The sequence below is a fragment of the Rhizobium viscosum genome, assembly GCF_014873945.1.
GTDB lineage: Bacteria > Pseudomonadota > Alphaproteobacteria > Rhizobiales > Rhizobiaceae > Rhizobium > Rhizobium viscosum.
Window position 1 is genome coordinate 55880 of record NZ_JADBEC010000002.1, and the last position, 55527, is coordinate 111406.

At 59.2% G+C, this 55527-nt stretch carries 58 protein-coding genes (2 of these 58 only partly in view); 21 read left to right on the top strand and 37 right to left on the bottom strand.

Going from position 1 to position 55527, the window contains the following annotated elements; translation table 11 throughout:
- The 4 genes from H4W29_RS21275 to H4W29_RS21290 form a co-directional block, all read left to right on the top strand.
- Nucleotides 1–550, top strand: the 3' portion of a protein-coding gene (locus tag H4W29_RS21275; RefSeq protein WP_192730873.1) for an amino acid ABC transporter ATP-binding protein. Its footprint begins 179 nt before the window's first position; 550 of the gene's 729 nt are visible here — the last part of the coding sequence; its start codon lies off the left edge, out of view; it ends in the stop codon at nucleotides 548–550.
- A gap of 110 nt (nucleotides 551–660) precedes the next feature.
- Complete coding sequence (locus H4W29_RS21280; protein ID WP_192730874.1) at nucleotides 661–1455, top strand: transporter substrate-binding domain-containing protein; 795 nt, start codon at nucleotides 661–663, stop codon at nucleotides 1453–1455.
- A 187-nt stretch (nucleotides 1456–1642) separates the two neighbouring features.
- Nucleotides 1643–5284 (top strand): hydantoinase B/oxoprolinase family protein, encoded by a 3642-nt coding sequence (locus H4W29_RS21285; RefSeq protein WP_246517395.1) that lies wholly within the window; start codon nucleotides 1643–1645, stop codon nucleotides 5282–5284.
- A gap of 24 nt (nucleotides 5285–5308) precedes the next feature.
- On the top strand, nucleotides 5309–5839 hold the full coding sequence (locus H4W29_RS21290; RefSeq protein WP_007825617.1) for a winged helix DNA-binding protein: 531 nt from the start codon (nucleotides 5309–5311) through the stop codon (nucleotides 5837–5839).
- Nucleotides 5840–5968: 129 nt separating this feature from the next.
- Here the strand turns inward: H4W29_RS21290 and H4W29_RS21295 are convergent, their stop codons facing one another.
- Genes H4W29_RS21295 through H4W29_RS21315 form a run of 5 tightly spaced genes read right to left on the bottom strand, consistent with a single transcriptional unit; the run spans nucleotide 5969 to nucleotide 11937 of the window.
- On the bottom strand, nucleotides 5969–7483 hold the full coding sequence (locus tag H4W29_RS21295; RefSeq protein WP_192730875.1) for an ABC transporter substrate-binding protein: 1515 nt from the start codon (nucleotides 7481–7483) through the stop codon (nucleotides 5969–5971).
- Nucleotides 7484–7502: 19 nt separating this feature from the next.
- On the bottom strand, nucleotides 7503–9212 hold the full coding sequence (locus H4W29_RS21300) for a dipeptide ABC transporter ATP-binding protein (RefSeq protein ID WP_192730876.1): 1710 nt from the start codon (nucleotides 9210–9212) through the stop codon (nucleotides 7503–7505).
- Nucleotides 9209–10060 carry an ABC transporter permease gene (locus tag H4W29_RS21305; RefSeq protein ID WP_192730877.1) on the bottom strand — a complete coding sequence of 284 codons (852 nt, stop codon included), beginning with the start codon at nucleotides 10058–10060 and terminating at the stop codon, nucleotides 9209–9211. Before H4W29_RS21305 ends, H4W29_RS21300 begins: the two co-directional genes overlap by 4 nt.
- Nucleotides 10057–10995: an ABC transporter permease gene (locus tag H4W29_RS21310; protein WP_113114387.1), complete on the bottom strand. Its 939-nt coding sequence runs from the start codon at nucleotides 10993–10995 to the stop codon at nucleotides 10057–10059. The genes H4W29_RS21305 and H4W29_RS21310 overlap by 4 nt, the downstream gene beginning before the upstream one ends.
- A gap of 51 nt (nucleotides 10996–11046) precedes the next feature.
- Nucleotides 11047–11937 (bottom strand): proline iminopeptidase-family hydrolase, encoded by an 891-nt coding sequence (locus H4W29_RS21315; protein ID WP_192730878.1) that lies wholly within the window; start codon nucleotides 11935–11937, stop codon nucleotides 11047–11049.
- Nucleotides 11938–12058: 121 nt separating this feature from the next.
- On the opposite strand from H4W29_RS21315, the gene H4W29_RS21320 reads away from it, so the two are divergent.
- Entirely contained in the window at nucleotides 12059–12841 is a 783-nt protein-coding gene (locus tag H4W29_RS21320) for a helix-turn-helix transcriptional regulator (protein ID WP_192730879.1), read from the top strand.
- A 66-nt stretch (nucleotides 12842–12907) separates the two neighbouring features.
- A complete protein-coding gene (locus H4W29_RS21325) occupies nucleotides 12908–13810 on the top strand; it encodes a proline iminopeptidase-family hydrolase (protein WP_192730880.1) in 903 nt (300 codons plus the stop codon).
- 38 nt (nucleotides 13811–13848) lie between these two features.
- Here the strand turns inward: H4W29_RS21325 and H4W29_RS21330 are convergent, their stop codons facing one another.
- The 9 genes from H4W29_RS21330 to H4W29_RS21370 form a co-directional block, all read right to left on the bottom strand.
- On the bottom strand, nucleotides 13849–14760 hold the full coding sequence (locus H4W29_RS21330; protein WP_192730881.1) for an ABC transporter permease: 912 nt from the start codon (nucleotides 14758–14760) through the stop codon (nucleotides 13849–13851).
- Nucleotides 14757–15857 (bottom strand): ABC transporter permease, encoded by a 1101-nt coding sequence (locus H4W29_RS21335; protein WP_192730882.1) that lies wholly within the window; start codon nucleotides 15855–15857, stop codon nucleotides 14757–14759. Before H4W29_RS21335 ends, H4W29_RS21330 begins: the two co-directional genes overlap by 4 nt.
- On the bottom strand, nucleotides 15854–17377 hold the full coding sequence (locus H4W29_RS21340; protein WP_192730883.1) for an ABC transporter ATP-binding protein: 1524 nt from the start codon (nucleotides 17375–17377) through the stop codon (nucleotides 15854–15856). Before H4W29_RS21340 ends, H4W29_RS21335 begins: the two co-directional genes overlap by 4 nt.
- Nucleotides 17378–17380: 3 nt before the next feature.
- Complete coding sequence (locus H4W29_RS21345) at nucleotides 17381–18481, bottom strand: BMP family ABC transporter substrate-binding protein (RefSeq protein ID WP_192730884.1); 1101 nt, start codon at nucleotides 18479–18481, stop codon at nucleotides 17381–17383.
- Between the two features lie 23 nt (nucleotides 18482–18504).
- A complete protein-coding gene (locus tag H4W29_RS21350; RefSeq protein ID WP_192730885.1) occupies nucleotides 18505–19884 on the bottom strand; it encodes an amidohydrolase in 1380 nt (459 codons plus the stop codon).
- A gap of 1 nt (nucleotide 19885) precedes the next feature.
- On the bottom strand, nucleotides 19886–20545 hold the full coding sequence (locus tag H4W29_RS21355) for a glutathione S-transferase family protein (RefSeq protein WP_192730886.1): 660 nt from the start codon (nucleotides 20543–20545) through the stop codon (nucleotides 19886–19888).
- Nucleotides 20542–21390 carry an aromatic ring-hydroxylating oxygenase subunit alpha gene (locus tag H4W29_RS21360; protein ID WP_183742895.1) on the bottom strand — a complete coding sequence of 283 codons (849 nt, stop codon included), beginning with the start codon at nucleotides 21388–21390 and terminating at the stop codon, nucleotides 20542–20544. The genes H4W29_RS21355 and H4W29_RS21360 overlap by 4 nt, the downstream gene beginning before the upstream one ends.
- On the bottom strand, nucleotides 21387–22028 hold the full coding sequence (locus H4W29_RS21365) for a Rieske 2Fe-2S domain-containing protein (RefSeq protein ID WP_192730887.1): 642 nt from the start codon (nucleotides 22026–22028) through the stop codon (nucleotides 21387–21389). The genes H4W29_RS21360 and H4W29_RS21365 overlap by 4 nt, the downstream gene beginning before the upstream one ends.
- 150 nt (nucleotides 22029–22178) lie before the next feature.
- Entirely contained in the window at nucleotides 22179–22463 is a 285-nt protein-coding gene (locus H4W29_RS21370; RefSeq protein ID WP_081928525.1) for an acylphosphatase, read from the bottom strand.
- Nucleotides 22464–22654: 191 nt separating this feature from the next.
- On the opposite strand from H4W29_RS21370, the gene H4W29_RS21375 reads away from it, so the two are divergent.
- The gene (locus tag H4W29_RS21375; RefSeq protein WP_192730888.1) at nucleotides 22655–23212 is read left to right on the top strand and encodes a DsbA family protein; all 558 of its coding nucleotides are present in this window, start codon (nucleotides 22655–22657) and stop codon (nucleotides 23210–23212) included.
- 50 nt (nucleotides 23213–23262) lie between these two features.
- Here the strand turns inward: H4W29_RS21375 and H4W29_RS21380 are convergent, their stop codons facing one another.
- On the bottom strand, nucleotides 23263–24531 hold the full coding sequence (locus H4W29_RS21380) for a DUF763 domain-containing protein (protein WP_192730889.1): 1269 nt from the start codon (nucleotides 24529–24531) through the stop codon (nucleotides 23263–23265).
- Nucleotides 24532–24735: 204 nt separating this feature from the next.
- Between H4W29_RS21380 and H4W29_RS21385 the strand changes: the two genes are divergently transcribed.
- Both H4W29_RS21385 and H4W29_RS21390 read left to right on the top strand, forming a co-directional pair.
- On the top strand, nucleotides 24736–25329 hold the full coding sequence (locus tag H4W29_RS21385) for a BA14K family protein (protein ID WP_192732748.1): 594 nt from the start codon (nucleotides 24736–24738) through the stop codon (nucleotides 25327–25329).
- A 188-nt stretch (nucleotides 25330–25517) separates the two neighbouring features.
- A complete protein-coding gene (locus H4W29_RS21390) occupies nucleotides 25518–26048 on the top strand; it encodes a hypothetical protein (RefSeq protein WP_192730890.1) in 531 nt (176 codons plus the stop codon).
- Here the strand turns inward: H4W29_RS21390 and H4W29_RS21395 are convergent.
- The 8 genes from H4W29_RS21395 to H4W29_RS21430 form a co-directional block, all read right to left on the bottom strand.
- Nucleotides 26045–26668, bottom strand: coding sequence for a response regulator (locus tag H4W29_RS21395; RefSeq protein WP_192730891.1), 624 nt, complete (start codon nucleotides 26666–26668; stop codon nucleotides 26045–26047). The genes H4W29_RS21390 and H4W29_RS21395 overlap by 4 nt on opposite strands.
- A 1-nt stretch (nucleotide 26669) precedes the next feature.
- On the bottom strand, nucleotides 26670–28058 hold the full coding sequence (locus H4W29_RS21400; protein WP_192730892.1) for a sensor histidine kinase: 1389 nt from the start codon (nucleotides 28056–28058) through the stop codon (nucleotides 26670–26672).
- Between the two features lie 59 nt (nucleotides 28059–28117).
- On the bottom strand, nucleotides 28118–28288 hold the full coding sequence (locus H4W29_RS21405; RefSeq protein ID WP_192730893.1) for a hypothetical protein: 171 nt from the start codon (nucleotides 28286–28288) through the stop codon (nucleotides 28118–28120).
- A 320-nt stretch (nucleotides 28289–28608) separates the two neighbouring features.
- Nucleotides 28609–29586 (bottom strand): glycosyltransferase, encoded by a 978-nt coding sequence (locus tag H4W29_RS21410; protein WP_192730894.1) that lies wholly within the window; start codon nucleotides 29584–29586, stop codon nucleotides 28609–28611.
- A 117-nt stretch (nucleotides 29587–29703) separates the two neighbouring features.
- Nucleotides 29704–30447 (bottom strand): glycosyltransferase family protein, encoded by a 744-nt coding sequence (locus H4W29_RS21415; protein ID WP_192730895.1) that lies wholly within the window; start codon nucleotides 30445–30447, stop codon nucleotides 29704–29706.
- A complete protein-coding gene (locus H4W29_RS21420; protein WP_192730896.1) occupies nucleotides 30440–31933 on the bottom strand; it encodes a glycosyltransferase family 2 protein in 1494 nt (497 codons plus the stop codon). Before H4W29_RS21420 ends, H4W29_RS21415 begins: the two co-directional genes overlap by 8 nt.
- Nucleotides 31930–32559, bottom strand: coding sequence for an HAD family hydrolase (locus H4W29_RS21425; RefSeq protein WP_007823215.1), 630 nt, complete (start codon nucleotides 32557–32559; stop codon nucleotides 31930–31932). Before H4W29_RS21425 ends, H4W29_RS21420 begins: the two co-directional genes overlap by 4 nt.
- A complete protein-coding gene (locus H4W29_RS21430) occupies nucleotides 32556–33230 on the bottom strand; it encodes a PI-PLC domain-containing protein (protein ID WP_192730897.1) in 675 nt (224 codons plus the stop codon). Before H4W29_RS21430 ends, H4W29_RS21425 begins: the two co-directional genes overlap by 4 nt.
- A 239-nt stretch (nucleotides 33231–33469) precedes the next feature.
- Between H4W29_RS21430 and H4W29_RS21435 the strand changes: the two genes are divergently transcribed.
- Both H4W29_RS21435 and H4W29_RS21440 read left to right on the top strand, forming a co-directional pair.
- Nucleotides 33470–34975: an oligosaccharide flippase family protein gene (locus H4W29_RS21435; protein WP_192730898.1), complete on the top strand. Its 1506-nt coding sequence runs from the start codon at nucleotides 33470–33472 to the stop codon at nucleotides 34973–34975.
- 232 nt (nucleotides 34976–35207) lie between these two features.
- Nucleotides 35208–35603, top strand: coding sequence for a hypothetical protein (locus H4W29_RS21440; protein ID WP_192730899.1), 396 nt, complete (start codon nucleotides 35208–35210; stop codon nucleotides 35601–35603).
- Nucleotides 35604–35624: 21 nt separating this feature from the next.
- Here the strand turns inward: H4W29_RS21440 and treS are convergent, their stop codons facing one another.
- From treS to H4W29_RS21455, 3 genes are all read right to left on the bottom strand, one after another.
- Nucleotides 35625–37268 (bottom strand): maltose alpha-D-glucosyltransferase, encoded by a 1644-nt coding sequence (gene treS / locus H4W29_RS21445; protein WP_192730900.1) that lies wholly within the window; start codon nucleotides 37266–37268, stop codon nucleotides 35625–35627.
- A gap of 70 nt (nucleotides 37269–37338) precedes the next feature.
- Nucleotides 37339–37713 (bottom strand): GFA family protein, encoded by a 375-nt coding sequence (locus H4W29_RS21450; protein WP_192730901.1) that lies wholly within the window; start codon nucleotides 37711–37713, stop codon nucleotides 37339–37341.
- 12 nt (nucleotides 37714–37725) lie between these two features.
- On the bottom strand, nucleotides 37726–37989 hold the full coding sequence (locus tag H4W29_RS21455) for a hypothetical protein (protein WP_192730902.1): 264 nt from the start codon (nucleotides 37987–37989) through the stop codon (nucleotides 37726–37728).
- A gap of 291 nt (nucleotides 37990–38280) precedes the next feature.
- Between H4W29_RS21455 and H4W29_RS21460 the strand changes: the two genes are divergently transcribed.
- Nucleotides 38281–38544 carry a hypothetical protein gene (locus tag H4W29_RS21460; RefSeq protein WP_192730903.1) on the top strand — a complete coding sequence of 88 codons (264 nt, stop codon included), beginning with the start codon at nucleotides 38281–38283 and terminating at the stop codon, nucleotides 38542–38544.
- Between the two features lie 74 nt (nucleotides 38545–38618).
- On the opposite strand, the gene H4W29_RS21465 is transcribed toward H4W29_RS21460, so the two are convergent.
- Entirely contained in the window at nucleotides 38619–39173 is a 555-nt protein-coding gene (locus tag H4W29_RS21465; RefSeq protein ID WP_192730904.1) for a hypothetical protein, read from the bottom strand.
- Between the two features lie 194 nt (nucleotides 39174–39367).
- Here H4W29_RS21465 and H4W29_RS21470 point away from each other — a divergent pair, with 194 nt between their 5' ends.
- Nucleotides 39368–39664, top strand: a complete 297-nt coding sequence (locus H4W29_RS21470) for a hypothetical protein (RefSeq protein WP_192730905.1) — start codon at nucleotides 39368–39370, stop codon at nucleotides 39662–39664.
- Here H4W29_RS21470 and xth read toward each other — a convergent pair.
- The gene (xth, locus tag H4W29_RS21475) at nucleotides 39618–40415 is read right to left on the bottom strand and encodes an exodeoxyribonuclease III (RefSeq protein WP_192732749.1); all 798 of its coding nucleotides are present in this window, start codon (nucleotides 40413–40415) and stop codon (nucleotides 39618–39620) included. The two genes, H4W29_RS21470 and xth, sit on opposite strands and share 47 nt — an antisense overlap.
- A gap of 481 nt (nucleotides 40416–40896) precedes the next feature.
- On the opposite strand from xth, the gene rpsU reads away from it, so the two are divergent.
- Complete coding sequence (rpsU, locus tag H4W29_RS21480) at nucleotides 40897–41133, top strand: 30S ribosomal protein S21 (RefSeq protein WP_192730906.1); 237 nt, start codon at nucleotides 40897–40899, stop codon at nucleotides 41131–41133.
- A gap of 68 nt (nucleotides 41134–41201) precedes the next feature.
- Nucleotides 41202–41396, top strand: a complete 195-nt coding sequence (locus H4W29_RS21485) for a hypothetical protein (protein ID WP_192732750.1) — start codon at nucleotides 41202–41204, stop codon at nucleotides 41394–41396.
- A gap of 51 nt (nucleotides 41397–41447) precedes the next feature.
- Here the strand turns inward: H4W29_RS21485 and H4W29_RS21490 are convergent, their stop codons facing one another.
- The gene (locus tag H4W29_RS21490; RefSeq protein ID WP_192730907.1) at nucleotides 41448–42746 is read right to left on the bottom strand and encodes an acyltransferase family protein; all 1299 of its coding nucleotides are present in this window, start codon (nucleotides 42744–42746) and stop codon (nucleotides 41448–41450) included.
- A gap of 164 nt (nucleotides 42747–42910) precedes the next feature.
- Nucleotides 42911–43540: an alpha/beta hydrolase family protein gene (locus tag H4W29_RS21495; RefSeq protein ID WP_192730908.1), complete on the bottom strand. Its 630-nt coding sequence runs from the start codon at nucleotides 43538–43540 to the stop codon at nucleotides 42911–42913.
- A gap of 312 nt (nucleotides 43541–43852) precedes the next feature.
- Between H4W29_RS21495 and minC the strand changes: the two genes are divergently transcribed.
- The 3 genes from minC to minE are packed head-to-tail and all read left to right on the top strand — an operon-like array spanning nucleotide 43853 to nucleotide 45695.
- Nucleotides 43853–44596 carry a septum site-determining protein MinC gene (gene minC / locus H4W29_RS21500; RefSeq protein ID WP_192730909.1) on the top strand — a complete coding sequence of 248 codons (744 nt, stop codon included), beginning with the start codon at nucleotides 43853–43855 and terminating at the stop codon, nucleotides 44594–44596.
- A 29-nt stretch (nucleotides 44597–44625) separates the two neighbouring features.
- Nucleotides 44626–45441: a septum site-determining protein MinD gene (gene minD, locus H4W29_RS21505; protein ID WP_112545272.1), complete on the top strand. Its 816-nt coding sequence runs from the start codon at nucleotides 44626–44628 to the stop codon at nucleotides 45439–45441.
- Entirely contained in the window at nucleotides 45438–45695 is a 258-nt protein-coding gene (minE, locus tag H4W29_RS21510; RefSeq protein WP_192730910.1) for a cell division topological specificity factor MinE, read from the top strand. Before minD ends, minE begins: the two co-directional genes overlap by 4 nt.
- Before the next feature lie 79 nt (nucleotides 45696–45774).
- On the opposite strand, the gene H4W29_RS21515 is transcribed toward minE, so the two are convergent.
- The 6 genes from H4W29_RS21515 to H4W29_RS21540 form a co-directional block, all read right to left on the bottom strand.
- Complete coding sequence (locus tag H4W29_RS21515; RefSeq protein WP_192730911.1) at nucleotides 45775–46662, bottom strand: MurR/RpiR family transcriptional regulator; 888 nt, start codon at nucleotides 46660–46662, stop codon at nucleotides 45775–45777.
- A 51-nt stretch (nucleotides 46663–46713) separates the two neighbouring features.
- The gene (locus H4W29_RS21520) at nucleotides 46714–47754 is read right to left on the bottom strand and encodes an ABC transporter ATP-binding protein (RefSeq protein ID WP_192730912.1); all 1041 of its coding nucleotides are present in this window, start codon (nucleotides 47752–47754) and stop codon (nucleotides 46714–46716) included.
- Entirely contained in the window at nucleotides 47751–48500 is a 750-nt protein-coding gene (locus H4W29_RS21525) for a glycerophosphodiester phosphodiesterase family protein (protein WP_192730913.1), read from the bottom strand. Before H4W29_RS21525 ends, H4W29_RS21520 begins: the two co-directional genes overlap by 4 nt.
- A gap of 23 nt (nucleotides 48501–48523) precedes the next feature.
- Nucleotides 48524–49333 carry a carbohydrate ABC transporter permease gene (locus H4W29_RS21530; protein WP_192730914.1) on the bottom strand — a complete coding sequence of 270 codons (810 nt, stop codon included), beginning with the start codon at nucleotides 49331–49333 and terminating at the stop codon, nucleotides 48524–48526.
- Entirely contained in the window at nucleotides 49323–50192 is an 870-nt protein-coding gene (locus H4W29_RS21535; RefSeq protein WP_192730915.1) for a carbohydrate ABC transporter permease, read from the bottom strand. The genes H4W29_RS21530 and H4W29_RS21535 overlap by 11 nt, the downstream gene beginning before the upstream one ends.
- A gap of 63 nt (nucleotides 50193–50255) precedes the next feature.
- Entirely contained in the window at nucleotides 50256–51515 is a 1260-nt protein-coding gene (locus H4W29_RS21540; protein WP_192730916.1) for an ABC transporter substrate-binding protein, read from the bottom strand.
- Nucleotides 51516–51831: 316 nt separating this feature from the next.
- Between H4W29_RS21540 and H4W29_RS21545 the strand changes: the two genes are divergently transcribed.
- The 3 genes from H4W29_RS21545 to H4W29_RS21555 all read left to right on the top strand — a co-directional run bounded on the left by H4W29_RS21545 (nucleotide 51832) and on the right by H4W29_RS21555 (nucleotide 54998).
- Nucleotides 51832–52896 carry an acyltransferase family protein gene (locus H4W29_RS21545; RefSeq protein WP_192730917.1) on the top strand — a complete coding sequence of 355 codons (1065 nt, stop codon included), beginning with the start codon at nucleotides 51832–51834 and terminating at the stop codon, nucleotides 52894–52896.
- Between the two features lie 351 nt (nucleotides 52897–53247).
- Nucleotides 53248–54369, top strand: a complete 1122-nt coding sequence (locus H4W29_RS21550; protein WP_192730918.1) for an acyltransferase family protein — start codon at nucleotides 53248–53250, stop codon at nucleotides 54367–54369.
- Nucleotides 54369–54998 (top strand): SGNH/GDSL hydrolase family protein, encoded by a 630-nt coding sequence (locus H4W29_RS21555; protein ID WP_192730919.1) that lies wholly within the window; start codon nucleotides 54369–54371, stop codon nucleotides 54996–54998. The genes H4W29_RS21550 and H4W29_RS21555 overlap by 1 nt, the downstream gene beginning before the upstream one ends.
- Nucleotides 54999–55068: 70 nt before the next feature.
- On the opposite strand, the gene H4W29_RS21560 is transcribed toward H4W29_RS21555, so the two are convergent.
- Nucleotides 55069–55527, bottom strand: partial view of a serine O-acetyltransferase gene (locus H4W29_RS21560; RefSeq protein ID WP_192730920.1) — the 3' portion only. Its footprint extends 93 nt past the window's final position; the window shows 459 of its 552 coding nt (coding positions 94–552); its start codon lies beyond the right edge, outside the window; it ends in the stop codon at nucleotides 55069–55071.

Here is a 55527-nt window from a genome sequence, read left to right on the forward strand (position 1 = left end):
GATCGAGGTCTGTGGCCACCGTGTCGAGGATCCAAAGCTTGATCTCAGGACATTGCGCCGAGATATCGGCATGGTCTTCCAGAGCTACAATCTCTTCCCGCATATGACGGTCGCTGAAAACATCATGCTGGCGCTTCGCCGCGTGAAGGGCATGCGCAAGGACCAGGCCTTCGAAATCGCCAGGCAGGTACTCGCCAAGGTCGGTCTGTCGGAAAAGATCGATGCCTATCCGGAGCAGTTATCCGGCGGCCAGCAGCAGCGTGTGGCGATCGCCCGCTCGCTCGCCATGCAGCCGAAAGTGATGCTGTTCGATGAGGTGACCTCTGCTCTTGACCCGAAACTGACGGGTGAAGTGCTGCGCGTCATGGAGGATCTCGCCCGCGGTGGCATGACGATGATCGTTGTCACCCATGAGATGGGCTTTGCCAAGCGCGCCGCCAACCGCGTCATCTATATGCACACGGGCAAGGTCTGGGAGACGGGTGGCGCCGAGATCCTCAGCAATCCGCAGACGCCCGAGCTCAAGGAATTCATGGCTGCAGAGCTTTAGACCCCGCGGGCTGCGGGAGGAAATTGCCTGTCCCGGATGAGCTGGCGCAGGTTTCAGAGGAGGCCCGACAAAGAGCGGGCGGAGGCAATCAGGTAGAGGAGACTTGGAGTATGCCGAAGACAATGATTTCGAAACTGGCACTGTTGGCGGGCGCTGGCCTGCTGGCGCTGGCAAGCGTTGCCCATGCCGATGTGCTCGACAATATCAAGAAGGCTGGCAAGGTTCGCATCGCGGTCGCGATGGGCATTCCGGAATATTCCTTCGTCGATGAAAACCTGCAGCCGTCGGGTTCCGATATTGAAACGGCCAAGTTGATCGCCAAGGACCTTGGCGTCCAACTCGAACTGGTAGAGATTACCAATGCCGCCCGTGTTCCTTCTGTCCAGACCGGCAAGGCCGACATGGTCGTCTCTTCACTCGGCATCACCGAAGAGCGCAAGAAGGCGATTGACTATTCCGTTCCCTACGCAACACTGGCTCTCGTTGTTGCCGCACCGCCGAGCGTCGAGGTCAAGGGATATGCCGATCTTGACGGCAAGCGCATCGGTGTCACCCGCGCCACGACCAATGATCAGGACATTACCGCCAACGCAAAAGGCGCCAATATCGTCCGCTTCGAGGATGATGCAACGCTGATCACCTCGGTCGTTTCTGGCCAGGTCGATATCCTCTCCAGCCAGTCCGCCGTCATTAACGGCATTAACAAGAAGATGGCCGACCATCCGCTGCAGGTGAAGTTCACGCAGAAGGAAACCAACCTCGGCATCGGTATTCCGAAGGGTGAAGCCGGCCTCAAGACCTGGCTCGACCAATGGGTGAAAACCAATTTCGACAACAAGGTACTCCGCGATATCTATCGCAAGTACCACAATGCCGAACTGCCCGACGATCTCACTTCGCGTTGAGTGGATAGCGGGACCAGCGCCTGAACGCGCATTCCTTATTGCTGGCAATCCTTGCGCCGCGGCTCTCGGGCCGCGGCGTTCGATTTCGTATGCTCCACCCTCTATCTATGCATCGATGCTGCCTCCACTTGGTTTTCTGTAAAACATTGACGATTTGTCGATAATTTATTAATGACATGGGAAACGGATGGCGGAGGCGATTTTGTCGGGCATTGGCGCTGGTAGCTGGGACTTCTGGATCGATCGTGGGGGCACCTTCACGGATATCGTCGGGCGCGACCCATCCGGTGCCCTGCATGCCCGCAAGGTGCTCTCTGAGAACCCGGAGGCGTATCGCGATGCTGCCGTCCATGGGATCCGTCTGCATCTCAGCCTGACCGCGGCTGAACAGATCCCGGCCGGAGTGATCGGGGAAGTGCGTATGGGCACGACTGTCGCCACCAATGCGCTTCTGGAGCGCAAGGGCGAGCCTCTGGCGCTGGTGACGACGAAGGGTTTCCGTGATGCGCTCCGCATCGGCTATCAGGAGCGCAAGAAAATCTTTGCGACCGAGATCATCAAGCCGGAAGCGCTCTATCAGGATGTGGTCGAGCTGGATGAGCGCGTGCTGGCCGACGGTACCGTCGAGGCAAATCTTGATGAAGCTGCGACCGAAGCAGCGCTCCGCGATCTGCGCGCCAAGGGCTATCGCGCTGTCGCCATCGTCTTCATGCATGCCTACAAATATCCGGCGCACGAGGCGGCCGTCGCGAAGATTGCCCGCGCCATCGGTTTCGAACAGGTTTCTGTCAGTCACGAAGTCTCGCCGCTGATCAAGCTGGTCGGCCGCGGCGATACGACCGTTGTCGATGCCTATCTTTCGCCGGTGCTCGGCGGCTATGTGCGTCAGGTCTCGGACGAGCTCGATGTCGCGAGAACAGGCGCTCGCGTCATGTTCATGATGTCTTCGGGGGGGCTTACGGCGGCCGATATGTTCCAGGGCAAGGACGCGATCCTCTCCGGCCCGGCCGGTGGTGTTGTCGGTCTTGCCAAGACCGGCGAGCAGGCGGGCTTCGGCCATGTAATTGGCTTTGATATGGGCGGTACTTCGACTGACGTCGCGCATTTCGACGGCGATTACGAGCGGGCCTTTGAGACGGAGGTTGCCGGCGTACGTGTTCGCGCGCCGATGATGCTCATCCATACGGTGGCGGCCGGTGGGGGCTCCATCCTGCATTTCGAAAGCGGCCGTTTCCGTGTTGGGCCAGATTCCGCCGGTGCCTTCCCAGGCCCTGCCTGCTATCGCAATGGCGGGCCGCTTGCAGTGACCGATGCCAATGTGATGGCCGGTAAACTGCTGCCCGATTTCTTCCCGGCGATCTTCGGCCCGAACCAGGATCAGCCGCTCGACGTCGACACGGTGCGGCAGAAATTCGTCGAACTGGCAGCCGAGATCGGTGACGGGCGCAGCCCGGAAGAGGTGGCTGACGGTTTCATCCGCATTGCCGTTGCCAATATGGTCGAGGCGATCAAGAAGATTTCCGTCCAGCGCGGTTATGATGTGACGCGTTATGCGCTCAACTGCTTTGGCGGCGCCGGTGGCCAGCATGCCTGCCTGGTCGCCGATGCGCTCGGTATGAAGAGCATCCTGCTGCATCCGATGTCCGGCCTGCTCTCTGCCTATGGCATGGGCCTTGCCGATATTCGCTCGGCCCGCCAGAAGGCGCTCGGCGTGCCGTTGGATACGGATGCGCCCGCTGCGATTGCTACGCTTGGCAGGGAGCTGCAGGGCGAGTGCCGGCCGGCGCTGGTGGCGCAGGGCGTCGAGACCGAAAAGATCAAGACGGCGCTGCGCGCTCATATTCGTTATGCCGGCACCGATACGCTGCTCGCCGTCGAGGTATTGTTCCCGCAGGATGACGACGCGGCGCGGCTGCGCAGGGAATTCGAGATCCTGCATAAGCGCCGCTTCGGCTTCGTCGCCGAGGACAAGCCACTGGTCGTGGAGGCCGTCGAGGTGGAATGCATCGGCGGTGCGGCCGCCGAAATCGACGTTGATCGTGGCAAAGCGGGTGAGGGCGAGGCTTCGCCCATCCGGCGAACCCTGTTTCATTCGCAGGGCGAAAGTCATGATGCGGCGGTCGTCCTGCGCGACGGTATCCTTCCCGGCCAGACCGTGACGGGGCCGGCCATCATCATCGAGCCGAACCAGACCATCATCGTGGAAGATGGCTGGCAGGCGACGCTGACGGTGCGCGACCATATCGTGCTGACCCGCATCAAGGCCCTGCCGGAGCGCACGGCAATCGGCACCAAGGCTGATCCGGTCATGCTGGAGATCTTCAACAATCTCTTCATGTCGATTGCCGAGCAGATGGGTGTCACGCTGCAGAACACGGCCTATTCCGTCAACATCAAGGAACGGCTCGATTTCTCATGCGCGGTCTTCGATGCGGACGGCAATCTCGTTGCCAATGCGCCGCATATGCCTGTTCACCTCGGTTCCATGGATGCGTCTGTCGCGACCGCCATCCGCGAAAATCCGATCATTCATCCGGGCGACGTCTTCCTGATCAATGCACCCTACAATGGCGGCACGCATCTGCCTGATCTCACGGTCTGCACGCCCGTCTTCGACGATGCCGGCGCGCGCATCCGTTTCTGGGTGGCGAGCCGCGGACACCATGCCGATATCGGCGGTATCTCGCCGGGCTCGATGTCACCTCTCGCGACGCATATCGAGGAGGAGGGCGTCTATATCGACAATTTCAAGCTGCTCGATCGCGGCAAATTCCGCGAAGACGCTCTTGCGGACTTGCTCACCGGTGCGCGTTATCCGGTGCGCACGCTGGCGCAGAACGTCAACGACCTGAAGGCGCAGGTTGCTGCCAATGAAAAGGGCGTGGCTGAGCTCAAGAAGATGATTGCGCTGTTCGGCGAGGACGTGGTCGATGCCTATATGGGCCATGTGCAGGACAACGCCGCCGAAAGCGTGCGTCGTGTTCTCGACCGCCTGCCGGACGGCGAATTTTCCTATGAGATGGATCAGGGCTGCAAGATCGTCGTGAGGATTTCCATCGATCGGGAAAAGCGCGAGGCGACGGTCGATTTTACCGGCACATCTGCCCAGCGCCCCGACAATTTCAATGCTCCGGCGCCGGTGACGCGCGCTGCCGTGCTTTATGTTTTTCGCGTTCTGGTCGAGGCGGATATTCCGATGAATGCCGGCTGCCTGCGGCCGATCCGTATCGTCATTCCCGACGGCACCATGCTGACGCCGGCCTATCCGGCTGCCGTCGTTGCCGGCAATGTCGAAGTCAGCCAGGCCGTGACCAATTGCCTGATTGGTGCCGTCGGCGCCATGGCCGCAGCCCAGGGCACGATGAACAACCTGACCTTCGGCAACGACAAGTACCAATATTACGAAACCATCTGCTCCGGCGCGCCGGCAGGCCCGGGCTTCAACGGTGCGGATGCCGTGCATACGCACATGACCAATTCGCGCCTTACTGATCCGGAAATTCTGGAGAGCCGTTTCCCCGTTGTGCTCGAGGATTTCCATATCCGGCCAAACTCCGGCGGTCGTGGACGGTGGCATGCCGGCAATGGCACTCAGCGCACGATCCGTACGCTCGAGAAGCTGGAATTTGCCGTTCTCTCCGGCCATCGCCGCGTAGCGCCTTTTGGCCTGAAGGGAGGCGAGGACGGGCAGACTGGTCGCAACTATGTTCGACGAAACGACGGCACGATCGATGAGTTGATTGGTGCCGCACATACGGTGCTGGAGGCGGGTGAAGCCTTTACTGTCGTCACGCCAACAGGCGGCGGATACGGACCGAGAGATGCCTGAGTATTTGGGATGAAAGGGCTTTCCATGGAGAAATCGAAAGACCAAAAGGCGCCCCGTGACCTTATTGTCTCGTCGGCCCATCTGGCGCTCGGCAGTTCGCCGGCTCTCTCGGAGCTTGAATACGGGTCGGTCCTCTTTTCCCACGCTTTCAATCGCTGGATGGTACGCTGCATGGCGGCTGCTGGGGTGCCGAGCCTGTCGCCGGTGGAAATACTGATCATTCACTCGGTCCGCCATCGCGACCGGCCGAAGACATTGTCCGACCTTTGCCTCGTGCTCGATATCGAAGACACGCATGTTGCCAACTACGCGGTGAAAAAGCTTGATGCAGCCGGCCTCGTCAAAACCGGAAAATCCGGCAAGGAAAAAGTCATCCAGGTCACCGACAAGGGCCTGGAGGCGCTGACGCGTTATTCGGAAATCCGCGAGCGGCTTCTGGTCGAGGCGACGAAAGTGTCGGGACTGTCGCAGGACGATCTGTCCAGCATCGCCTCCCATTTGAGAGCTCTTTCGGGCTATTACGAGCAGGCGGCGAGATCAGCGGCAACCTTATGATCGAAACGGTCGAGAGCAGAGACGCCGCCTTTCTCTCCGCTCTCTAACCAGCGTCCGTCGGCATTTCCGCTCTCTCGTCAAAAGCGTGCCCCGCCCTTCAAAAGCGGAGTACGCTAGCGAGACCCTGGCTCAGTTCTTGACCGTGTCTTCCAAGAAGAAGCGACCGAGCGGGTTCTGATAGAAGTTGTCGATGTTCTTGCGCGCCACGTTGATATAGGGGCTGTAGTAGAGATCAATCCAGTTGACGTCGTCCTTCGCCATCTTCTGCAAGTCGATATACATCTGCTCGCGCTTCTTGGGATCGAGTTCCAGGCGGGCCTTGGCGACCAGCTCCTTCACCGCTTCGTTCTTGTAGTTGGTCAGGTAGTTGTTGTTGGAATCGTGGCCGAGCACGAAGGTCGTCTTCTGGTCCGGGTCGAGAATGTCGTTGGTCCAATAGTTAACCGAGATGTCGTAGTCCCCGGCAACCGTCATGTCCCATTCCTGGCTGGGGTCGACCTTCTGCAGGTTGGCGGTGATGCCGGCCTTGGCGAGCTGCTGCTGCACCAGCACGGCCGTCTGTTCATCCACCTCGTCGCCGGCGCGGATCAGGTAGTTCAGCGTCAGGTTGGAGACGCCGGCATCGGCGAGCAGCTTCTTGGCCTTATCAGGATCATAAGGACGCTTCAGGTTGTCGGAGTAATAGTAGAGAGCGCCCTTCGGAATGTAGGAATTGGCAACCGTGCCCTGACCGAAGGTAACGGCATCGACGATTGCCTTCTTGTCGATTGCAAGATCGAGTGCCTGGCGCACTTCCTTCTTGCCGAGATCGCCATGCGCATGGTTGATCAGCAGGTGATCTTCACGCGTCGAAGGGTCGATCAGCACGTTGAGGCCGGCGTCCTTCTTCAGCTCCTCGACGCGTGAGAAGGGCACGAAGATGGCGGCATCGAGCTGGCCTGCCTGCACATTCAGCATGCGGGTATTGTCGTCGGGCACCGAGATCCATTCGACGCCGTCGAGCTTCACGCGGTCGGCCTGCCAGAAGTTCGGGTTCTTCTTCAGGATGACGCGGTCGCCGCGCCGCCATTCGTCGACGACGAAGGCACCGGATGCGATCGGCTTTTCGCCGTAGGCTTCGGCACCCATGGATTCGATGCCCGCCTTGGAGATGACGGATGCGTTCGGCAGGGCGAGCGTCGAGAGGAAGGGAGCGGACGGATTCTTCAGCTTGATTGTCAGCGTGTGCGGGTCGGTGGCAATGGCGGTGTCGATCACCTTATAGGAATCGCTCCAGAGCGAACCGGCGTCATCGCGGATGCGCAGCAGGCTGAAGGCCGCGTCTTCCGCCGTCAGTGGCGAACCGTCAGAGAATTTCGCGTCGCGGATCTTGAAGACGTAGGTCAGGCCATCGTCGGAGACGGTCCAGCTTTCGGCAAGGCCGGGCTCCAGCTTGGTGCCGGTCTTGTCGACGCGGATGAGCACGTCATAGACGTTGGAGAAGACCCAGTTGTCGATGTTCTGGGCCGTCTTGATCGGATCGAATGTCGTCGAATCCTCACGGCGGCCGATGGTGAGCACGCCGGCGGCTTCGGCGTAGGATGCGCTGAGCGTCAGGCCCGCAAGAAGCGCTGCAAGCCCGATTGATTTCCATCTGGTGATCATGCGTTCGTTCCCTTCGTTGTTATGGCATGCGTTTGACGGGGAGAGCCGGCATCGATTGCAATTCGTCTTCCAAGCTGGCGCTACTCAGAAGCGGCTTATCCGGGTCGATGTCGGGAATGGCGGCAATCAACGCCGCGGTATAGGGATGTTTCGGCCGCGCGAAGACCTCTTCCGAGAGGCCTTCCTCGACAATCTCGCCGCGGTACATGACGACGACGCGTTCGCAGAGATTGCGCACGATCGCCAGATCATGGGCGATAAACATCAGCGTCAGGTTCATCTTGGCGGTGAGTTCGCGGAAAAGCGCGATGATCTGTGCCTGGATCGTCACGTCGAGGGCCGCAACACATTCATCGGCAATGATGAGCTTCGGATCGACAGCGAGCGCCCGGGCGATGCCTGCGCGCTGACACTGGCCGCCGCTCATGCTGCGGGGTTTGCGGTTGGCAAACTCCCGCTCCAGCCCGACAAGATCGAGCAATTCGTCAATCCTTTCCGGAATGGCCGATGCCGGCACCTTGCCCTGCACCTTCAGCACCTCGGTAAGCATCTGCCCGATCGTGAGGCGCGGATTGAGTGCGTTATAAGGGTCCTGAAAGACCATGGCCGTCTCACGCCGCAGCTTCGCAAGACCGGCAGCCCGCTGCTGCGCAAGGTCGATTCCTTCGAAGGACACATGGCCCGAGGAGATCGGCGTCAGCCCCAGCACAGCGCGTGCAAGCGTGCTCTTGCCGCTGCCGGATTCGCCGACGATGCCGATGGTTTCGCCCGGCATGACCTGCAGGCTGACGCCGGAAACGGCGCCTACCGTCTTGGCACTGCTTTTGAACAGGCTGCCGCCAACCTTGAAACGGACATGCAGGTCGTCGATCTCAAGAAGCGGCTTGGTCGATGCTGCCGAAGACGCGAGCAGCGGCTCCGGCATTGGCGCCTCGTCCGGCATGGAGGGATGGCTGTTGATCAGATTGATCGTGTAGGCGTCCTGCGGCCGGGAGAGGATCGTCCGTTTCGGCCCCTGTTCAAGCAGCTTGCCATTGCGCATGACGGCGATGCGGTCGCAGGTCTGGGCGACGATGCCGAGATCGTGGGTGATGAGGATGATCGACAGGCCGCGCTTTTCTCGGATCTCCAGCAAGAGTTTCAGGATCTGCGCCTGGATCGTCACGTCGAGTGCCGTCGTCGGCTCGTCGGCGATCAGGATCTTCGGGTTGCAGGAGAGCGCCACGCCGATCATGGCGCGCTGGCGCATGCCGCCGGAAAACTCGTGCGGATAACTGTCATATTGGCGAACGGGATCGGGAAAGCCAACCTGCGTCAGGATCTCGATCGCCGCCGCCCGTGCTTCCTTCGCGCTGAGCCCTTGATGATAGCGGATGCCCTCGGAAATCTGGTCGCCGATGCGCATGACCGGATCGAGGTGGCTCGTCGGGTTCTGGAAGATCATGCCGATCTCGCCGCCCCGAACTTCCAGCATCTCAGCTTCGCTTGCCGTCGTCAGATCACGCCCTTCGAGCAGGACGGCGCCGCCCTCGATCCTGATCAGAGAGGAAGGCAATAGCCGGACGAGCGAACGGCAGAGCAGGCTCTTTCCCGAGCCGCTCTCACCGACCAGGCCGAGGATTTCGCCCTTGGCGAGATCAAGAGAAACATGGTCGATCAGCGTTCGCGCGCGGCCATCGAGATGAACCCTGACCGTCAGGTCACGGACTGAAAGGACTGACGCGCTCATTCGTGAACTCCGAGAAGTTCGCCGAGCGCATCACCCAGCATGCTGAAACCGAAGGCGAGGCAGACGATGGATAGGCCTGGGAAAAGCGTGATCCACCATGCCGTTGTGATGAAGCTCTGCCCCTCCGCGACCATGACGCCCCACTCGGCGAGCGGTGGCTGCACGCCGAGGCCGAGATAGCTGACCGCCGCGCCGCTGAGCAGCACTAGCGTCGCATCCGACATGGAAAAGACGATGGAGCCGGCAATCGCATTCGGCAGAAGGTGGCGGAACATGATCCGGAAGCGGCTGAAGCCGAGGCTGACGGCTGCGACCGCGTAGTCGCTGCCTTTCAGCACCAGCATCTGCGCGCGGATAAGGCGCGCATAGGAGACCCAGCCGACCAGCGCCATGGCAATATAGAAGCTGCTGAGGCCCGGCCCCAGGATAGCGATGATCGATAGCATCAGGACAAGGAACGGGAAGGCGAGAATGATATCGACGAGGCGCATGAAAACCGCATCGACGATGCCGCCGAAGAAGCCGGCGATGGTCCCGACCGTCGTGCCGATCAGGAACGGGAAGATGACGCCGATGACGGCGATCTGCAGGTCGATGCGGGCGCCCCATATGACGCGCGAAAGTATGTCGCGGCCGAAATTGTCCGTGCCGAAGAGATGGGCGAAGGAGGGCGGCTGTAGCCGCACATCGGCATTCTGCAGGATCGGATCATACGGTGCGACCAATGGAGCGGCGATCGCCAGAAGCAGGAAGAACAGCAGGATGCCGGCGCCGATGACGAGTGTCGGTTGGCGGCCGAGGAAACGGCGCCAGGCGACGGGAGAGGGAGTAAAGGCCTCGACGCTCATAGCTTCACCCTCGGATCGACCGCGACGGTGACGATATCGGCAATGAAATTGACGAGCACGGTGGCGCAGGCAAAGGTCATGGCCACACCCTGAACGACCATGTAGTCGCGCGAGAAAATGGCGCGCACCAGCAATTGCCCCATGCCCGGCAGGGCAAAGACGCTTTCCACGACGACGGTGCCGCCGATCAGCCAGCCAATGTTGACGGCCAGAAGATTGATTGTCGGTACCAGCGAATTCGGCAGGACGTGGCGCCAGAAGACGACACTCTCAGGCATGCCGCGGGCGCGAGCGGCTGTCGCTACATCCGATTTCAGGGATTCGATCATTGCGGAGCGCAGGCTGCGGGTCAGCACCGTCGAGAGCGACAACGCAACGGTCAACGCCGGCAGGATGAGATGAGAGAGCTTGTCGGTAAATGTCGTGCCGTAGCCGGAGACGGGCAGGACGCCGAGTTCGACGCTGAAAAAAATTATCAGCATCAGGCCGAGCCAGAAAGGCGGAAAGCCGATCCCGAATGTGGAGATGACGCGTACTGCATGATCAGGCGCGCGGCCAGCATTACGAGCTGCAATCGCCGACATCGGCACGGCGATCAGGATTGACAGGATGACGCTTGTCAGGACCAACGCGATCGTCGGCTCGATGCGCGTGGCAATCAGCGGAAAAACGTCGATCTTGTAGAGGATCGACTTGCCCATTTCGCCGTTCGCGAGGTTTTTGAGGAAGTAGAAATATTGCAGCCACATCGGCTGATCGAGTCCGTATTGCGCGCGAATGTTGGCAAGCGCCGTCGGTGTCGCACGCGTGCCGAGAATATTGCGGGCGGGATCGCCGGGGATCAGTCGCACCAGAATGAAGGTAATGACGCTGATGCCGAAGATGACTGGCAGAAACTGAAGCGGCCGGGTCAGTATGAACTTATAGCGATGCATGGTGGCGCCTGCCCCCTCGTCTTCGCCAGGTTCCGATCACCTTCCTCTGCATCAGCTTGCCTTATGTCGCGATAAGAAATCAATCAGCGCGGGATAATAGTCATGCGGGTTTTCGTAGAACGGCATGTGGCTGGCGTTTGCGAAAACCTTGAGTTCGGCATTCGGCAACGCAAGCTTCATGCGCAGCGCGCAGGCCGGCGTCAACTCGTCATGTTCGCCCGTCGTAATCAATACCGGCGCCTTCACCCGCGGCAGGTCGGGAACACGGTTCCAGTCCTTCAGATTGCCGATATAGAGAAATTCGTTCGGCCCCTGCATGGTCTCATAGGGACCCATGTTCCAGTCATCCAATGAGCGGCGCACCGGCGCCGGCCAATCCGGCAGGCGGCAGACGTGGCGATAGTTCAGGATGGTCACGGCCGCGAGATATTCGGGATGATTGTAGGTTCCCTGCGCCTCATGCTTCTGCATCATCGCCACCGTCTCAGGCCCGAGGGCGGCCCGGAGCCGCTCCAGCTCCAAGATCAGATGCGGCATGTCGGCGACGGTATCTTCGAGGATCAGCGTCTGCAGGTTTTCCGGATAGGTCAGTGCATAGTCGATCGCGAGCCAGCCGCCCCAGGAGTGGCCGAGCATATGGACTTTACCGAGACCCAGCGCCTTTCGTACCGTCTCGGTTTCTTCGACATAGCGGCCGATGGTCCAGAGCGATGCGTCGGTCGGCCGGTCGGAGGCGCCGGTACCGAGCTGGTCGAAGGCGACAACGCGGTAACCCTTGTCGACGAGACAGGAATGAGCCTCGCGCAGATAGTCGCAGGGCAGGCCTGGGCCGCCATTCAGGCAGAAAACAGTGTCGCTGCCGGTTCCGAAGCTGTAGGCAATCACCTTGTAGCCGTCGACTTCGATCTCATGTCGCGCCTCAGGCTCGATTTCACGCCACATTCACCGCTCCGGCAGAAGATTTCGCTTGCTCAATAATTGGGCATGGCTAAATTTTTATCCGAAACGACGTTCTTCGCCAGCTATAAGAAGTGATAGGGTGGGGAACCACCGGGAGTCCGCCATGCTTGACGAAATCGGAACGATTAGACGGCAGTTCTCAGCCCATCAGACGCTGGACGGGCGTATCGATCAGGTTTTCGCGGCAATGAAAGAGATCGGTTTCGAGGCCCTGATCTACGACTACACGCCGGTGCCTTATGACCTCGACGGAGGGATCATGATTCCGTCGATGTTAAAGCTGCGCAATATCTCCGAAGATATGCGCGAATACTGGTTCGACCGCGGCTATTTCCGCATCGATCCGGTGCAACAGGTGGCCTTGCGCACCTCGGCGCCCTTCTTCTGGAATTATGACAGGGACGCCGACACTCTGATCAACCGCTTCATGAGCGACGACACGGCGCCGGTGACGCGTTTCCTTAACGAGCGCGACATGTCGACGGGCGTGACGGTTCCCGTCCATATGCCGCGCGGCGATTATGCGACTGTGACCGGCATTCGTTTCGGCGTTGACAGCGATTTCGAACACCATGCACTGCGTTATATCGCCGATTTCAATCTGCTGGCCCATGTCTTCCACGAGGCCGCCTATTCGCTTTTCGACGCCGAGGCGCTGCGGGTCGGCAAGGTCCGTTTGACGGAGCGCGAGCGGGAATGCCTTCGGCATTCGGCAGAGGGACTTTCGGCCAAGGAAATTTCGCGCATCATCAATCGTTCGGTACCGACGGTCGTCATGCATCTCAATGCGGCGGCCAAGAAGCTCGGCGCCCGCAACCGCACGCAGGCGGTGGTGCGCGCCACCCATTACCGGCTGCTGGAAGACCGCCCATCCTATAACTTCTAATAGCTGCCTTCGGCTTTTCGGCCACGTTATGCTTTTCCATCATTGCCCTAGAGGATGGAGATATAAGTGGCCGCAGTCTTGACGAAGGAAGCCTTTCTGCCGTTTCGCGCATATCAGACCTGGTATCGCATCACCGGTTCGCTCGATTCCGGAATGTTGCCTCTTGTCGTTGCTCATGGCGGCCCTGGCTGCACGCATGACTATGTCGATTCCTTCAAGGGCATTGCCGAGCTCGATGGCCGCGCTGTCATCCATTACGATCAGCTCGGCAACGGCAATTCCACGCGACTACCCGATAAGGGAGCGGATTTCTGGACGCCGGCGCTCTTCCTCGAAGAGCTCGATGCGCTCCTGAAACATCTCGGTATTCAGGATCGGTATGCCTTCCTCGGCCAGTCCTGGGGCGGCATGCTCGGTGCCGAACACGCGGTGCGCCGGCCAAAGGGCCTGCAGGCGCTCGTCATCGCCAATTCGCCGGCCAACATGCATACCTGGGTGGCGGAAGCCAATCGCCTGCGCGAAGAGCTGCCACAGGAGGTGCAGGACACGCTGCTGAAACACGAGGAAGCCGGCACCATCACCGATCCGGACTATATTGCCGCCTCGCGCGTCTTTTATGACCGACATGTCTGCCGCGTTTCCCCCTGGCCGCCGGAAGTTGCGCGCACTTTTGCGATCATGGACGAGGACAATACCGTCTACCGCAACATGAACGGCCCGACTGAATTCCACGTCATCGGCACGATGAAGGACTGGACGATCGAAGATCGGCTGCCGCTCATCGAGGCGCCCACGCTTCTGATCTCCGGCAAATATGACGAGGCGACCCCGCTCGTCGTCAAACCCTATGTCGATCACGTGCAGGGTTGTGAATGGGTGCTCTTCGAGAATTCCAGCCACATGCCGCATGTCGAGGAACGAGAGCTTTGCCTGGACGTTGTCTCGGCCTTCCTTACCAGGCACGATTGATCGCGCTCTGCGGCCGGCGCCGTCGGCCCGCACCTTCTCTACCGTTCGAACGGCTCGCCGAGCGAAGCGACGCCGTTGAGTTTCAACAGACGGCGGTCCGCGGAGATGATACCGAGCACGACGATCGTTACCAGATAGGGCAGGCACGCCAGCAATTGCGAGGGTACGTCGAGCCCCGTTGCCTGCGCGGCTAACCCCATCAGCGATACGGCACCGAAGAGACACGCTCCGAGGAAAATCCGGCCCGTCAGCCAGGTTCCGAAGACGACGAGCGCAATGGCAATCCAGCCGCGGCCGGCAATCATTCCGTCCGCCCAAAGCGGCGTATAGATCGTTGATGCATAGGCGCCTGCAAATCCCGCCATCATGCCACCGAATGCCACGGCGGCGAAGCGGACTGCGATAACAGGGTAACCGATTGCGTGGGCCGCTTTAGGGTTTTCACCTACCGCACGAATGACCAGTCCAACCTTCGCATAGGCGAAAGTCGCCCAGATCGCGACCGTCACCAGAAGCGAGAGCCAGACAACGATATCCTGTGTGAAGAGGCCGCCGACGACCGGGATCTCGGAAAGGCCCGGAATTGTGATTTTCGGCAGCGCCTTGACTGTCAGGCTTTCATAGCTCTTGCCGAAGAGTGCCGACAGGCCCTGGCCGAGAATGCCGATCGCAAGCCCGGTCGCGACCTGGTTCGCGTTGAAGCCGAGGATGATGCCGGCAAAGATCAGTGACAGCAGACTGCCGCAGAGCCCGGCCGCGACAAATGCGAGGATGTGGCCGCCACCATGATAGACGATGATGAAAGCAATGACGGCGCCGAATGCCATCAATCCTTCGACGCCGAGATTGAGAACCCCGGCGCGTTCAACGACAAGTTCGCCGAGAGCCGCCAGCAGAAAGGGTGTCGCAGCCGCCAGCATGCCGGCCAGGATGAACTCGATCGCATTCATGATGGGCTCCGGATGGCGGCGGGGCGCCAGGCAAGGCGATAGCGGACGAAGGCAACAGCAATCAGATAGATGAGCAGCAGACTGCCCTGGAAGACACGGACGGCAGCAATCGGCAGGTTGGCCGAGACCATGGCATTGTCGCCGCCGATGTAGAGTGCGGCCATGACGATAGAGGATATGACGATGCCGATCGGATGCAGGCCGCCGAGATAGGCGACGATGATTGCCGCGTAGCCGTAGCCGGTCGAGATCGAGCGCTGCAACTGGCCGAGCGGGCCGGCGACTTCGGCTGAACCCGCCAGCCCAGCGGCTGCGCCACCGATCAGCAGCGACAGCCAGATTGCCCAGCTCTCTTTGAAACCGGCATAGCTTGCAGCGCGTGGCGCCAGTCCCCCGACTTGCAACCTGTAGCCGACGAAGCTCTTCTGCATGAAGATCCATGCGGCAATCGACAGGATACCGGCAAGGATCAGCGAGACGTTGACGCGCGTTCCTTCAAACAGGATCGGGACCATGGCGTCATACTGGAACATCACCGACTGCGGGAAATTGAAGCCATTCGGATCCTTCCAGGGGCCGAGCAGCAGATAATTGAGAAGCTGCGCGGCGACGAAACTCAGCATCAGCGAGACCAGGATTTCGTTGGCATTGAGCCGCACGCGCCAGAAGGCAGTCAGCGATGCCCAGAGCGCACCGCCGATCATGCCGAGCAGCAGCATTGCCGGCCAGATCCACTGGCCGGTGGCGTCCGGCCACCAGATCGGAATGGCAGAGGCAAAGATCGCTCCCAGCAGGAATTGCCCCTCGGCGCCGATATTGAAGACCTTGGCGCGAAAGCCGATCGCAAGCCCCTGCGCGATGAGCAGCAGCGGCCCGGTCTTCAGGAGCACCTCCGAAAACGACGCCCAGGAATAAAAGGGCTCGATCAGCATCGCATAGATGACTGCGGCCGGGTCACGCCCCATGACGACATAAAGGCCGAGATTGAGGATGATCGTGACGGCGAGCGCGATCGGCGGGGCGAGCAGCGTAGCGGCAAGCGAGGCGCGTTCCCGGCGGACAAGGGTTGGCAAGGCGGCAAACACGGGTCTGCTCATGCAATCGCTTTCTCGCGCTGTGACTGGGCACCGATCATATATCGGCCGATGTCCTCGGGCTTTGTATCGCGTGTGACGAGCGGCGGGCTCAGCGTGCCGTGGTGAAGGACCTGGATGAAGTCGCTGAGCTCGAACAATTCTTCGAGCTCCTCGGAAATGACGAGGATTGCCATGCCTTCGTTGCGCAGCGTGATGAGCCGCTTGCGGATTGCCGAAGCAGCACCGATATCGACGCCCCATGTGGGTTGGGCGAGGAAGAGCAGCTTCGGCGCCAGCATGATTTCGCGCCCGACGATGAACTTCTGCAAATTGCCGCCGGAGAGCGAGCCGGCCTCCGCCTCGGGGCCGCGCGTGCGCACGTCGTAGTCACGGATGCATTCGTTGGTGAAGGCGGTCGCCTGTGCCTTGTCGAGCAGGCCGCGTTTGACGAGATTGAGGGGATGGGCGGTCAGCAGGCTATTGAGGGTAAGCGACATTTCGGGGACAGCGCCGCGGCCGAGCCGATCCTCCGGCACGAAGGCAAATCCGAGCTGCCGGCGGGCTGCCGGCTCGAGCATGCCGACATCCTTGCCCATCATGAAGATCTGGTCGCGTTGGTCGCGCGGCAGGATCGTTTCGCCGGAGATCAGCGCGGCAAGCTCGCTTTGGCCGTTGCCGGAAATCCCGGCAATGCCGAGGATTTCTCCGGCGCGGACGACAAGGCTGACCTGGGAGAGCGGCACTGCAAAGGGATCATCCGGCCTGTAATCGAGCCCTATCAGTTCCAGCCGCTTCTCGCCTTCGTCAAGCGGCAGCGCCGGCATGGGTTCCGGCATGTCACGGCCGATCATCATGCGGGCAAGGTCATGGGCATCATGCTCGCGCGGATCGACATGGCCGGTCACCCGTCCGCCGCGCAGGATCGTCGCGCGGTCGCAGAGCGACTGGATTTCTTCCAGCTTGTGGGAAATGAAAAGGATGGAAACGCCGCCGTCGCGCAGACGTCGCAAGGTCTCGAACAGCTTCTCCACGGCCTGCGGCGGCAGGACAGATGTCGGCTCGTCGAGGATCAGCAGCTTCGGATCGGTCATCAGGCAGCGGATGATTTCCACGCGTTGCCGCTCGCCGACCGAAAGCGAGTGTACATGGGTGAGTGGATCGACCTCCAGGCCGAATTCATGCCCGAGCTTGCGGATACGCTCCGCAAGCTCGGCTTTCTTGCCGGCGACGATCAGGCGAATATTCTCGACGACCGTCAGGCTCTCAAACAGCGAGAAATGCTGAAAGACCATGCCGATGCCGGCACGCCTTGCCTCTGCGGGAGAGGCAAGGCTGAGGTTCTGCCCGTTCCAGGCAACAGTTCCGCTGTCCGGCTGCTCGACGCCATAGATCAGCTTCATCAGGGTCGATTTGCCGGCCCCGTTTTCTCCGAGGATGGCGTGGATCGAGCGGGGAGCGACGTCAAGATCGATCTGCTGGTTGGCATGGACCTGGCCGTAGCTCTTGGAAATGCCGCGGAGCGACAGGAGCGGGCTTTCCATGGCTTATTTCGGCAGCGGCGTCTTGACACCCTTGACGTGCCAATCCATCGCAACGATCTGGACGTCCGTCAGCGTGGCGCCGGAGGCGACACCTTCGCTGCCATCGGCCTTGGCGATTGGGCCGGTAAACGGCGAGAAGCTGCCGTCGGCGATCTTGGCTTCGATTTCCTTGATCTTGCTCATCGTATCGGCCGGGATCGCCGGGTTCCAGTCGACGACTTCGACCACCTTGTCGGCAACGCCGAGGAAGGTATTGGCGCCCTTGAACGTGCCGGCGAGGTGGGCATCGACCGAAGCCTTGAAGAAAGGCGACCAGTCGGTGGCGACGCAGCCGAGATAGGTCTTCTCGGCATATTTCTTCATCGAGGAGTTCAGGTTGAAGGCATAGATGCCGGCTTCCTCGCAGGCGGAGATGACCGAAGGCGTATCCTGCGCATTCGAGAAGATGACGTCGCAGCCCTGCGAGATCAGAGCCTTGGCGGCTTCCTGCTCCTTGGCCGGATCGAACCAGGAGTTGACCCAGACGACGGAGACTTCGATGTCGGGCTTGACGGCCTGCGCGCCGAGCGTGAAGGCATTGATGGAGGTGATCAGTTCGGGAATGGCAAAGGCCGAGACCGAGCCGAGCTTGCCGGTCTTGGAGACGGCGGCGGCCGCCATGCCGAGCAGGTAGGTGCCCTGGAAATATTTAGCGGCAAAGGGCGAGAAGTTCGGCGCGACCTGAAAGCCCGAAGCATGCAGGACGGTGACCTTGGGATTGCGGCGGGCGATCTGCAGCGCACCGTTCTGATAGCCGAAGGAGCCGGCGATCAGGAAATGGTTTCCGTCGGCAACCGTCTTGTTCATGATGCGGTCGGCATCCGGACCTTCGGCGATGTTCTCGATAACAGTGACCTTCACCTTGTCGCCATAGGCGGCCTTGATCGGATCGATGCCGGCGGCAAGCGCATGACCCCAGCCGACATCGCCGATCGGCGATGGTACGACAAGGGCGATGCCGAGTGGTTCGTCGGCAGCAAGTACGGAGCGGCCGGCGAAGGCGGTAGCGAGCCCGGCAGCCGCCGCGCTCTTCATGAGCGTTCTGCGGGTCAGATTGTTGGACATGTCAGTTCCCCTCTTTTGGTTGTTCAGAATTCGACGGTCGCGAGCGCCGCTTCGGCATCCGCGAAAAGCTTGGATTCGTCGAGGCCGGTGAATTCACCAGCCTGCCAGACGATGCGTCCGTTGATCATGGTGAGGTCGGTCGGCATGCCGATCCCGAGCTTGGCGATCAGGCTCAGCGGGTCATGCCGCGTGCCGACATAATCCATCCGCCGCGTATCGATCGCGAAAAGGTCTGCCGCCATGCCCGGCGCAAGACGGCCGATATCCCGGCGGCCGAGCAGGCTTGCGCCGCCCGTCGTAGCGTAACCCAGGAAATCGACGGGCGGCGGAACGGGATGGGCGCGTGTCGATGCCGCCAGGCATTGCAGCATATAGGCGGAGTGGATGCAGTGCATGAGGTTCGAATTGTCGTTCGAGGCAGCGCCGTCGCAACCAAGCCCGACGCGCAGGTCGAAGGCCGACATGGCCGGAATATCCGTCACCTCAGCGCCGACAAGATAGACCGGCTCCGGGCAATGGGAGACGCCGGTGCCGCTTGCCGCCATCTTGCGCAGTTCGTCATGCGTCAGTTCCCAGCAATGGGCATAAAAGGTGTCGGGACCGGCAAAACCGAGTTCGGTGCAATAATCGACCGTACGCATGCCATACCGTGCCTCGATGACAGGGCTTTCGCCTTCGCCGACATGTGTGTGCAGAAATGCGCCGCGGTCACGGGCAAGGGCCACGGATTCAACGAAGGTCTCGCGGTAGCAGTTGACCGGCTGGCAGGGGGCGACCACCACCTGCCGCATGCTGAAGGGGCCGGCATCGTGGTAGCTGTCGATCAGCCGGGCGCAATCGGCTATGAATTCATCCGTCGTTTCCAGCATGGCATCCGGGATCGTCGATCCCTCGGATTTCGGCAGGGTATTGCCGCCGCGGCCTGCATGGAAACGCATGCCGAGAAGCTCGGCCGCCTCAAACTGGCGGTCGATCAGACGCTTTCCAGCGTGCCGGGGAAAGCAGTATTGGTGGTCGAAAGCCGTCGTGCAGCCGTGCTTGATCATTTCGGCCATGGCGGTGACCGAGGAATGGTAGAAGCAATCCTCGGTCAGTCGCGAGAAGATCGGGTAGATCCGGTCCAGCCACTCGATGACCGACAGTTTCGTCCAGTCGAGATCGGCCCGGTTGCGTACGAAGCACTGGAAGAAATGGTGATGCGTGTTGACGAGGCCCGGATAGACGAACCAGCCGGTGGCATCCTGGACGATCGTGCCGGCGTGCAGCGTTTCTGTCGGAAGGTTCGCTCCGATGGCCTGGATCGCCGGACCATTGGTGAGCAGATCGACATTCCGGCGCATGGCAGGACCATTGCCCTCGTCGACAATGACCGCCGCGCAGTTCTTCAGAAGGTGGCCAGCCATGTCAGCTTTCCTCCTTTGCAGGATGCGGATCGGGCTTCAGCTCATGCAGGCGGTGAATGCCGGGCATCTCGATGAAGCCGCCGAGGCTGCGGACGGCCCGCAGCCAGAGCCGGATGTTTGGATAGGGATCGAGCGAGATGCCGCCGTCGGGGGCGAGCGCGACGTAAGGGAAGCAGGCGATATCGGCGATCGTGGCGCGGTTCGACGCCAGGAAGCGCATGCCGCGAAGCTGCTGTTCGAAGAGACCGGCTTCCAGTTCGCGCAGCGCGGCGATGCCCTGCGCCTGCAGGGTTTCAATATTGCCGGGGCGCAGAAGCATTTCATGCAGCCGCGCGCCGCCGAGATTGGCCGTCAGCCGATGTGAGAAGGAAAGCCACTGCTGTACCCGCGCCGTCTCTTCAGGTGTGCTTGTACCGAGCCATTCTGGCGCGCCTTGGGCAGCGAGATAGGCGAGGATGGCTGAGGATTCCGTCAGGACGAGATCGCCATCCACAAGGATCGGGATGGAACCTGCCGGATTGAGCGCCAGGAGTTCCGGACCACGATGTTCGACGCCGGGATGAAAATCGACCGGGCGGATATCCAGCTTAATGCCGAGGATCGCTGCCATCAGGCGGATCTTGTAGCAGCTCGGCGAGAGAATGTAGTCGTAGAGCTTCATTGCGCGACCAACTGTGCGCCGTAGGTGTAATTATGGCGCTTGAGCCAGCGCCGATAGGCGACCGACGTCAGATCGGCCCTGGTCGGGATTTCCATGCCGGGATCGAGCGGCAGCAGGGCCGGGATCTGGTTCTCGAGGATCGAGCGATCCTGCAGGAAGATCATCTGCTGAAAATGGATGAGGTCTGTCATTGGTGTCACGTCATCAAAAAGGGCCATCCATGGCCATACGTCGCAAAGGTCTTCCGCGAGCGGCTGCACGAAGAGGGTGATGACATCCCATTCGCCCGGCCGGGGAGGGCAGGTCTTGTAGAGCACCGAGCAGGTCGGTGCCGGCACGCGGTACATATATTCGGTCGTGATCCCGCCGCTCGCCGACTTGGCGGCCTGCGGCTGATAGAACTTTACCTGCGTTGCCCAGACCTCGTCTTCGTCCTCGCGGATCTCAACCTTGTAATTCTCGACTTCCGTGTGCGGCTCGGCGCCGAGAATATCGGTGTGAACAAACGGGAAATGGGCGATGTCGAGAAAATTCTCCACCGCGCGCAGCGGCGAGCAGCGCACCCGTACCACGCCGACGTCGACAAAACGGCGGCCGGGTTGATCCGCCTCTGGAATGGCAAAAAGTTCCTTGGCGGGATTGCCGAGGGAGGACCAGACATGGCCGTAGCGGACACGGACCGGGAGGCTGCGCCCATCGGTAGATGTCACCCGCGCATTGCCATCGGGCGTGCGCGCCACTTCGATGGGTTCGCCCATTAAAGCGGTTTTGGTTCCTGCCTCGGTCAGTTGGGAAAAAAGGCCGACCGGATACCATTCGTTGATCATTGCAGCAGCCTTCGTCATGCGACCTCCTTCTGCCGCGATTCCGCCTGCCGACGCACCGCTTCGGCGACACGGGACGCCGTGACACGGTCCGCCGGGCTGCGGCCCTGCTCGATCAGCACGTGAATGAGCGTGCGGTCAGTTTGCTCAGTCGGCAGCAGCCTGATCCATGGAGAGTGCGCGATATGGATAAGTCCATCGGCGCCGGCTTTGGAGCCAGCCGCCGATTCAATGGCCGAAATATCAGCGTCTGCCGTCATCGAGCGCAGCGGAACGAGATCGGTAAAGCGTGGCGGCTGTTCCGCCGGTTCTCCGGTAGCGACCCAGATGACGCCGTCCGATTCCTCGACCTTATGGACTCCGACACGGATCGTTTCCGGCGGTACGAGATCGGGGTGTGCCGGGATGCGGATGCATCCCCCCGCCGGAGAATAGCTCCAGCCATGATAGATACAGGAGAGCGCCTCGCCGCGCACGAAGCCATGGGACAATCGCATCCCGCGATGCGGACAGCGGTCCGACGATGCCGATACGCGTCCGGACTGACTGCGCCAGAGAGCGATCGATCCAGCTGGCGTCCAGGCTGGCATGACGGTTGCCAGCGGCAGATCAGCAGAAAGGGCGACAGGCGTCCATGAGCCGGCCGTATCAGATGGCATGACGTATAATTCCTCAATTTTACCAAGGCTTTAGCGCTGTTGGCCGCGCACTGCTGCCGAGCTCGCGGCCTCAGTTGTCAGAGGCTTGCATAAAAAAATCGCATTGGCAACAATGATTAAATAAAGGGCAGGGGATCAATGCGGCCTGCGCTACGGTGTGTCAGCGGGATCTACAATCCTGCGCTGAATCTCATCCACCCAGACGTCGATCGGGCCAAGCGAACATCCCATTTCCAGCATGTCGATCAGCTCTACAGGCCCCGCGACCTCAAGTTCGATTCGGTCGGCGCCGGTGTGAAAGAAATCCTGGGAAAGTCCAAGCTTGTCAGCATGGCGGCGGATCCACGGGATGAACGAGGCGGCATTGACATCGCCGAGGATCGTCATCCGCTCGCGCAATTCACCCTGCCTTACCTGCATCACTGATTTACCCATCATTTTATCCGTGACGACAGCATAGCGGCTTGATGCATTTATGAAAGACGCATGACGGGCCAAGCGGTCTTATGCCTTTCATGACACCGTGAATAAATAGAACGGGAAACAACCTTATCATCAGCGACGCCGGCTGTACCGTTGAGTATGCTGATCGGCAATATCGTTCCGCAGGACAAGAGGACATAAATATGACGACGACTTCCTGGCGGGCAGACCCGCTCGTTTGGGGGACCGGACCACGTGTTTTCGAGGCCTTTCTGGAGCCGACCTGCCCCTATTCCGTCAGGACGTTCAGCAAGCTTAACGCGCTTCTGGAACAGGCCGGTGTGGACAAGATCACCGTGAAGATGCGGCTACAGTCGCAGCCATGGCATCTCTACTCCGGCGTGATCGTACGCTCTATTCTGGCGGCATCGACGCTGGAAGGCGGCAAGGAGACTGCGAAGAAGGTCATGGCGGCCGTTGCCGCTCATCGCGAGGAATTCGAGTTCGAACGTCACGCCGGTGGCCCGAACATGGATGTCACGCCGAACCAGATCATCGAGCGCCTCGAGCGCTATAGCGGTGTTGCATTGAAGGAAGCCTTCGCCATTCCCGATCTCGACCGGGAGATCAAATGGCACTGCAAATATGCCCGCCAGAACGGTATTCATGTCTCGCCGACATTCATGATCGACGGGCTTGTTCGCCCTGACATGAGCAGCGGCGACGATGTCGAGGCCTGGGTCAAGCTGCTGATCGGCTAGCCGTTTTTGGGAAGAGTGGAGAGAACGACCTCAGGACTGAGACGTTTCTGTCAATCATTCTCTCCCGAAGGTGCGTCAGTCGGCGGCTCCCAGCCAAAGACGCTTCGACCGCCGAAGGTCGAGGATTGCCGGAATTCGCCGGCAACGATTTCCTTGAGGTCCGGGCCAGTGACGTAACGCTCCATGCTACGCGATTGGTTGTCCAGACGGCGCAGCGCCTGCAGTTCCTCTTCCCGGCCGAGTTTACCTCTCACGACCGCCGATTTCATCACATTGATCGTTTCGTCGTAGACCTTGAGCGGCACGGGGAAGGGGTGCCTGTCCTTGCCGCCATGAGCGATCGAAAAGCGGGCGGGATCGGAAAAGCGGCAGGGCGCGCCATGCACGACTTCGGCAACGAGCGCCAGCGCCTTGACTGTGCGGGCGCCGACCCCGGGCACGAGAAGCAGATCTTCGAAATCGACCGGTCCGCGATCGGCAGCTGCGGCAAGGTTGCCGTGCAGACGCCGCATATTGACGTCGCTTTCGCGCACATCGTGATGGGCTGGCATGATAAGATGCGGCAGCGTCAACTGTTCGGCCGGCTCCGGAGCGGGTGCAGGATCGGCGGCCAGGGCAAGGGCTGCCGCCTCGCGGACAATGCGGTCCGGCCCAAGCGCTGCGAGAAGATCGAGCTGATCGTGGCGGGATTTTTCCGCGCGCCGGTCGGCCAGATTGATGATCTCGCCCTGCGAGCGGCCTTCGATAGCCGCATGCGGGGAATTGACGAAGCTTTCCAATCCTTCCGAGAACCAGTGGTAGCGCCGCGCCTGACGTTTGTCGCCGTTCATGCCTTGCTGGACGATCACCCAATGGCCATCATCGGCGACGATGAAGCCGTGGAGATAGAGATCGAAACCATCCTGCACGGCTGCGCTGTCCACCTTGGCGACCAGACGGCTTGTCTTGGCGAGGCCGGCGCCGTCCAGGCCGGTGCGGTCGCCGATCGCCATCAGTTCGTCCGGCGTCTTGCGCGATTGCGCGCCGCGCCCGCCGCAGACATACAGGCCAAGTTCTTTTGAAAGCGGCTTCAGCCCACGCTTCAGCGCCCCGAGCACGCTGGTCGTGATGCCGGAGGAATGCCAATCCATGCCCATGACGGCGCCGAAGGACTGGAACCAGAAGGGGTGGGCAAGCCGGCGCAGGAATTCGTCACGCCCGTAATGGTGGACGATTGCCTCGGCAATCAACGCGCCGAGCGTTGTCATACGGTTACCCAGCCATGGCGGCACGCGCCCTCCGTGAAGGGGGAGGTCGGCGCTGCCCGCTCTCTGCGACATGCTTCCTCTTTCTGCCTGCAATCTGCTGCGATCGACCGGATCACCCAGTAGAACAGCTATCCGTCAAAATCGGGGCGATGGCAATAAATTCCTATCTCCGTGAATCCTCTCCGTTGCACCAGCAGAATAAGCGTCAAAAGATGCGATTTTTGATCTGTCCACGGAACCGAAGCCCGGCGTTCCTAATTTCTATGTGGAGGGAAAATGAGAGCGCGCGTCATGAAGTCGCTTGCTGCACCATCCATCTGTCTGGCAGTGACCGGGACCGTTCTGGTTGGCGGTCTCGGACTTGCGTCCTATGGGTTCCGCGAACAGGAACCACATCATTTCGCCAATCTTGATGCGCCGCTCTGGACGACGATACCGACACGCGTTGATCCAAAAACGCAAAACTATGAGCGCCTTCCGCCCCTCCAGGCTGCCGCCGACGCTTTGTCCTCAACGCCGGCTAAGCTGGTTGGCGTAACGGCCATTGCGCCACCTGATGCAACCGTGACGGGGGCGATTGAGCAGCCGACGCCGGAATGGATGGCTGACGGCCGCCATCTCAGCCTGTGCCAGCAACGTTATCGGTCCTATAATGTAGCTGACAATACATATCAGCCTTTTGACGGCGGCCCCCGCAAGCCCTGCGTGATCGAAGACAGAGAGCTTTCCGTCGGACTACCCGCGGCGGACACAAGCCCGAACCCGCATATATCATGGTGCGCCGCCCGCTATATTTCCTATCGCGCTCTGGACAATACCTACCAGCCGTTCACCGGGCCAAGACGTCAGTGCGTATCTCCCATAATCTAGCGAGATCATTTTAGTCTTTCTGTGAGGAGATCGCGTCCTTAGTGGTGACGCTTACTTTTAGCCCCGGACCAAAGTCCCAGGTCATCTGGCACCTATGTCCGACCGTCTTGCAATTTCGGAACAAGCGGTCAATCTCATGCTTCCTGCTTCGGGCAGACACTTAAGGAAGAACGATAAGGCAAGCGACGATGATGATCTCCAAGCGCAATTTCCTGAAGGGCTGCTGCGCGAGTGCTCTTGCCGTTGCGCCCCTGAAGGTCGATGTGGCGGGTTCGTTTCCCTCGATAGCCAGCCAGGCAGCCCTTGCAAAGAACGAAAACGGCAATGGTGGGGGCAACGGCGGTAATGGCGGAGGAGGCGGTAATGGCGGCGGAGGTGGAAACGGCAACGGCGGGGGAAGTGGAAACGGTGGCGGTAATGGCGGAGGGGGTGGAAACGGCGGGGGAAATGGAAGCGGTAATTCGGGTGGCAGTAGCAATAGCGGCGGGAACAGCCGATCCAACTCGAGCGGAGCCGGTAGTGCGGGCAATGCGCCCTCAACGTCAGGCACACGCGCAACTGAAGATGCGGACGGCTCGATCGATGTGCGGCATACGAATGGAATAACCGAGACACTTCGTGCAGGACGCTACATCATGAAGGACTCGAAAGGCCGCACGATCATCAACAGGCGGGCGACTACGGCTGACGGCACGCGGCTCACGCGCCTCCTGCGCTAACGTTTTTCGCGCCACCGCAAGGCAGCTTCCGTCCTGTTCGTGACGCCAAGCTTTGTCAGGATCTGGGTCATATGGTGCTTTACCGTTTTCTCCTGTAGATCGAGACGCAGGCCGATGTGCTTGTTTGAAAGGCCTTGTGCAACGAGATCCATCACCTCGCGCTCCCGAGGAGTAAGCGCGTCCCTGTCTGATGCCTGCCCGCTCAACGAATATTCCATGACTTTGGCCGACATCGCCGGCGAGACGTAGCGGGCTCCCTTGAAAACGGTGCGGATTGCGTCCGCTAGACCGCGGGAACCAACACCCTTGAGAATGTAGCCCTTTGCCCCGCGTTGCAGCGCTTCGACGAGCGTATCGACTTCCTCCGAGGCCGTGAGCATGAGGATTTTGGTATCCGGGCTTATGGAAAGAATCTCGTCGATCACTGAAAGACCGTCTCCGGGCATCGACACATCGAGAAGCAGTACGTCCGGATGGGCATCGGCAGCGATCATCGCTGCATCAGATGTATTGGCGCCTTCTCCGACGACGACAAAATCGCTGACCTCGGAGAGGCTGCGCGTCACCCCTTCACGGAACAGGGGGTGGTCGTCTACGACGCCGACCTTGATGGACGTCATTCTATTCCTCCACTTCCATAGGCGCGAAGGTCATGATGACAGTCGTTCCGCCTTCGCCGGTTCTTATGTCGAATTCACCGCCAAGGCTATCGATTCGCTCTTTGAGCCCTACGAGGCCGAGGCTTGCCGATCTTACCTGCGTCGGATCAAAACCCTCGCCCCGGTCACTGACTTCGACGCGGACGCCACCGCCGCGTGATGTTGCGCTGACGGCCTGCTCAACGCCGCCGCCATGGCGATAGGCATTGTTGAGTGCCTCCTGAATGAAGCGGTAAATGCAAATCTTGAGAGCGGGGGCAAGCTCCGGATCGTCCTCGTCAATTGTTGTATCGACAGTAGTGCCGGTCTTCTCCTGGTGGGCTTCGACAACGCGTTTTACGATCTCCGTAATCGAAGCTCTCTCGATTTGCGGCAGGACCAGCCCTTTGCAGATGTCGCGGATCTCCTTCATGGCCTCGGCAAGGCTCGAACGAATCCAGGCGAGTTCCTTCTCGCGCGTTTCCGGCTGAATAGTGGCATCGACCAGCAGGTTGCTGTCGAGACGTAGCGAGGCATAGGCGATGTGCTGGGCGGGGCCGTCATGGAGATCGGCTCCGATGCTGCGCAAATAGGTTTCGTTCAAGGCCGCGGCGCGCTGGGACGACAGCTGAAGTCTGCGTTGCAGGCCGCGATTTTCGGCAAGAAGTGCGGAAAGTTCGTCTACTCTGGCCTTTAACGCTTCGCGTTGGACCTCGATCGTGTGGCTGCCGCGAAAGACGAGAATGGAGAGAGCGAGGAAGAAGATTGCGGTCAGGCCGGCGACGGCCAGCCAGCTCCAGAGCCGTGCCCGTGCTAGGCTGTCTTCCAGCCCTTCGGCCGTTTCGTAGAATTCAAGCACGGCCACAGCCTCTCCCGACCAAGGCTGCAAAACAGGATTGTAAATTTCCATGAGCGCCCTGCCGAGACTGCGCTCCTCGGCGCTTTCGGGGTCGCTTGCGACTTCGTAACGTGCGACTAGAGAGCCCGCAAACGCCTGGGCGAGCTTGCCATCGACGGGAAATGTCTTCCCCACCAGTTCCTTGTCATTAGAGTAGAGAATCGTGCCATCACGGCGCCACAGCTTGAACGACACGAGACGGCGGCCAAGCGCGCCCTGTCCGAGCGTTTCGTCGAGCGCCTGGGCACTTCCCTCGTCGAGCAGCGATTCCGTCTGCATGTCGGGAAGCAAGGGTGCGACGACGCTATCGACGTAGAGCGCTGTCGCAGCCCCAGAATTGTGGATAACGGCATCCTCGATGAGATGGGTGACGATAAGCCCGATGACGAACATTGCGCCAAGGGAAACAAGTCCTCCCATGATGAAGAATTGGGAGGCAAGGGAGCGGGCATTCCACCGTATGAGCCAGTTCATTTCCAACCTGAGCTGCTGCGATCCATTCAAACTATCGCGGCTGGTTGGACTTTTCCAGTTTACCTAGCCTCAACCACATCTGCGTGTGAGATGCTGGCGGTCAACTGGTCGGTATCGCCGGACATCGCGGTTCCGAAGACATAGAGCATGATGGCGAGAAAGACGATGAGGGCCAGCAGAGATGCGTTCCACGCGCTCGAAATTTTCGGGATATCGTTTCTGTGGTGCATGATTGAAAGCTCCTCTTTCGATGAAGAGCCGAACGGGCGTGAAGGGCAGTGCGTTCCGATCGCAGGACCTCAGTCGGGGCCGAATCAGACCAAAGTCCGAAGCGACTGGGACCGGGGGGCCGGGAAGGAGAGGAATTTCTCTCCAAGTTTAAAACCATAGCCATGGCTGCGTCTCCCATGTCGGGCGTCGCACTCGCCCAGTCTGCGACGCTCAACGGTTCTCGATCGGCAATATCCAGGCCAGCCGATAGCCGTGCCGCAAAGGCGATTTGAAGGAGTATCGCCTTCGTCAATCTGGAACGGGCGGATGCTGTCGGCCGTCAACGCGACAGGGCTTGCCAGGGCGACAGTCTTCCAAACAGATTAGCGATGGCCGAGAGCGAAGCAGCCCGCATGCGCAACAGTCTTTGCCGGCGAAGAGCATCGACGCGCGTGCCCGGTGCCTTCGCAAGCGCCGCCCTGGCCGCCCTTACGGGCTCCACCAGGCTGGCGGCCACATCCGGCAAGGCATCGACTTCGGCTTCGAGCCGCGTGAGATAGGCGTTCAGCCCATCGGCAGCGGCCTGTCGCAGCCGGCGGGTCGAAGCGTTTCGAAGTCTGCGCGTCGCCCAACGCAGATGTTCCTCGGCGTGCCGGTGCAGCGCCTGCGGATGCTTGTAGGCGCGATGGTCGCCCAGCATGTCGGCGACAAACGCCACTTCTCCAAGTTCGCCGCAGCGCCACCAGAGCTCCATATCCTGCAGATATTGCCAGGCGGGATCCCAGCGTCCGGCCTTGAAGAAGACATCCGTGCGGATTGTTGCACCCGGCATAGCGACCATATTATTGAGCAGCAGCAGCTCTCGAAACGCCTCGCCGCTGTTGCTGTAACTCCACCCGAAGCGGTGGCCGGGAATGGGATCTCCCTCATAGGTGATCTGCCGGAAACGGCCGTGGATCAGGGCAGGGTGGCGCATTGCCGCGCGTCCGATGGCGCGCAACGCGCCTGGAGCGAGGCGATCGTCGGCATGCAGTGTGACGAGGTAATCAGCATTCGCGCCGGCAGTATAGGCGCGGTTCCAGTTGTCCGTACGCGGCACGGTGTCCGGGTGCAGGGCGGGCTTCAGCAAAGGAGACGAGTAGGATGCAATTATTTCCCTGCTGCCGTCTGTGGAGCCGTTGTCGCAGATATGAACCTCGAAGTCCGGATAGTCCTGTGCCAGGGCGCTATCGAGCGCCTCGGCAAGTGTTTCAGCATTGTTGTAGCAGGGTATGATAATGGCGAGAGAGGGTAATTTGCTTAATGTCCCGGCTGTCATAATGAACTCCCGTTTACTCGTCCCCTGATCCCGCGAAGCGTGTCTAGGGATCGTCAGCAAGGTTCCGCCTGTTCCGGTCGAAGCGGGACGGTACCAGTATTTCCTCCGTTTTCGACGCTACCCGGCAAGGGTAGCGTCAGCGATCTTTACATCGAACACATCGTGCGCCGGCAGCGTCCGGACATCGAAGCCGTGTGCGACCACGCCGTTCAGCATCGGGCAGACAAAAAGCAGGCTGTTATGTGATAGGCGCGCCCGGTTCTGCAGGCTGTGGGCCAGAGCCAGATGAAAAACGGCGATGTTGCGGAAGGCATAGACGCCCGCCGATGCATTCTCGGAAATGACGACCTTTTCCCTCGCTTCCAGCATCCGGCCATCATTTCCAAGCCTGAGATAGCTGTATAGCGGATGGCGGGAGGCAAATGTGAGTGCGAGACCGCCGAGATTGGGGTCGGCGGCAAAGATTGCAGCAATATTCGCATCGCTGGCGAACATGATATCGCAGAGATCGACGACAACGGGCGCCTCCGGAAAAGCGACGAGTGCCGCACCTGCCGCTGTACTCCAGGCAGCGCCGCCGGTTGTTTCGGACAGCCAGACAATTCGCGCTGTCGGATAGCGTGCCAGCAATGTTTCCCGGGCGTAGCGCCGTGATGCAGGCCTGTCCCGCAGCACGAAAACGGGCACAGCCGCACCGCTCCACCAGGGACGCGCCTCCAGTGTGGCGCCGAGCAATGTCGTCTCTCCAACCGGCATTTCCGCCTTCACCGAGCCATCAGGCCGCTCAAAATCATTCCCGGCCATGGGAATGATGATGTTCAGCGGCGCTGTCGCGCCCGGGCTGGTTCCGACGTCATGCATAGACAGGCTCGCGGCCCTGCAGATATTCGGTCAGATCCTCGGGCGTGCCAAGCCCGTGCATGTTCCTGACGTCGATCTCGTAAACGCCGATGCGCGCACCGTTGCGAATGGCGTAATTATAGGCCGGGCAGACATAAAACTCGTTGTTGGTGCGGTCGTTGTGCACCATCATGTCGAGCGCACCCTTCATGAAATCGCCAGCGCGGCGAAAGAAGTAGATGCCGACCGTTGCCAGTTCCGAAATTGGTTGCTTTTCAGCAACCCTGAGAACGAAGCCCGCCGCATCGGTTTCGGCGAAAGACCATTTCGGGTCGCGCTTTGGATCGCGGAACACAAGAATTGATCCGTCGAGATCACGCGACATGCAGTCATCGATGAAATCGACGATACGCATGTCCACCACCTGGTCGGAATTGGCGATAAGAAGGGGAGCTTCCTCGTCGAGATGCTGGCGCGCCAGCAGAACGGTACAGGCGGTACCTTCGGTGAGTTGATCGACCGAGACGATCCCGACACCCTGCGAGCGAAGTTCGGCCACCGAATCCGCCTGACTGTCCAGATGTTCGCGCAGCAGCAGGACCGTCGGTTGTCCGCCGGGCGGGAGCGTGTTTTCCAGTACATGCTGGATCATCGGCCGGCCAAGTACGTCGATGAAGGGTTTCGGGCGGGTGAACCCGACCTTGGCAAAGCGACTGCCCCGACCGGCTGCCGGCACTACCAGCTGCACGGGTCGCTGGGCCTGTGCGGAGGACAGCCGGCGGACCCCGTTGAGCTCGAAATTCTCGATCATTTTCGGATTGTAGAAGCTGTGGTAGCGGTCGGCGGGAACACTCGCGGAAACGACGCGGCCGCCATCCAGGATCACCTCGTTTAGCGACGAGCTGACATAGTAGCGGTCGTCCACTGTTACCCCGTGCCTCAAGGCGGCAGTCGCGGCCTTGAAGAAAATCTGGGCCTCGCGGAAGTAATAGAATCCAGCGATCGCCTTGTTGCTGATCACGTCCTTCTCGGAGGTGCGATTGACGAGACCGTCGTCGCCGAGCGTCACATAGGACCAGCGCGGGTGGATCGTCTCGAAAGTGATGACGCCGGCATCCGCCTTGGCCGCCTCGAATTCCGCAATGACGGATGCAAGGCGGGTGTCGATGATCTGGTCGCTGTTGGCGATCACCAGCGGCTCGGTGAGGTCGATCCTGTCGACCGCCATCAGGCAGGTGCAGAGCGCACCGGCGGTCGGGCCTTTCAGCATGACCACCTCGGAACGACCGTTGGTGCTGAGGTCAAAGATCCGCTCGTAGGAATATTTGACGGCATCCTGCTGGTCCACGAGGAAGAGGAAATGGGTGTCGCCGCCGAGCGACTTCATGTTTTCGATGGCCCAAAGGATCATCGGCTTTCCGGCCACTTCGATGAGCGGGCGCGGATAGGCGTAGTCTTCCGGGCTGAAATGGGGGCTTGTGCCCGTGGTGGGGAACAGGACGATCATGCCATCACCTCCGATACACGCTTGATCTCCGACACGATCCGGCCGTAGACAACATCGGCCGGTGTTCCGATCTGCATGACGTAAGCGCCGCTGTCGCGTGCGGCCTTCAAGCCGTATTCGTTGTCCTCGAGGATCAGGCATTCATCCGGTCTGAGACCGAAGCGCTCCATCGTGGTGACATACATTTCCGGATCCGGCTTGGCACGGGTGACATCCTCATTGGAGACGATGAGGTCGATATATTCTATCAATCCGGCGCGGCGCATCATGGACTCGATGGTGACGCGGATCGAGTTCGAGCAGACGGCGATCTTGTAGCCATCGTGCTTGAGACGGCTGAGTGCATATTGATGGGCAAACACCGGCTTGCAGCGGGTGTAGATCAGCTCCATCGTATAGTCCTGCTTCAGCTCGTGGATCAGCTCGTTGAGCCCCTTCGGCAGGCCATTGGTACGGGAGAGGATCTCCAGCTTGCGGCGGGTTGGCAGGCCATCGAACGTGGTCAGATGCGCCTGGCGATCGATCGGCATGCCGAAAAGATCGAGCGCCCGGTTCAACGCCTCATAATGCCATTCCTTGGCATCGATCAGAACGCCATCCATGTCGAACAAAACAGCACGGATCATGTGACTTCCTCCTCAACCATCCAGGCAAAGCTCTGCTCGGCTGCATCGGGCAGATCGGTACAGATCATCAGCCGCTCGAGCGGAAGACCGCTCTTTGCAGCCTGTCGCAATGCGCCGGACCAGGCGGCCCAGACTGCCTCATGCGGGCGCTTATGCAGTTCCGGCGAGACCATCGCGACATATTTGCCGCGTCGCAGATCATCGATCGCCCGTTCGATCGAGGCCGGCTTCTCGGCGAAGGAATCTACCCAGACGCCCTCACAACGTTCGTAGAAAGAGGGGTAGAGCTCGACCTCACTGTAGCGAGTGAAAACCGGGATATCGCTATCGAGATAAGGCCTGAGATCGGGGACCGAAGCGTCGAAAACGAAGGAGCGTTTCGTCACCCCATACTGTTCCAGCATCGGCAACAGGGCAGGGCAGAGGCCGTCCGCCTTGATATTGATGGCCAGCCGGCCCGGGGCGCCATTTGCTGCATAGCATTCAAGAACGCGCGCAAAGGGCAATGCCCCGGTTGTGGCCGGATCGTGTGAAATAACCAGCTCGCCATTCAGATCGCGAACATCGAGTTCAACGCCGTGTCCTGCGGCAAATGCCTTGTCGAATGCCGCTAAAGTGTTCCGCTCCTGGGGAGCAAGCCACCAGCCACGATGTGCGAGTATCATCATCATTATGTCCCTCCGGCCCAATCGGCCAACAACGATTTTGTGTCGTCACAAAGGGCCGGATGAAATCCATGCATGTGCCGACCAATCTTCATATGCAGGATTGTAATTTCATCTTGACTATGCAGAAGTGAGTATAGATCGTCAACATCGAATATACACCAAAGTTGTTACTTTGGTAACACATGTGATGCGCGCAATAATGCCAATATAAACTCCAGATAAACTCAAAAGAACATGTGACCATGGGCACATCTAGTACGGCATCACTACCCGGCGCGGAGGAAGATCAGGAGCCGCGTAGTGTCTCTACATCACGGGATGCGCTATGGGTTTCAGGCGCTCGTCTGGTCAGCCAACTCTGCGGTATCGGTACGCTGCTGATCGCAGCCCGCGTCCTCTCACCGGCCGACGTTGGCGTCTTTGCCATGGTCTCCTCGGCCGTGTTGCTGCAATCGAAGATTGCCGAAGCCGGATGGAGCGAATATTTGATTGCTGCGCCGCACGATAGAGAGCTGCCCGGTACGGTCCTTTATTGCGCGCTTACAAGCGGTCTCGCCTTTACCATCCTCGGCCTGATTGGGCTTGCCGTTTCCCTCGTTTGGCTGGCGCCTACCGGATCGATCTTCGTCACTCTCCTGCTGCTGATGGCGACCATCGTGCCCGGCACCTTCATCATCTGCCAGAGCGGCGTATTGGTCAGGGGACGACGCCTGCGCGAACTTGCCTCCTACCAGGCGGCCTCGGAATTTCTGGGCCTTCTCGTGACGACCGGAGGGCTATTGCTCGGCTGGGGCATCGTCGCGCTTGCGGCAGGACGCTGCTGCGTCGTGCTTGTCGCACTCCTGATGTCCACGGGCTTTGCGCGCTGGCTTCCGCGCTTCGAATTCCATCTCACCACTGCCCGCGAGGCGCTTGCCTATTCCACCCGGCTTCTGGCATCGCGCCTCATGCAATTTGCGCAAAGCTACGGCGCGGAGTTCCTGATCGTGTTCTTCATCGGTGCGGCGGAGGTCGGCCTCTACAGAATGGCAAGCCGCATCGTCGGCGCCGTCACAGAGCTGATTTCCGAACCCGTGAGGATGCTGGCATGGAGCTATTTTTCCCGCCAGCAGAGCGCCACGGGCAGTGGGGCGGAAGGCCTCAGCCGGCTCATGGGTTTGATCATGGCAGCCACCGCTTTTGCCGCTCTTCCCGTCTTCATGGGCCTTGCCGTCATATCCGAACAACTCGTCAGCGTGCTGCTCGGGGTGCAGTGGCTCGCAGCCGCCCCAGTGCTCATCCTTTTGGCGGCTGCGCGCGGCATTGCCGTCATCCAGATGCTCAACGAGCCCGTACTCAGCATCATCGGCCGGGTTGCCCTGCTGCCGCGGCTGAACATGCTGTTTACGGCAACAAGCCTCGCCTGCCTTGCGATCGCCGGCTGGATCCGTCCGGACCTCGTCAATATCGCGGTTGCGCAGGTCGTGGCCGCGGCATTGACGACTTCAGTGTCTCTCTACTTCCTGCAGCGCGGCACCGGATTCCGTTGGCCTTCCTTGTTGCGTCGGATCCTTCCCGCCGGGCTGGGCGCCTGTGTGATGGTCGGCACCGTCGGTCTGGCTCTCCATATGGCAGGCGGTAGCTTGCATCTGCCCTTGGTCGATTTGTTTATGGGAGTTGTGGTGGGGGGCCTCGCCTATGTCGTCATTGCATGGTCCAGCGGTCGCGCCTTGATGGCGGAACTCAACCATGTGACAGGCGCGCAGTAGCGGCATGGAGGCGGATGCTCGTCAAAAGTCGAGCTTTCGTCAATCGTTGTCAGCCGACGGCTTGAAGGCCGAAGCACCAAATTCCTCTCAAATGGCGGGCGAGATCGCCTCATACGACTGGCGGTTGCTCTGGATCCACACGCAACGCGGGATGTGCCGGCGAGCTTCGAACTTATGACGGCCGAGCGCGTTCTCATCTTGCGATAATCGACCCGCCGGATGGGAGGTGCCTATGACGGATATACGCACGCGCGGATTCAAGACGAAGGCCGAGCTGGATGAACATCTTGCCGACATTGAAGGGGCTGCCGAAACGGAAGAGGCGATGTTGCCTCCGGTCGACTACGCGGCGGAGAATCAGGAGGCCGTCGAGCTCGCAAGATTGCAGGAGGATCTGACGTTGTTGCGCAGACACATCGCTCTCGTCCGTGAGCAGGCGAAGACCGCCATCTCGACACGCGCCCAATGGGCCGATGCGAGCGCCCACGAGCAGCTTGGAAACTACCCCTGGCTGAAACTCGCCGGTGTCATTGCCATCACATTCCTGGTGGCCAGGCGATTGCGGGTGCTGCCTTCTTCGGGAATGGTGACGATGCCTCTTGCCCTTTCACGCTTCAACCGAATGTGATCGGACGTTTGAGCCAAAAGCTCAGTCAAGGCGCAGCCAATAGTAACCATAGGGCTGGAACGTCAGCCGGTAGTCGGTTTCGGAAATTTCGGGAAATGCCTCGCCATTGATGAGTTCGACGGGAATGCGCCCCCTCAGCCCGACGAGCTGTACATCGGTAGCGACGGACGCGTCCGACAGGTTGGCGGCGCAGAGCAACTTCTCGTCGCCATATTCCCTCAAATAGGCGATGACAGCGGGATTATCATTTTCGAGGAAGCGGATCGCTCCTCTCCCAAAAGCCTGGTGCCCTGTGCGCAGCTGCAGGATGCGGCGAAGCCAGTTTAGCGGCGAACGCGGATCGCTATCCTGCTCCCTGACATTGATAGCCCGGAAGCCATATTGCGGATCGTCGATCAGCGGCAGCGCGAGCTGCTCTTCGGGCGCGGTCGAAAAACCGCCGTTCCTGTCTGGCGACCATTGCATCGGCGTGCGCACCCCGTTCCTGTCTCCGAGGTCGATGTCGTCACCCATCCCCAGTTCGTCGCCGTAATAAAGCACCGGGCTGCCCGGCAATGATAGGAGCAGGATATGCAGGAGCTCGATGCGCCTGCGGTCCTGCCCCATCAGCGGCGCAAGCCGCCGCCGGATGCCGAGGTTCAACCTTGCCCGTTTGTCTGCGGCATAGGTGTCCCAGAGGAAATTGCGTTCCTCTTCGCTGACCATCTCCAACGACAGTTCATCGTGATTTCTTAGAAAGATCGCCCATTGGCAGCTCTTCGGGATATCGTATGTCTGGCCGATGATGGTGACGATCGGTTGCTTGTCGGCTTTGGCAATCGCCGTGAATATCCGCGGCATCAGCGGAAAATGAAAAGCCATATGGCATTCGTCGCCCTTGCCGAAATATTGGCGCGCTTCCTCCGGCCATTGATTGGCCTCGGCAAGAAGCACCTTGCCGGGATAGCTGGCATCCAATGTTTTTCGAATATGCTTCAGAAGAGCATGGGTTTCGGGCAGGTTTTCGTTGCGCGTGTCGTCGCGCTCGACAAGATGCGGAATGGCATCGAGCCGAAAACCGTCGACGCCAAGATCCAGCCAGTAGCGCATGGTATTCAAGAGGGCTTCGACAACCGCGGGGTTTCGATAGTTGAGATCCGGCTGATGGGAATAGAAACGGTGCCAGAAATAGGATTTCGCCGCCGGGTCCCAGGTCCAGTTGGATCTTTCGGTATCGACAAAAATGATACGGGTTTCTTCGAACTTCTCGTCTGTGTCCGACCAGACATAAAACTCGCGCTCCGGCGAGCCGGGAGGCGCCCGTCTTGCCCGCTGGAACCAGGGATGCTGATCGGACGTGTGGTTGACAACGAGCTCGGCGATGACCCGGATCGACCGCGCGTGGGCTTCCCCGACGAACCGGCGGAAGTCATCGACGGTCCCAAATTCCGGTCGGATGCCTTCATAGTCGGAAATATCATAACCGTCGTCCTTGCCCGGTGACGGGTAAAATGGCAGCAGCCAGATCGTGTTGATACCGAGCTGCGCCAGATAATCCAGCTTCTCGGTCAATCCCTGAAAATCGCCGATCCCGTCGCCATTGGCATCGAAAAAGGATTTGATGTGCAACTGGTAAATGATGGCATCCTTGTGCCAAAGAGGATGCTGCAGCTCACTGTCCGACATCGAGATCCCTTGGTCTTCCGCTAGTTCGAAAGATGTCACGGATTGCCGAACCTTCGACATCGGACACCTGTCAGATCCGATCCTCCACGAACTGCTCTGCGCCTTCGACCGGCTGCAGCCAGGGCTCGCGCCGCTTGATCCAGAGCTCATAGGTGGGCTTGAGGCCGGTCGGCGCATCCTGCAGGGTCCCGAGTTTGATTTCGGCCTCGTCTTCGTCGTAGGCAAAAACCCGCGAACCACAGGCCGGGCAGAAACGGCGGCCCTGATGCACTGCGGTTTCCCCCGTGGTTTTGAAGGCGGATGCCTGCCAGATCCCGTAGTAGGTAAAGGCTGCGCCGCTCTCCTGGCGACAGTCGGTGCAATGGCAAAGCCCGATGCGCTTAGGTTCGCCCTCCAACTGATAGCGCACCTTGCCGCAATTGCAGCTCCCGTGTCGTATGGTCATCCAAAGCCTTCCTTAATGTTTCACCCCGAAAGGCGGTTGATCGTCGTCGAAATTGCCGTTGCTCAAACTGTCGTAGCAATTGAGGCTTGGCTCGCCGCCTCGGGTGCCGAAGGGTGTTAGCTGCACCATCATTTTCCTGGCGCGATCGATTGCGTCTTCTTCGTTCAGCGCCGCCGCCTCGGGAAGGCGCACCGTCAGTTGCTCACCGGCGTCGCCGAAGAAATCGATACGCCAGGCCTTCTGCCGATGCGTCACCTTTGCCTCGTTCAGATGCATCGAAACCTCCGTTCGGCCTTTCCGCCGGTTTCGCTTCTCTCGTGGCATGGAGATCAGTGTATCAACCGATGTACTGGCGATTGGTTCCGCAGCCTTTCCTCCTTCGGTCCTGCACTGACGGCTTGCCGGCCTGGTTCACTCAAGGCTTCGCTCTGCCGGCACCTTCCGAAGAACGTAAGCATTTATCGAAGAGCTTTGGCTTGGCGGTTGGAAATGATCGACGCATCCATTTGCAGCCCTCTGCGTTCACTCCAAAGATGAATCTTATTCGAACCCTCGAAAGGAACGCCGATGAGTTTTCCAGTTCCGACAAGCAATGATCCCACGCGTCGGTTTCAGGATGCGACCGATGCCGCCCGCCTTGCCCTGGAGGCGCTTATCGCCGATGCCAACGCTGCGGGTTGGAGCACGGACGAGATGACCGTGGCACTTGTTGAGGCGGCAAGGTCCCTTAAAGACGCAAACACCAGGGACCCCGACCCTGCCGACGATCCGGCAATAAGCGATGTCGATGCGAAGCAAGGACAGATTGGACGTGGTGAGCTATTTGACTGAGTGACGACCTGGCGGTTGTTCGTAGCAGGACAAGCGACAGGAAGTGAGACGGTATCTCGCACGACATCGTCTCGTCAGATTCTGATCTGCAGTAGACCTCCTCGGGCTACCTGTCTGCCGTGGCACCAGAACGGATGGATCATGTCGCTGATGGTCAGGATATCGGCACATGGAACAAGCGGCGACCATCCTTCATTGGAATCAAGCCCGACGAAGGCCAGTCTTGTGAGGGATCTTGTGCCTCCAAGCAGATCGTCGTCATCGATGGTGATGTCCACCAGCAGCACTTCCGGCGCCCGCACAGAGCAATCGACGGCTTCCCGGGCGATCGTCGTCACTGACGTACTTGCTCCGATATAGAAGGCCATGATCGTATTGTTGCCGAAGTCGGCGATGGCGGGAATGAGCAGATTTGCGGGCAGGGCCGTCAGGGTATCGCGTGTGCCGTCAAACCGATGCCCGGTTATATCCTCGCCCGCGAGACTGCGATTTCCCGAAAACTGATAGAAGATCTCGCGTCGAGTCAGATATTCGACCGTCCATCGACCGGAATGGTCCGTTGCATTTGACGTTGCGAGTGCCTCGATCTCCGAGACGACTTCATGGAAGGTGGTGCGAGCGTTAGCCATGGCAATTCTCCTTGAGGGGACAAAGGCGGCCGGCGGGTGAATGTTCCTTCCAAAAGAGAATAACTTCCTATGCAAGCGCGGTGACCTAAGGCTGTGCTCATAACGGCTTTCGATATCGTTGCGCTGAAAGGCGCAGATAGCGTCATCATATTGACGCAGTGCGCGTTAACCTTTGAGAGTGAAAGGAGAGGAGCATGGCCAGACACGATAGCTACTATATCGAGATCACCACGCGTCTTCGATCGGTGCGATCCTTCTGCGACTTCCTTTCTAGCGGCGGGACCGTCGGCGTTGCTTCGGCGGACGGCTCACGCTACGGCGATGTCACTACCGATCTGCTTGCGAGAACGCGCAAGGAAGCAGAAGCTCTCGATCGCATGCGCCGTCAACTCTTTCCGGATCGTGCGGACGAAGAAGTCTCGCCAGCACTCTATACGTGTGGACTTACCGGCTCCCGCCAGTCGCGTAAGGCAGGTCGAGCTCAATCATGACGGGGGCATGATCGCTCGTATGGTCCCAGCCCCGAGGATTGCGCCGGACGCTGGCAGAGCCAAGATGTCCAGCGACATCGGGACTGAGAAGAACATGGTCGATCCGCAGTCCTGCATCCCGTTCGAATGAGTTTCTCCAGTATTTCCAGAAGGTGTAGATTCGCTCATTCGGGTGAAGGTGGCGAAGTGCATCCGTCCATCCTTGTTGAACCAATCTGGCATAGGCCTTCCTGACCTCGGGCCTGAACAAGGCATCATCGCGCCATCGTTCCGGGGAATAGACATCCATGTCGGTCGGTATGACGTTGAAATCGCCAATGAGCAGGGTGGGGACTTTGAGGTCCAGGAGCTCCCCGGCATAGTGATGCAGGCGCTGGAACCAGCGCAGCTTGTAGTCGAATTTCGGACCAGGCGCCGGATTGCCGTTTGGAAGATAGAGACAGCCGATCAACATCCCGTTTATGGCAGCCTCGATGTAACGGCTGTGGCTGTCGTCCGGATCGCCGGGCAGGCCACGGCGTGTCAGCACCGGCAAAACGCTTCTCGCAAGAATTGCCACACCATTCCAGCTCTTTTGGCCATGCCAGACGGCACGATATCCGGCACCTTCGATCTCTCGTCGCGGGAACCGATCGTCGGAAGTTTTCAGTTCCTGAAGACAGACGACATCAGGCGCATCTTCTTCCAGCCATCGCAGCAATATCGGAAGGCGGCCGATGATCCCGTTAATATTATAAGTAGCTATCTTCAATCGGCCTCCAAAGTGTGAGGCGGGCCGGACAGGTTGGGCGCTCGTCTGCCATTCGTCGGCCATGGCGGGAAACCGGAAAAATCGCCATGTTCGCCATCCCCGTCGCGTCCGGTTGACACGGCCCGCGCTCGGCAAAGGGAATGTGCGTGGCGTCAGAAGGTTCCCGTCAGGCTGCTGGAGGTGGATCAGGCTGGCTTGCAATACCGTCGGGTCGTTCTTACTTACCGGCCTATCACCCCTATCGGTTTGGTGTGGCTCAGGGAACGACGCGTAACCTCTCTGAGAGGTGTACGCGCTTCAGCCAGAACCTTTGCAGATATCGACTGCTGGCCGTTCAGCACATGATGCAGCCACACTGACGCAACGCGGCGGCAAAGGGCGATCCTCTGATCGTTTCAGTCAAGCTCCCTTCGTGCGCCATTTGCGCGGAACAAATGCCGCCACCGAGCGGGCTCGACACCAGCATTCGAAAGGAGAAAACATGCAGGTCATCGTCAGAGACAACAATGTTGAACAGGCTCTTCGCGCCCTGAAGAAGAAGATGCAACGCGAAGGGCTATTTCGCGAAATGAAGGAGCGCCGGGCCTACGAAAAACCCTCCGAGCGGCGCGTCCGCGAAAAAGCCCAGGCAATTGCCCGACAGCGCAAGGCTGCCCGCAAGAAGATGCAGCGCGAAGGGCTTCTGCCGGCCGCAAGACGCCGCGCGTCCACACGCTGATGGCAGCGGCGCCGCCGCAATATGCCGGCGGCGCTTTATTCTGGCCCTCTATTCTGGAAAGGGACATCATGGAAGAGTTGCGTAGTTTGACGGTTTCCGATGATCGGCTTGACGACTGCCGCGAGGCTATCGGACCGGATCTGCAGGATTTGATCGATGCGAGCGTCGCCTCCGGCTTTACGATCGAGGAAACATTGATCGCGATCAGCGAATTGGTGGCAGAAGATTTCGCCGCGGCGATGAAGCTCCCGAGCGTTCACTGAGGCGAAAGATCAGAGAATGGGTGATCCGCGAGACGCTGGAGATTTGATCACTCAAGCGCGCGACACGCGATCGCGAGACGGTGCACCGTGACTGTCGCCCGCTTTTTCTTCTTCATCGAGGGCATTTTGCATTTCCTCGAGAACTCGAATGAGCGGCGAGGTCGCCGGCATTTTGCCGTCTGAGGAGACTATGTCGGAAGCAATATCGGCGGGCGTTTTCTGGCCCGTTCGCGATAGCACCGGCAGCAGGCTGACGATGAGTGAGGCGAAGAACTTCTTTCGCCGTTCGGCGACCTCTGCCAACAGGAAGCAAAGGATGAAGCAGGCGACGAGCAGGGTTGCCGCCATCGGAACCTGCTCCTCGACCGGATGCAGGAAGGAGGCAAACATGAGGATGAGCGGCTGGTGGACAAGATAGAGCGTAAAACTGCCGCCAGCCAGCCATTTGATCGCCGGGCCTGTCTTCTTGAACAGTACCGGAGCCGGGTAAAGCAACGACGCTGCGCCGATGAGGTGCAGGACCACGGCAATACCGATCAGGTTGAAGTAGACGAAATTGATCGCTTCCTGAGACAGTGACCAAGTCTCATACATATTGGTCGCAGCGCGATCGGCGAAAAATTTCAGGCTGAAGAACAGCAAAAGCGATGCGACGATCATTGCGATGGAGATTGGGCGCCGAAATGGCGGACGTTCGATGACGCACTTCATCGTCAACCAGCCCATGAGCCACAGCGGCATATACATCAGGATTTTCGGGCCGGCGACCGCGGCCCAGAGGCACAACAATGGTATTTTCGCGCGCCGCGGCGAAAAGGCAAATAGCCCGAAGAACAGGTAGTACTGAACTTCGAAGCCCAGCGACCAGTATGGTTCGCCGCTGCCAAAAACGGCATGCGCAAACCACAACTGATTGGTGAAGGTCACATAGGCGAGCGCCGCTTCGACTGATACCGGAGTGAAAAATCCGGTATTGATGAAGTCATAGTAAAAGGCGTTCGCGTGCATTCCGATGCTGTCGGCTACGAAGATCACCGCAATCGCCAGCAGAGCGACTGGCATTATTCGAGCGAGACGAGCGACGAGATATACGCGCCACTCCTTTTCGCTCACTTGCCCGACGTAGCTGATGACAAATCCTGAGAGAACAAAGAAAACTGCGACTGCCTCCCGTCCCCAACCAAGAGGTCCGATCTTGATGGAGGGGAGCAGGAAAACATGCGCATGGGAGAGAAATACGACAACGGCTGCGCCTAGCCGCAGCAGATCAAGATAGATGGAAAGATTGCTGTCAATCTTCCTGCCTTCGATCGCGCTCATACCTAATTTCCCGCCGATGACAAAGCGCATGTTCAGTTGATAGCCGCTTTGTTCAGGAACTGATTTCCGCGCGGATGCGCGAGGGCGCATTCGATCAAGCAAACCTTTTAAAATGTTTACCGAATAAGCTTAAATATTGAGGAAGCGGTTGATATCAGCAGGAATATCGCGTCATGCGGGTGTTGATCTATTCGCTACAGCCGCCCTACCCAGGCTGCCGTATATTCGGACAATCGCCGCATATGGTCGCCAGCGGAATATCCGGAGATTTTCTTGCGCGGCTTGAGATCGTGGTCGCCATCTTCCAGCCAGAGCAGATCGATCTGATCTGAGAGCGAGTAGGTTGCGACCTCTTCCCTTGATCCGAAGGGATCACGCGTTCCCTGGCAGATCAGTGTCGGCGTTTGCAGGCTTTCCAGATGCGCGGTGCGAAGCTGGTCCGGCTTTCCCGGCGGGTGAAACGGATATCCGAGGCAAAGCAGGCCCCGGATTTTCTTCGCCGCCAAAGTCTCGTCTGCGATCATGCTTGCGACACGACCGCCCATCGACTTGCCCCCGATGACCAGGTTGCCGGCATTGAGTTCACCGATCGCTGCGCGATATTCGCCGAGCAGATGGTCTGCACGAGGAGGCGGCTTTACCGCACCGGTCTGACGACGCTGGGCCATATAGGCAAATTCGAATCGCGCCACCTTGAAGCCGCCGTCTGCGAGCGCTTTCGATAGATCGGTCATCGACGCAGAATCCATCGCTCCGCCTGCACCATGAGCAAGGAGGACGGTGAAACTTGCCGTTTCCGGTCCCGAAATCAAAAAGCTCGTCATTTCTTCTCCGCGTCATTGATGTGAGTCTGTCATACAGGCGTCGGTACTCTGCGAGCGAAGATGCGAGCTTAGCAAGAGCATGGCCCTCATTCGACCGAAGGCTTTTCCGTTTCCATTGCCCCAAAAAATCAAGCAAGGCCCTGATTTTTCGAGCAAAAGGCTGAAGTATAACCCGCATGAGGTACGACGTTCAGTGGATTGTTCGGTACCGTTTCAGGTAGCCATTTTTTGGCTCCATCAGCTCTGCGTTAACGATTTGTTAACCATGAAGCAGCTAAAGCTTTTAAACCGAAATTAACCAAGTTTACTAACGTGTTAACCGAAGCGCGCTCCATTCGCATCAAAGGCAGATCGTTTCTTGCGGTCGTGCTGACGCCCGATCTGCCATTCGAGGACTGGCTTGTGCGCCTCGACGACCTCGCTGCGCGTTCCGCTGGGTTTTTCCTCGGCAGGCCGGTGGTTCTGGATGTCAGTGAACTCGGGCTCGATCGTGTCGCCCTCAAGGAAATGGTTGCGGCTCTCGGGCAGCGTGGCGTCAGGGTGATGGGTATTGAAGGCGCACGGCCATCGCAGCTCGACGCCAGCATGCCACCGGGCATGGTTGGTGGGCGCCCGGCTGCTGACGTGGAGATGCCCGCAGCTGATGCCCAGGCGCAAGCGCAGAAGCCAGCTAAGGCGCAGCCGGCCGAAGTGCGGGAAGTCGTTGCACCGGTTGTTCGTGCCGCTCCGTCTTCGCTGGTGCTGCATGAGCCGGTGCGCTCCGGTCAATCGATCGTTTTCCCCGAAGGGGACGTAACGGTTATCGGATCCATCGCTTCGGGAGCTGAAGTGATCGCTGGTGGTTCGATCCACGTTTATGGTGCGCTTCGTGGACGCGCACTCGCCGGATCGATCGGCAATTCGGCGGCGCGAATCTTCTGCCGCAAGCTGGAGGCCGAGCTTCTGGCGATCGACGGGATTTACAAGACCGCTGACGATCTGCCGGCGGAACTGCGCGGCCAGCCTGCGCAATTATGGCTTGAGAATGATGCGATCATGGCGTCGCGACTAATTTAACGGGTGAATGGTTCAAACAGGAGAGGGATATGGGAAAGGTCATTGTTGTAACCTCGGGTAAGGGTGGCGTTGGCAAGACAACCTCGACTGCAGCGTTGGGGGCCGCGCTGGCGCAAAGAAACGAGAAGGTCGTGGTCGTCGATTTCGACGTTGGTCTTCGCAACCTCGATCTCGTCATGGGCGCCGAGCGCAGGGTCGTCTATGACATGATCAATGTCATTCAGGGCGACGCCAAGCTGACCCAGGCGCTGATCCGTGACAAGCGCCTCGAAACGCTTTTCCTGCTGCCGGCATCCCAGACCCGCGACAAGGACTGCCTTACCGAAGAAGGCGTCGAGCGCGTCATCACCGAGCTTAAGAAGCATTTCGACTGGGTCATCTGCGACAGCCCGGCCGGTATCGAACGTGGTGCAACGCTTGCTATGCGGCACGCCGATATCGCTGTTATCGTCACCAATCCGGAAGTTTCCTCGGTACGCGATTCCGATCGCATCATCGGTCTTCTGGATGCCAAGACGGAAAAGGCGGAGCGCGGCGAGCGCATCGAAAAGCATCTGCTTCTCACCCGCTACGATGTCACCCGTGCCGAACGCGGCGATATGCTGAAAGTGGATGACGTGCTCGAGATCCTGTCGATCCCGCTGCTCGGTATCATCCCGGAAAGCATGGATGTGTTGCGTGCGTCCAACCTTGGCGCTCCGGTGACGCTTGCAGATCAGAGCAGTGCCCCGGCCAAGGCCTATTTCGAAGCGGTCCGCCGCCTTAATGGTGAGGTTCTTCCGGTTTCGATCCCTGGCGAGAAGCGTGGTCTGTTTGGCAAGATCTTCGGACGGAGGGCAGCATGAGCGTATTCGATTTCTTTCAGAAAAAGAAAACTGCGCCGGTCGCACGTGAGCGTCTGCAACTGCTTCTGGCACATGAACGCATTTCTCCCGGATCGGACCTCGTTTCGATCCTCCGAGAGGAGATCCTTGCTGTCATCGCCAAGCATGTCGAAATCGAAGGCGATCGCCTGCAGATCAGGATCGATCGCGGCGAGAACGTCTCGATCCTCGAAATCGACGTCGAGATCCCCGCCAAGGCCGCCCGGGCGGCTTGAGGTTCGAGCTTATTTATCCGGGAGACCGAAATGTCTCCCGGGACAGTCCCACGTCTCTCACGGTGGCGGATTTCTGGCCTTACAGGATCACCGGTGAGAGACCGCAGTCCGCGCGGAAAGCCTTGAAGGTACCAAGCGCCCGCAGCGAACGGCCGTCATCGATAGCGGCCAGGTCGAGAATGACGGCGTTGGCGATCGTCATGGGAACGACAAGCGATTGGGACTCGCCGGCTTCGCCGCGGGAAACCGAGATCTGCCGGTCGGGTGCAGGATCGATGCGGGCGCTAAGCAGATCAGTCAGCGCCAGGACCTTGGCGCCTCTTTCTGCGGCGATCTTTCGGATCTGGTGGATGAGCGGCGAGGCTTTGCGGAAGGCGAGCAGCCAGACCACGTCGCCAGGTCCCAAAGTCGCCAGCGCTTCGGCGATCAGATGCATCTGGCTGGCGAGATCGACTGCCGGATAGCCCGAGCGATTGAGCCTCAGCGCGATGAGCGAGGCTAAGGCGGCAGAATGACCACGCCCGAAGACGAAGACCCGCCGGCAATCGCGCAGCACTTCCGAAAAACCTCTGATATCGGCGTCGGAGACGGCGTTGCGCACCTGCTGGAGGGCAGCAATCTCGCTATCGAGAACGGAGGAAAGCACACCGCCGTCTTCCGCCCGAACGAGACGGGCGGCCATGCGGGCGACCGGGCTTTCAAAATCGCCGCCGCCTTCGATGAGGTTCGCCTGCAGAAAGGTCCGGAATTCCGGATAGCCTTTAAAGCCAAGGCGGCGTGCCAGCCGCACCGCCGAGGCCGGGTGCACTCCGGCGCGGAAGGAGACCGCCCTGCCGTTTTCCATCGCCGCGCGGATAGGATCCTGCATCATCACGTCGAGAAGGCGCGTATCGGCCTCGGTGAGCTTCGTCGAGTTGCGGCTGATAAGATCGCCGAGAAGTTGCGGAATCTCGCTTTGTCTTTCCATTGCATCACTTCTTGCGGTTTTCCAAACCGGAACGATCAGCGGCGCCTAAATTCAACGATCTCCGGCTGAAAGATCGACGCGGCTCCCGCTCTGGTTATCGAAAAACACGGCCTGGTCAAGGTCGCACATGACCCAGAAGTTGTCGGCATGGCGCGGTACATCCTTACGCGGGCTGGTGAGCGTGATGCGTCCGGCCGGGCTGTCGCAATGCAGGATGATATCAGACCCTGTCATCTCCGACAGCATGAGCCGGACGGGCAGGGCAGGCTCCGCAGGTTCTTCGGCGCGGATCGCCATGGATTCGGGTCTTAATCCGGCCGTCAGTCCCAGCCGGCCCTGCCAGCCGGGAAGATGTTCGACAGGCAGGAAATTCATTGCGGGAACACCCAGGAAGCCGGCGACAAAGCGGTTCTGTGGCTGGTCATAGATCACTTCGGGTGTGTCGAATTGTAGGAGATCGCCGTCCTTCATCACCGCAATCCTGTCGGCCAGTGAAAGCGCCTCGGTCTGGTCATGCGTGACATAGACGATGGTTGCGCCAAGCTGGCGATGCAGTTCCTTGATTTCGGTGCGCATCGCGACCCGCAGCGCGTTGTCGAGGTTCGACAGCGGTTCGTCCATCAGGAAGATCGAACTGTTGCGCGCCATGGCCCGGCCCATTGCTACACGCTGACGCTGGCCGCCGGAAAGGGCACCCGGCTTGCGATCGAGATAGGCTTCGAGCTGCAACGTCTTTGCCACATCTTGAGCCCGCGCATTGCGCTCGGCTTTCGGCATGCCGCGCAGTTCCAAGCCGAAGGCAATATTCTCGCGCACAGTCATGTGCGGATAGAGCGCATAGTTCTGGAAGATCATGGCGATGTCGCGATCTTGTGGGGCGAGATCATTCGCACGCCGGCCGCCGATTTCGATATCGCCCTCTTCGCAGCGTTCCAGCCCGGCAATGAGGCGCAGCAGGGTGGACTTGCCGCAACCCGACGGGCCGACGATGACGACGAACTCGCCTGACTTGATATCCATGGAGACGCCGTGCAGAACTTGAGGGCCGCCGACGTAGGATTTTCTGATATCGCGCACGACGATGCCGCTCATTGGGCAGTCTCCGCTTCGAAGCGATTGCGGATGGCGATGGCAAGGCTTGGGCGATCTGTCGTGAAGACTTTTACACCAAGTGCCAGCACCTTTTCGATCTGCCTGGCGGAGTGGGCCGCCCAGCAACCAAAATCGAGCCCCGCGGCTTCAACTTCAGCCATCAATGTCGTATCGGCAGTGTCCACGTGGACACCGATTTCCGGGATATTATGGGCCTTCGCGACGTCGATAACGGCCGCTGCCCCGAGCTGACGCAGCACTGGCGGGCTGACGAGCCAGAGTTTCGGCCGGCTGGTTGCCGCTGAAAGCGCATCCTGCGATTCCACCAGAAAGGAGGAGAAAATCGTCCTTTCGAGCATACCGTGGCGGGCGAGGGTCTCTACGACATGCGGTACGAAATTCTCATAAGGGCGACCATCGACCCCCGGCTTGATCTCGCAGCGGAAGTCAACCGCGCTGTCGGCATAGATGGCGCAGAGTTCGGCAAGCGAGATCGGATGTCCGCCGGCGCCGTAGTTGATGACGGCGGCGCGGACCTCCGCCTCGCTCATCGCTGCGATCACGCCGCTGCGGTCCGTCGTGCCGTCAAGGGTAGCATCGTGATGAACCATGATCGCGCCGTCGGCTGTCGGATGGACGTCGAATTCAACCTCTTCCAGCGCCATTCTTGCCGTTGCGGCAAAACCGTGTGTCGTGCTGTCGCCGAATTCCAGAGTGCCGCCGCGATGCGAAGCGATGCGTGCCATTCTATGCTTGTCCTTGTTCATGATTATTTGATCGCGCCGAGCGTGATGCCGCGCACGAGATGGCGCTCGACCAGCAGGAAGCCGAGCAGCACGGGCAGCATGCTGAGGGTGCAGGCCGCCATGACGAGTGGCCAATCGACCAGACCTTCGCCGGGATTGATGCGATAAAGGCGAGCGAGACCGATCTGCAGCGTGTAGAGGTCTTCCTTGCCGACGGCGACGAGCGGCCAGATGTAGTTGTTCCATTCGGTGATGAAGATGTAGAGGCCCATCGAAAAGATGGCGGGTTTTGCAATCGGCACGATGACCCGCCACAGCACCTGCAACGGCGTTGCGCCGTCCATATAGGCGGCCTCGTCCAGCGCTTTCGGGATGCCCTTGATATATTGGCGCAGGAAGAAGGCGGCAAAGCCATTCGAGATCGCCGGCAGGATGAGCCCGGCATAGGTATCGAGCAAGCCGGCCTTGGCGAGTGTCAGATAGTTCGGGATCAGGCTGATGTGGCTCGGGATCATCAGCGTGGCGACGGTTGCGCCAAAGAGCAGGTTGCCGCCGCGGAACTGATAGCGCGCGAAGGCGAAGGCGGCCATGGTTGCGACCGTAATTCCGAGCAGCGTCACCAGCCCCGACACGATGATGCTGTTCAAGAGATAGCGGGCGAAATTGTATTCGGCGACGGCGCGGACATAGTTGTCGAGGGTGAACTCGTACTGGCCAGTGTAATAGGACTGCGCTGTCTCGAAGGACATCCAGATCGAGTAGAGCACAGGCGACAGGAAGATCAGGCCGGCAACAAGCGCGAGCCCGGTCACCAGACGATTCTTAAGCTTCATAGTGGACCCTCCGGCCGATGACGAAGGATTTGATCAGCGCGAGCACGATCAGGAAGATGAAGAGCAGGACGGCGAGCGCCGATCCCCTGCCGATATCGAAAAGGGTAAAACCCACACGATAGAGCAGATTAACGAGCATATCAGTCGCACCTGCCGGGCCGCCGCGGGTCATGATGTTGACGATGGTAAAGACCTGGAAGGCTTCAATCACCGAAATCACCAGCAGGAAATAAGTGGTCGGCATGACCAAGGGCACGGTCACGCGCCGGAATACATGGAAGCGCCTGCCACCATCTACGGCGGCGGCATCATAAAGTTCCTGCGGCACCGCCTGCAGGCCGGCAATATAGATGACGATATCGTAACCGAGCTGCTTCCACGTATTGACTGTTATCAGCACCCAGAGCGCAAGCTGCGGATCCTGCAGCCATTGCACCTTGGCGAGGCCGAGTGAGGTCAGCGCCGCATTGACCATGCCGTAATCGGTGGCGAAGACCCAGGAGAAGACAACGGCGATCGAAACTGTCGAGGTTACAGAAGGGAGAAACAGCGCACCGCGCAGGAGTCGTGAGGGCAAGGTTTCGCGCACGAGATAGCTTGCAACGGCAAGCGCCAGCGCCAGCCGGATCGGCACCGAAAACAGCGCGAAGATCGCGGTTACCTGCAAGGAGTTCCAGAAGTCGCGGGAGTTCAAAAGCAGGCGGTAATTCTCCAAGCCGACGAAAGGCATTGTCGGCGACAGGAAGTCCCAGTGCCGGAAGCTGAGGTTCACGCTGGTGATGACGGGAATATAGGTGAAGACCGTGATGAAGATCATCAGCGGTGCGACGAGAAGATAAGGTGTGAGTTTGCGCAGCATGGGACCGGAACAGTTGAGACGGCGGGCCGTTCAAGGCCCGCCGTATTGGATCGAGGGAGGGGCTTAGTTGCTGGAACGCTTGGCTTCGTCGCGCGTCTGCGCGGCGAAATCCTTCATCGTGTCAGTGACGTCGCGCTGGCCGAGCGCCATGGCTTCCCACATCTTGTATTCGGTCGCGCGCATCCAGGTGACGACGGGCGGACGGGCGCGGCCATGGGCGAATTCGAGCTGCTTGATGGCGACGTCGATGCCCTGCTTCTTGGCAAGCGCTTCGATGGCAGCCGGCTGGGCGGCACTCTTCTTGTTGATCGGCAGGTAGCCGGTTGCGGCAAACCAGATGGAATTGGCTTCCGGCGAGGCGGCATAGCTGATGAACTTATAAGCGGCGTCCTGAACATCCTTCGAAGAGGTTGAGAGGATACCGATACCGGCGCCGCCGATTGGAACCGAGCAGACCTTATTGCAGGGCATCGGACGCACTTCCAGCTTGTCGCCGAGTGCCTTCTTGGCGCCGCCGTAATCGCCCGTCGAATTCAGGGAGATGCCGACCTTGCCGGCGAAGAAAGCGTCGCGGCCAACATCTTCATCGGTGACGCCATCCGGGGAGGCGACCTTCTGGTCATGCACGAGTGAGGCCATCCACTGATAGGCTTCGATCGTATTGGGCGAGTCGAGCAGGATATCGTTGGTCTTGGAATCGATGAGCTCGCTGTCATTGGACATGACGAGACCCCAGCGCGCAAACTGGCCAGGGGCTGCAATGCCGGTGATGCCTTCCGAACCGAGCTTCTCGGTGATTGTCTTCGAAACGGCAAGAATATCTGCGAAAGTCTTCAGCGGCGGCTCCGTCGTGAAGCCGGCGCGCGCCAGGATGTCCTTGTTGTAATAGAGGACCGGCGTCGAGGAGTTGAACGGCACGATGTAGTTCTTGCCGTTATAGACGCCGACCTCACGCGCATAGTCGTAAAGGTCGTCCTTCAGCGGGTCTGCGTTGAAATAGGGCGTAAGGTCGGTCAGGGCGCCGCGGTCGGCAAAGAGGCCGTAGCGGGTGACTTCCATGATGACGGCATCCGGCGCACGTTTGGCGGGAATGGCGGCCTGCAGCTTGGCGACGATATCATTGTAATCGCCCACAAACTCGCCCTCGATATGAATACCGGGATTGGCGGCTTCAAAGTTGGTAATGATCTTGTTGAGCGCCTCGCCGGACGATTTGCTGAAGCTGTGCCAGAACTTTACGGTCGTATCGGCATGCGCCGAGCCGACCATGGACATCAGAGCGACAAGGCTGACGACAGCCGTATTCTGCAATTTGTCTGACATAATTTTCTCCTCTGCAAAAAAAATTGCAATCCGTTTTGGCGACGATTAGCGCGCAGACGAGACAGTTTCTTGAAGGCTGTGTGAAGTTTTGGTGACCGAGGGCCCGCCCGCTCATAAAGCGTGAGCGGGGGATGGATATCCGCCTAGCCATTCTGGCGCGTGGAAGAGCCTTCCTGTGGAAAAAGGTCGCACTGCAGCGGCCGCTGTTCTCGGCCGGCTTTGTGTGCACTGCGGTAGATTATGCTTCCAAGGTCACCGGCGACATGATATCCCGCTGTCTGCCCGTCTTTCATCTTCAAGTGCAAACAGAGATCATATGCCCCAGCAAGAAGACACGGCGAATGCGTCGCAGATGAATGCAACCCAGCAGCCTGCGGCCAGACCGCAGCGGAAATGGCTGGCGGATATCGAGCGTCTCAAAGGATTGGCCATCATCCTTGTCGTCTGGGGACATACCTACGACGCCGCTTTCCCTATATGGGCGATTGATCTGCGGCAGGCGATCTATGCTTTCCACATGCCGCTCTTCATGTTCCTGAGCGGCTATGTCTTCGTCTATGTCGGTGCTCACAAGCTGAAGGGTTCGCTGGCGACCTATACGGCGAAACGCGCAAAGCGGCTGCTTATTCCGTTCTTCATCATGGCGGCGATCGTCATTTTCGCAAAGTTCTCTGCAGGACAGTTCGTCTCGGTCGACAAGCCCGTCAACGACCTGCTGCTCTCGGTTCAGCACGTCTTTATCCACACCGAGCAGAGCCCGTCGATGTTCGTATGGTACCTGATCGTCCTCTTCTATTTCTCGATCGGTACGACGTTTCTCTTTTCGCGCATGAATGTGAGCCTGAACATTCTGTTTGCTGCTTCGATCATCATGTTCGGCCTGCATGTGTTTATGTTCTACAACGATGCGATATTGGACTACGTCTACATCAATCGCATCTTCATGTTTTATGCCTTCTTCATGGCAGGCTGCGTTGCCTGCCTACATAAGGACGTCTGGGAGTCTTTCGTCGAGCGGTATTTCATTCCAGCCGTCGCCGTCTTCCTCGTCCTTCTCTACATCTCGTTCAATTCCGAATGGCGTTACTTCCTCGTTGGTATGACGTCTCTCGTCGTATTTCACGGACTGATCCGATCGCGGCTTTTCAACCAGAGCCGGTTCCTGGAATTCATCGGCCAGAACGCTTTTGCCATTTATCTGCTGAATACGATTTTCGTCGGTGGAGTGAAGGCTGTTTTCGGACGGTTCTTCTCGGTCAGCGATCAGGCGCTTCTTCTCCTCGTTGGCGCGACCATTGCAGGCGTTGTAGGGCCGATCATCGTCAAATATGTGATCAGTCGTATCGGTTCGTTGCGACCGATCGCAGCCGCCATGGAGTGAGAAGAAGACGTGCGATCACACTTGCGCTCGACCGGCTCAGTTGATGTGCTCTCGCTTGAGATCCAGGCTTAGCAACTGTTCTTCTCAAAGGAAGCGGAGGGCCTGCGGGCGGGATGTCAGGTGTGATTGGCTGAATTCGGGCCTAAGGGTGAAATAATGTTGGGCGGGGTTTTCGGTTGCTACTCTTGGCTCGATTGAATAGAAAACGCGCGAGCGTTCCATCGCTCGTCCTTCGCAAAAGGGCTCCGGAACCGCATGCTGCTGGGAACGCGCTGAAGTTGGCACCGTAACTCAGCAACGGAGCATTAGGTTCATTTTTCCAATTCCTATAAACGCGCGCAAGGAACGAATATGCACGAAATCTATCAAAGGGTATTTGGTGCTGCCAAGGCCATTAGAGGTCTCGATGGCCTACGGGCAATATGCGTTCTCTTTGTGCTCACTGACCACGCCGGATTAACCAAAGCTCAGGAAACGGGCACGCTTGCGGTCTGGGTATTCTTTGCCTTGAGCGGTTTTCTTATCGTGCCGATCCTCTTCAAAGCGCGGCAGCGGGTCGAAGCGGGCACATCCGATGGTCCGACCGAGATCGTTCTGTTTATGCGCAATAGAGCTTTGCGAATATTCCCGATCTACTATCTGACACTTGCGCTGATATTCCTGTCGACTGTGACCTTGGTTTCGGGCGACAATGTCAATAAATTCTACGGCAGTGTCGGTTGGATTCTGACCTATACGACGAATGTCTACATCGGCTTCGTCAGGCATGACTGGCTGGGACCACTATCTCACCTGTGGACCCTTTCCGTAGAGCAGCAATTCTACGTGTTTTTCCCGCTTCTGTTCATCTGGCTGCCATCGCGGTTCTGGCGCTCCGGTATGTTGGTTTCTCTGCTTGTGCTGCTTGTGGTTTCCTGCTGGTGGGTATTCGACGACGAACTCGAATTTCGCGTGAATTCGTTGTCGGGTTTTTATGCCATTGCGGTAGGCGGGCTTTTTGGGCTGGCCGCCAGACGGCTTGGCTCGATTGACCTTCGATTTTCCGGATTGCTGATCACCGCTCTCGGGACCGTCCTGGTTCTGCAGCACCTCTATTTCATCCTGAACGGCCATCCGAACGCCGCTTTGATCATAGCGCCGCTTCTGTCCGGATTGCTGATCATGCTCTTAACGGTTTGCCAGAATTCGACTGCCACTCGATTTCTTGAGATTCCGTTGATCCGTGGTGTCGGCGTTGTAAGCTACGGCTTTTATCTATTTCACAATCTCTTGCTCGGTCCGTCCGGGCGCCTCGTCGCATTGCTGACGGGAATGCGGGAGGGAACGATTTTCCTGATCATGCAGATAGCGACAGCCTTCGTCCTCACGATGATCGTATCTATCATTTCCTTTATCTTCTTCGAGGAAAGGCTCATGCAATTGAAAAAGCGCCGCGCGCCATCTGCGGTCGTAGCCGCCGGTTCCAATGGCTGATGAGATTTTCTGCAGGTCTCCTTGTTATCTTTCTTTTGTCGGTTGCTGATGTGACGGCTGCGCCTCTGAAGATTGTGACGTTTGGAACGTCGCTGACTGCGCGGGGGGGCTGGCAGGCAAGCCTTGAAGAAGGTCTTGAGCGGTGCCTTCGTCGTGCGGTTGACATTGCCATCGTGGCAAAGAGCGGAGCGACGACGGAGTGGGGATTATCTTCAGTAGAACGTGTAATCACCGAAAAGCCTGACATCGTGCTTGTTGAGTTCTACGCGAATGATGCCGCGCTGAATCGCTGGATGAGCGTCAGCCGCAGCCGCGGGAATTTCTCGACCATTCTTGAAAGGCTGAAGACCGGGCTACCCGATGCACGGATCTACATGATGGTAATGAATCCGATGTCGGGTTTAAGGGGTGCGATCAGACCCTTTCTGAGCAGTTATATTTCGGCTCATCGCAGCGTCGCGGCCGAACGGAGCGTTGCAATCATCGATCACAGCAACGGTTGGCTGATGTTGCCGGCGGAGGAATTATCGACGGCCATACCGGATGGGGCTCATCCTGTTGCTTCGACTGCGGCCAAGGTTATGGTGCCGACGATTATAAAGGCGATAGCCGGAACATGTGCTGAGTGAATCCGCTCCGCCGACAGACAAACGCGCACGAACCGGTTAGGTAGTTCCCCCATGGATTGGTAATTGCAGCCTACCTGTCCTGGTGTTCAATTGCGGTTGGAGTCTTGGCCGTATCTGGTGTCTTTCGATACTTAATTGCGGCGGGTACGCCGACTGCGATTGCTCCTGCCGGAACGTCTCTAACGACAACCGCGTTCGCGCCGATGACAGCTCCTTCGCCAATGATGACAGGGCCGAGAATTTTTGCGCCGGCACCCACGTCCACGCCATTGCCCAGGATCGGCACTTCATTCGGCTTATCTGCCGATTTATTGCCGATCGTCACCCCTTGCCGAAGGCGAACATCGTCACCGATCCGTACTTCGGAATGAATGATGATTGAGCCGAAATGCTCGATGACGCATCGAGAACCAATCTTCGCATTTGCTCCTATGTAGATTCCGAAAAACACTTCAGAAAATTTTATGAGGAAAAAATGCACGATCTTTAGCGGTATGCGTATTGGCGCAAATTTGATAGAACGGACAGT

Coding starts and splice junctions, on each gene's coding strand:
- H4W29_RS21280 (WP_192730874.1), top strand. CDS start 661: ATGCCGAAGACAATGATTTCGAAACTGGCACTGTTGGCGGGCGCTGGC.
- H4W29_RS21285 (WP_246517395.1), top strand. CDS start 1,643: ATGGCGGAGGCGATTTTGTCGGGCATTGGCGCTGGTAGCTGGGACTTC.
- H4W29_RS21290 (WP_007825617.1), top strand. CDS start 5,309: ATGGAGAAATCGAAAGACCAAAAGGCGCCCCGTGACCTTATTGTCTCG.
- H4W29_RS21295 (WP_192730875.1), bottom strand. CDS start 7,483: ATGATCACCAGATGGAAATCAATCGGGCTTGCAGCGCTTCTTGCGGGC.
- H4W29_RS21300 (WP_192730876.1), bottom strand. CDS start 9,212: ATGAGCGCGTCAGTCCTTTCAGTCCGTGACCTGACGGTCAGGGTTCAT.
- H4W29_RS21305 (WP_192730877.1), bottom strand. CDS start 10,060: ATGAGCGTCGAGGCCTTTACTCCCTCTCCCGTCGCCTGGCGCCGTTTC.
- H4W29_RS21310 (WP_113114387.1), bottom strand. CDS start 10,995: ATGCATCGCTATAAGTTCATACTGACCCGGCCGCTTCAGTTTCTGCCA.
- H4W29_RS21315 (WP_192730878.1), bottom strand. CDS start 11,937: ATGTGGCGTGAAATCGAGCCTGAGGCGCGACATGAGATCGAAGTCGAC.
- H4W29_RS21320 (WP_192730879.1), top strand. CDS start 12,059: ATGCTTGACGAAATCGGAACGATTAGACGGCAGTTCTCAGCCCATCAG.
- H4W29_RS21330 (WP_192730881.1), bottom strand. CDS start 14,760: ATGAATGCGATCGAGTTCATCCTGGCCGGCATGCTGGCGGCTGCGACA.
- H4W29_RS21335 (WP_192730882.1), bottom strand. CDS start 15,857: ATGAGCAGACCCGTGTTTGCCGCCTTGCCAACCCTTGTCCGCCGGGAA.
- H4W29_RS21340 (WP_192730883.1), bottom strand. CDS start 17,377: ATGGAAAGCCCGCTCCTGTCGCTCCGCGGCATTTCCAAGAGCTACGGC.
- H4W29_RS21345 (WP_192730884.1), bottom strand. CDS start 18,481: ATGTCCAACAATCTGACCCGCAGAACGCTCATGAAGAGCGCGGCGGCT.
- H4W29_RS21350 (WP_192730885.1), bottom strand. CDS start 19,884: ATGGCTGGCCACCTTCTGAAGAACTGCGCGGCGGTCATTGTCGACGAG.
- H4W29_RS21355 (WP_192730886.1), bottom strand. CDS start 20,545: ATGAAGCTCTACGACTACATTCTCTCGCCGAGCTGCTACAAGATCCGC.
- H4W29_RS21360 (WP_183742895.1), bottom strand. CDS start 21,390: ATGACGAAGGCTGCTGCAATGATCAACGAATGGTATCCGGTCGGCCTT.
- H4W29_RS21365 (WP_192730887.1), bottom strand. CDS start 22,028: ATGCCATCTGATACGGCCGGCTCATGGACGCCTGTCGCCCTTTCTGCT.
- H4W29_RS21370 (WP_081928525.1), bottom strand. CDS start 22,463: ATGGGTAAATCAGTGATGCAGGTAAGGCAGGGTGAATTGCGCGAGCGG.
- H4W29_RS21375 (WP_192730888.1), top strand. CDS start 22,655: ATGACGACGACTTCCTGGCGGGCAGACCCGCTCGTTTGGGGGACCGGA.
- H4W29_RS21380 (WP_192730889.1), bottom strand. CDS start 24,531: ATGTCGCAGAGAGCGGGCAGCGCCGACCTCCCCCTTCACGGAGGGCGC.
- H4W29_RS21385 (WP_192732748.1), top strand. CDS start 24,736: ATGAGAGCGCGCGTCATGAAGTCGCTTGCTGCACCATCCATCTGTCTG.
- H4W29_RS21390 (WP_192730890.1), top strand. CDS start 25,518: ATGATGATCTCCAAGCGCAATTTCCTGAAGGGCTGCTGCGCGAGTGCT.
- H4W29_RS21395 (WP_192730891.1), bottom strand. CDS start 26,668: ATGACGTCCATCAAGGTCGGCGTCGTAGACGACCACCCCCTGTTCCGT.
- H4W29_RS21400 (WP_192730892.1), bottom strand. CDS start 28,058: ATGAACTGGCTCATACGGTGGAATGCCCGCTCCCTTGCCTCCCAATTC.
- H4W29_RS21405 (WP_192730893.1), bottom strand. CDS start 28,288: ATGCACCACAGAAACGATATCCCGAAAATTTCGAGCGCGTGGAACGCA.
- H4W29_RS21410 (WP_192730894.1), bottom strand. CDS start 29,586: ATGACAGCCGGGACATTAAGCAAATTACCCTCTCTCGCCATTATCATA.
- H4W29_RS21415 (WP_192730895.1), bottom strand. CDS start 30,447: ATGCATGACGTCGGAACCAGCCCGGGCGCGACAGCGCCGCTGAACATC.
- H4W29_RS21420 (WP_192730896.1), bottom strand. CDS start 31,933: ATGATCGTCCTGTTCCCCACCACGGGCACAAGCCCCCATTTCAGCCCG.
- H4W29_RS21425 (WP_007823215.1), bottom strand. CDS start 32,559: ATGATCCGTGCTGTTTTGTTCGACATGGATGGCGTTCTGATCGATGCC.
- H4W29_RS21430 (WP_192730897.1), bottom strand. CDS start 33,230: ATGATGATGATACTCGCACATCGTGGCTGGTGGCTTGCTCCCCAGGAG.
- H4W29_RS21435 (WP_192730898.1), top strand. CDS start 33,470: ATGGGCACATCTAGTACGGCATCACTACCCGGCGCGGAGGAAGATCAG.
- H4W29_RS21440 (WP_192730899.1), top strand. CDS start 35,208: ATGACGGATATACGCACGCGCGGATTCAAGACGAAGGCCGAGCTGGAT.
- treS (WP_192730900.1), bottom strand. CDS start 37,268: ATGTCGGACAGTGAGCTGCAGCATCCTCTTTGGCACAAGGATGCCATC.
- H4W29_RS21450 (WP_192730901.1), bottom strand. CDS start 37,713: ATGACCATACGACACGGGAGCTGCAATTGCGGCAAGGTGCGCTATCAG.
- H4W29_RS21455 (WP_192730902.1), bottom strand. CDS start 37,989: ATGCATCTGAACGAGGCAAAGGTGACGCATCGGCAGAAGGCCTGGCGT.
- H4W29_RS21460 (WP_192730903.1), top strand. CDS start 38,281: ATGAGTTTTCCAGTTCCGACAAGCAATGATCCCACGCGTCGGTTTCAG.
- H4W29_RS21465 (WP_192730904.1), bottom strand. CDS start 39,173: ATGGCTAACGCTCGCACCACCTTCCATGAAGTCGTCTCGGAGATCGAG.
- H4W29_RS21470 (WP_192730905.1), top strand. CDS start 39,368: ATGGCCAGACACGATAGCTACTATATCGAGATCACCACGCGTCTTCGA.
- rpsU (WP_192730906.1), top strand. CDS start 40,897: ATGCAGGTCATCGTCAGAGACAACAATGTTGAACAGGCTCTTCGCGCC.
- H4W29_RS21485 (WP_192732750.1), top strand. CDS start 41,202: ATGGAAGAGTTGCGTAGTTTGACGGTTTCCGATGATCGGCTTGACGAC.
- H4W29_RS21490 (WP_192730907.1), bottom strand. CDS start 42,746: ATGCGCTTTGTCATCGGCGGGAAATTAGGTATGAGCGCGATCGAAGGC.
- H4W29_RS21495 (WP_192730908.1), bottom strand. CDS start 43,540: ATGACGAGCTTTTTGATTTCGGGACCGGAAACGGCAAGTTTCACCGTC.
- minD (WP_112545272.1), top strand. CDS start 44,626: ATGGGAAAGGTCATTGTTGTAACCTCGGGTAAGGGTGGCGTTGGCAAG.
- minE (WP_192730910.1), top strand. CDS start 45,438: ATGAGCGTATTCGATTTCTTTCAGAAAAAGAAAACTGCGCCGGTCGCA.
- H4W29_RS21515 (WP_192730911.1), bottom strand. CDS start 46,662: ATGGAAAGACAAAGCGAGATTCCGCAACTTCTCGGCGATCTTATCAGC.
- H4W29_RS21520 (WP_192730912.1), bottom strand. CDS start 47,754: ATGAGCGGCATCGTCGTGCGCGATATCAGAAAATCCTACGTCGGCGGC.
- H4W29_RS21525 (WP_192730913.1), bottom strand. CDS start 48,500: ATGGCACGCATCGCTTCGCATCGCGGCGGCACTCTGGAATTCGGCGAC.
- H4W29_RS21530 (WP_192730914.1), bottom strand. CDS start 49,333: ATGAAGCTTAAGAATCGTCTGGTGACCGGGCTCGCGCTTGTTGCCGGC.
- H4W29_RS21535 (WP_192730915.1), bottom strand. CDS start 50,192: ATGCTGCGCAAACTCACACCTTATCTTCTCGTCGCACCGCTGATGATC.
- H4W29_RS21540 (WP_192730916.1), bottom strand. CDS start 51,515: ATGTCAGACAAATTGCAGAATACGGCTGTCGTCAGCCTTGTCGCTCTG.
- H4W29_RS21545 (WP_192730917.1), top strand. CDS start 51,832: ATGCCCCAGCAAGAAGACACGGCGAATGCGTCGCAGATGAATGCAACC.
- H4W29_RS21550 (WP_192730918.1), top strand. CDS start 53,248: ATGCACGAAATCTATCAAAGGGTATTTGGTGCTGCCAAGGCCATTAGA.
- H4W29_RS21555 (WP_192730919.1), top strand. CDS start 54,369: ATGAGATTTTCTGCAGGTCTCCTTGTTATCTTTCTTTTGTCGGTTGCT.